The sequence below is a fragment of the Pseudomonas sp. B6001 genome (assembly GCF_013386015.1).
Classification (GTDB): domain Bacteria; phylum Pseudomonadota; class Gammaproteobacteria; order Pseudomonadales; family Pseudomonadaceae; genus Aquipseudomonas.
The window spans coordinates 1-57,671 of the sequence record NZ_JACAOX010000001.1; the positions used below are offsets into that span (position 1 = coordinate 1).

Annotated in this window: 46 protein-coding genes (1 of these 46 running past the window's edge); 15 read left to right on the forward strand and 31 right to left on the reverse strand. The window is 60.5% G+C overall.

Features of this window, described 5'->3' with window-relative positions:
- Positions 1 to 51: 51 nt before the first annotated feature.
- From sixA to HX821_RS00015, 3 genes are read right to left on the reverse strand one after another with little or no spacing between them, the layout of a single operon-like run.
- Positions 52 to 501, reverse strand: a complete 450-nt coding sequence (gene sixA / locus HX821_RS00005; RefSeq protein ID WP_102606228.1) for a phosphohistidine phosphatase SixA — start codon at positions 499 to 501, stop codon at positions 52 to 54.
- A complete protein-coding gene (locus HX821_RS00010; RefSeq protein WP_003210547.1) occupies positions 498 to 845 on the reverse strand; it encodes a DUF4389 domain-containing protein in 348 nt (115 codons plus the stop codon). Before HX821_RS00010 ends, sixA begins: the two co-directional genes overlap by 4 nt.
- A gap of 10 nt (positions 846 to 855) precedes the next feature.
- Positions 856 to 1,881 (reverse strand): NAD(P)H-dependent glycerol-3-phosphate dehydrogenase, encoded by a 1,026-nt coding sequence (locus HX821_RS00015; RefSeq protein ID WP_177035104.1) that lies wholly within the window; start codon positions 1,879 to 1,881, stop codon positions 856 to 858.
- Positions 1,882 to 2,076: 195 nt separating this feature from the next.
- Between HX821_RS00015 and HX821_RS00020 the strand changes: the two genes are divergently transcribed.
- The 5 genes from HX821_RS00020 to fabB all read left to right on the forward strand — a co-directional run bounded on the left by HX821_RS00020 (position 2,077) and on the right by fabB (position 9,035).
- Complete coding sequence (locus HX821_RS00020; protein WP_085984626.1) at positions 2,077 to 4,209, forward strand: TonB-dependent siderophore receptor; 2,133 nt, start codon at positions 2,077 to 2,079, stop codon at positions 4,207 to 4,209.
- A 20-nt stretch (positions 4,210 to 4,229) separates the two neighbouring features.
- Positions 4,230 to 5,141, forward strand: a complete 912-nt coding sequence (locus HX821_RS00025) for an ABC transporter substrate-binding protein (protein WP_177019616.1) — start codon at positions 4,230 to 4,232, stop codon at positions 5,139 to 5,141.
- Positions 5,138 to 7,039 (forward strand): ATP-binding protein, encoded by a 1,902-nt coding sequence (locus HX821_RS00030; RefSeq protein ID WP_003210551.1) that lies wholly within the window; start codon positions 5,138 to 5,140, stop codon positions 7,037 to 7,039. Before HX821_RS00025 ends, HX821_RS00030 begins: the two co-directional genes overlap by 4 nt.
- A gap of 248 nt (positions 7,040 to 7,287) precedes the next feature.
- Positions 7,288 to 7,803 carry a 3-hydroxyacyl-[acyl-carrier-protein] dehydratase FabA gene (gene fabA / locus HX821_RS00035; protein ID WP_003210552.1) on the forward strand — a complete coding sequence of 172 codons (516 nt, stop codon included), beginning with the start codon at positions 7,288 to 7,290 and terminating at the stop codon, positions 7,801 to 7,803.
- Positions 7,804 to 7,814: 11 nt separating this feature from the next.
- Positions 7,815 to 9,035 (forward strand): beta-ketoacyl-ACP synthase I, encoded by a 1,221-nt coding sequence (fabB, locus tag HX821_RS00040; RefSeq protein WP_003210553.1) that lies wholly within the window; start codon positions 7,815 to 7,817, stop codon positions 9,033 to 9,035.
- A gap of 507 nt (positions 9,036 to 9,542) precedes the next feature.
- Here fabB and HX821_RS00045 read toward each other — a convergent pair.
- Both HX821_RS00045 and HX821_RS00050 read right to left on the reverse strand, forming a co-directional pair.
- Positions 9,543 to 11,168, reverse strand: a complete 1,626-nt coding sequence (locus tag HX821_RS00045) for a methyl-accepting chemotaxis protein (RefSeq protein WP_003210555.1) — start codon at positions 11,166 to 11,168, stop codon at positions 9,543 to 9,545.
- 148 nt (positions 11,169 to 11,316) lie between these two features.
- Entirely contained in the window at positions 11,317 to 12,321 is a 1,005-nt protein-coding gene (locus HX821_RS00050; RefSeq protein ID WP_008434016.1) for an amidohydrolase family protein, read from the reverse strand.
- A 140-nt stretch (positions 12,322 to 12,461) separates the two neighbouring features.
- Here HX821_RS00050 and HX821_RS00055 point away from each other — a divergent pair, with 140 nt between their 5' ends.
- The gene (locus HX821_RS00055; RefSeq protein ID WP_003210558.1) at positions 12,462 to 12,878 is read left to right on the forward strand and encodes an OsmC family protein; all 417 of its coding nucleotides are present in this window, start codon (positions 12,462 to 12,464) and stop codon (positions 12,876 to 12,878) included.
- 64 nt (positions 12,879 to 12,942) lie between these two features.
- Complete coding sequence (locus HX821_RS00060) at positions 12,943 to 13,815, forward strand: pirin family protein (RefSeq protein WP_102369648.1); 873 nt, start codon at positions 12,943 to 12,945, stop codon at positions 13,813 to 13,815.
- Between the two features lie 135 nt (positions 13,816 to 13,950).
- Here the strand turns inward: HX821_RS00060 and HX821_RS00065 are convergent, their stop codons facing one another.
- The 4 genes from HX821_RS00065 to HX821_RS00080 all read right to left on the reverse strand — a co-directional run bounded on the left by HX821_RS00065 (position 13,951) and on the right by HX821_RS00080 (position 17,665).
- Positions 13,951 to 14,679, reverse strand: coding sequence for a dienelactone hydrolase family protein (locus HX821_RS00065; RefSeq protein ID WP_008434010.1), 729 nt, complete (start codon positions 14,677 to 14,679; stop codon positions 13,951 to 13,953).
- Between the two features lie 66 nt (positions 14,680 to 14,745).
- Positions 14,746 to 16,650: a molecular chaperone HtpG gene (gene htpG / locus HX821_RS00070; protein WP_003210561.1), complete on the reverse strand. Its 1,905-nt coding sequence runs from the start codon at positions 16,648 to 16,650 to the stop codon at positions 14,746 to 14,748.
- 89 nt (positions 16,651 to 16,739) lie between these two features.
- Positions 16,740 to 17,192: a PaaI family thioesterase gene (locus tag HX821_RS00075; RefSeq protein WP_008434008.1), complete on the reverse strand. Its 453-nt coding sequence runs from the start codon at positions 17,190 to 17,192 to the stop codon at positions 16,740 to 16,742.
- Positions 17,189 to 17,665 (reverse strand): PaaI family thioesterase, encoded by a 477-nt coding sequence (locus HX821_RS00080; protein ID WP_003210563.1) that lies wholly within the window; start codon positions 17,663 to 17,665, stop codon positions 17,189 to 17,191. The genes HX821_RS00075 and HX821_RS00080 overlap by 4 nt, the downstream gene beginning before the upstream one ends.
- Positions 17,666 to 17,822: 157 nt before the next feature.
- Between HX821_RS00080 and HX821_RS00085 the strand changes: the two genes are divergently transcribed.
- Complete coding sequence (locus tag HX821_RS00085; RefSeq protein ID WP_003210564.1) at positions 17,823 to 18,065, forward strand: hypothetical protein; 243 nt, start codon at positions 17,823 to 17,825, stop codon at positions 18,063 to 18,065.
- A gap of 149 nt (positions 18,066 to 18,214) precedes the next feature.
- Here the strand turns inward: HX821_RS00085 and brnQ are convergent, their stop codons facing one another.
- The 10 genes from brnQ to sdhC all read right to left on the reverse strand — a co-directional run bounded on the left by brnQ (position 18,215) and on the right by sdhC (position 31,342).
- On the reverse strand, positions 18,215 to 19,528 hold the full coding sequence (gene brnQ, locus HX821_RS00090; protein WP_003210565.1) for a branched-chain amino acid transport system II carrier protein: 1,314 nt from the start codon (positions 19,526 to 19,528) through the stop codon (positions 18,215 to 18,217).
- A gap of 417 nt (positions 19,529 to 19,945) precedes the next feature.
- Positions 19,946 to 20,827, reverse strand: a complete 882-nt coding sequence (sucD, locus tag HX821_RS00095) for a succinate--CoA ligase subunit alpha (RefSeq protein WP_003210566.1) — start codon at positions 20,825 to 20,827, stop codon at positions 19,946 to 19,948.
- Positions 20,827 to 21,993 carry an ADP-forming succinate--CoA ligase subunit beta gene (gene sucC, locus HX821_RS00100; RefSeq protein ID WP_003210567.1) on the reverse strand — a complete coding sequence of 389 codons (1,167 nt, stop codon included), beginning with the start codon at positions 21,991 to 21,993 and terminating at the stop codon, positions 20,827 to 20,829. The genes sucD and sucC overlap by 1 nt, the downstream gene beginning before the upstream one ends.
- A gap of 214 nt (positions 21,994 to 22,207) precedes the next feature.
- Positions 22,208 to 23,644 (reverse strand): dihydrolipoyl dehydrogenase, encoded by a 1,437-nt coding sequence (gene lpdA, locus HX821_RS00105; protein ID WP_003210568.1) that lies wholly within the window; start codon positions 23,642 to 23,644, stop codon positions 22,208 to 22,210.
- 95 nt (positions 23,645 to 23,739) lie between these two features.
- On the reverse strand, positions 23,740 to 24,972 hold the full coding sequence (gene odhB / locus HX821_RS00110) for a 2-oxoglutarate dehydrogenase complex dihydrolipoyllysine-residue succinyltransferase (RefSeq protein WP_008434003.1): 1,233 nt from the start codon (positions 24,970 to 24,972) through the stop codon (positions 23,740 to 23,742).
- A gap of 44 nt (positions 24,973 to 25,016) precedes the next feature.
- Complete coding sequence (locus HX821_RS00115) at positions 25,017 to 27,848, reverse strand: 2-oxoglutarate dehydrogenase E1 component (protein WP_177035105.1); 2,832 nt, start codon at positions 27,846 to 27,848, stop codon at positions 25,017 to 25,019.
- 262 nt (positions 27,849 to 28,110) lie between these two features.
- Positions 28,111 to 28,815 (reverse strand): succinate dehydrogenase iron-sulfur subunit, encoded by a 705-nt coding sequence (locus tag HX821_RS00120; protein WP_003210571.1) that lies wholly within the window; start codon positions 28,813 to 28,815, stop codon positions 28,111 to 28,113.
- A gap of 11 nt (positions 28,816 to 28,826) precedes the next feature.
- The gene (gene sdhA / locus HX821_RS00125) at positions 28,827 to 30,602 is read right to left on the reverse strand and encodes a succinate dehydrogenase flavoprotein subunit (protein WP_003210572.1); all 1,776 of its coding nucleotides are present in this window, start codon (positions 30,600 to 30,602) and stop codon (positions 28,827 to 28,829) included.
- A 3-nt stretch (positions 30,603 to 30,605) separates the two neighbouring features.
- The gene (gene sdhD / locus HX821_RS00130) at positions 30,606 to 30,974 is read right to left on the reverse strand and encodes a succinate dehydrogenase, hydrophobic membrane anchor protein (RefSeq protein WP_003210573.1); all 369 of its coding nucleotides are present in this window, start codon (positions 30,972 to 30,974) and stop codon (positions 30,606 to 30,608) included.
- Positions 30,968 to 31,342, reverse strand: a complete 375-nt coding sequence (gene sdhC / locus HX821_RS00135) for a succinate dehydrogenase, cytochrome b556 subunit (RefSeq protein ID WP_008433998.1) — start codon at positions 31,340 to 31,342, stop codon at positions 30,968 to 30,970. Before sdhC ends, sdhD begins: the two co-directional genes overlap by 7 nt.
- A gap of 363 nt (positions 31,343 to 31,705) precedes the next feature.
- On the opposite strand from sdhC, the gene gltA reads away from it, so the two are divergent.
- Positions 31,706 to 32,995 (forward strand): citrate synthase, encoded by a 1,290-nt coding sequence (gltA, locus tag HX821_RS00140; protein ID WP_177035106.1) that lies wholly within the window; start codon positions 31,706 to 31,708, stop codon positions 32,993 to 32,995.
- A 161-nt stretch (positions 32,996 to 33,156) separates the two neighbouring features.
- Here gltA and HX821_RS00145 read toward each other — a convergent pair whose 3' ends face one another.
- The 3 genes from HX821_RS00145 to HX821_RS00155 form a co-directional block, all read right to left on the reverse strand.
- Complete coding sequence (locus HX821_RS00145; protein ID WP_003210576.1) at positions 33,157 to 34,815, reverse strand: cation acetate symporter; 1,659 nt, start codon at positions 34,813 to 34,815, stop codon at positions 33,157 to 33,159.
- Positions 34,812 to 35,123, reverse strand: coding sequence for a DUF485 domain-containing protein (locus HX821_RS00150; RefSeq protein ID WP_003210577.1), 312 nt, complete (start codon positions 35,121 to 35,123; stop codon positions 34,812 to 34,814). Before HX821_RS00150 ends, HX821_RS00145 begins: the two co-directional genes overlap by 4 nt.
- A gap of 238 nt (positions 35,124 to 35,361) precedes the next feature.
- Entirely contained in the window at positions 35,362 to 36,213 is an 852-nt protein-coding gene (locus HX821_RS00155) for a glycine betaine ABC transporter substrate-binding protein (protein WP_008433997.1), read from the reverse strand.
- 330 nt (positions 36,214 to 36,543) lie between these two features.
- On the opposite strand from HX821_RS00155, the gene HX821_RS00160 reads away from it, so the two are divergent.
- On the forward strand, positions 36,544 to 38,097 hold the full coding sequence (locus HX821_RS00160; protein ID WP_177035107.1) for a glycosyl hydrolase family 17 protein: 1,554 nt from the start codon (positions 36,544 to 36,546) through the stop codon (positions 38,095 to 38,097).
- 98 nt (positions 38,098 to 38,195) lie between these two features.
- On the opposite strand, the gene HX821_RS00165 is transcribed toward HX821_RS00160, so the two are convergent.
- Positions 38,196 to 38,564, reverse strand: a complete 369-nt coding sequence (locus HX821_RS00165) for a hypothetical protein (protein ID WP_003210580.1) — start codon at positions 38,562 to 38,564, stop codon at positions 38,196 to 38,198.
- 236 nt (positions 38,565 to 38,800) lie between these two features.
- Between HX821_RS00165 and HX821_RS00170 the strand changes: the two genes are divergently transcribed.
- The gene (locus HX821_RS00170) at positions 38,801 to 40,099 is read left to right on the forward strand and encodes a serine/threonine protein kinase (RefSeq protein ID WP_177035108.1); all 1,299 of its coding nucleotides are present in this window, start codon (positions 38,801 to 38,803) and stop codon (positions 40,097 to 40,099) included.
- Entirely contained in the window at positions 40,092 to 40,880 is a 789-nt protein-coding gene (locus tag HX821_RS00175; protein ID WP_003210582.1) for a VacJ family lipoprotein, read from the forward strand. The genes HX821_RS00170 and HX821_RS00175 overlap by 8 nt, the downstream gene beginning before the upstream one ends.
- A gap of 30 nt (positions 40,881 to 40,910) precedes the next feature.
- Here HX821_RS00175 and HX821_RS00180 read toward each other — a convergent pair whose 3' ends face one another.
- From HX821_RS00180 to HX821_RS00210, 7 genes are all read right to left on the reverse strand, one after another.
- Positions 40,911 to 42,902, reverse strand: coding sequence for an FUSC family protein (locus tag HX821_RS00180; RefSeq protein ID WP_177035109.1), 1,992 nt, complete (start codon positions 42,900 to 42,902; stop codon positions 40,911 to 40,913).
- A 71-nt stretch (positions 42,903 to 42,973) separates the two neighbouring features.
- Entirely contained in the window at positions 42,974 to 43,957 is a 984-nt protein-coding gene (locus HX821_RS00185) for a GlxA family transcriptional regulator (RefSeq protein ID WP_134327091.1), read from the reverse strand.
- Between the two features lie 34 nt (positions 43,958 to 43,991).
- Complete coding sequence (locus tag HX821_RS00190) at positions 43,992 to 44,897, reverse strand: DUF808 domain-containing protein (RefSeq protein ID WP_177008362.1); 906 nt, start codon at positions 44,895 to 44,897, stop codon at positions 43,992 to 43,994.
- A 67-nt stretch (positions 44,898 to 44,964) separates the two neighbouring features.
- Positions 44,965 to 46,386 (reverse strand): efflux transporter outer membrane subunit, encoded by a 1,422-nt coding sequence (locus tag HX821_RS00195; RefSeq protein WP_177019607.1) that lies wholly within the window; start codon positions 46,384 to 46,386, stop codon positions 44,965 to 44,967.
- Positions 46,383 to 49,508 (reverse strand): efflux RND transporter permease subunit, encoded by a 3,126-nt coding sequence (locus HX821_RS00200; protein ID WP_177035220.1) that lies wholly within the window; start codon positions 49,506 to 49,508, stop codon positions 46,383 to 46,385. Before HX821_RS00200 ends, HX821_RS00195 begins: the two co-directional genes overlap by 4 nt.
- 5 nt (positions 49,509 to 49,513) lie before the next feature.
- Entirely contained in the window at positions 49,514 to 52,576 is a 3,063-nt protein-coding gene (locus HX821_RS00205) for an efflux RND transporter permease subunit (RefSeq protein ID WP_177035110.1), read from the reverse strand.
- A gap of 13 nt (positions 52,577 to 52,589) precedes the next feature.
- Positions 52,590 to 53,717 (reverse strand): efflux RND transporter periplasmic adaptor subunit, encoded by a 1,128-nt coding sequence (locus HX821_RS00210; RefSeq protein WP_177035111.1) that lies wholly within the window; start codon positions 53,715 to 53,717, stop codon positions 52,590 to 52,592.
- Positions 53,718 to 53,958: 241 nt separating this feature from the next.
- Between HX821_RS00210 and HX821_RS00215 the strand changes: the two genes are divergently transcribed.
- Entirely contained in the window at positions 53,959 to 54,564 is a 606-nt protein-coding gene (locus HX821_RS00215; protein ID WP_003210590.1) for a TetR/AcrR family transcriptional regulator, read from the forward strand.
- A 138-nt stretch (positions 54,565 to 54,702) separates the two neighbouring features.
- Here HX821_RS00215 and HX821_RS00220 read toward each other — a convergent pair whose 3' ends face one another.
- The gene (locus tag HX821_RS00220; protein ID WP_003210592.1) at positions 54,703 to 55,143 is read right to left on the reverse strand and encodes a heme-binding protein; all 441 of its coding nucleotides are present in this window, start codon (positions 55,141 to 55,143) and stop codon (positions 54,703 to 54,705) included.
- Between the two features lie 267 nt (positions 55,144 to 55,410).
- Between HX821_RS00220 and gcl the strand changes: the two genes are divergently transcribed.
- Positions 55,411 to 57,186 (forward strand): glyoxylate carboligase, encoded by a 1,776-nt coding sequence (gene gcl / locus HX821_RS00225; RefSeq protein ID WP_003210593.1) that lies wholly within the window; start codon positions 55,411 to 55,413, stop codon positions 57,184 to 57,186.
- 10 nt (positions 57,187 to 57,196) lie between these two features.
- Positions 57,197 to 57,671, forward strand: the 5' portion of a protein-coding gene (gene hyi / locus HX821_RS00230) for a hydroxypyruvate isomerase (protein WP_003210594.1). It continues 308 nt past the right edge of the window; the window shows 475 of its 783 coding nt (coding positions 1-475); the start codon lies at positions 57,197 to 57,199; its stop codon lies off the right edge, out of view.

Consider the following 57,671-nt stretch of genomic DNA (forward strand, 5'->3'; position numbering starts at 1 on the left):
GAACCATAAGCAGCCGTTACCGCAGCAACGGATATGTACCCAAAACCAACATTAAGGATTCCGAACACTCAAAAGACTCATCAACCCCGCCAACGGAAAATCCCCCTCCAACTCCGCCAAACTCGCCGTACTCATAGCCTGCGGCTGCCGAAAATGCCCATGCTGCAAATAACTGATCAGCCCCCCCACAAACGGCTGATGACTAACCAGCAACACATCATCGTCATTGTCGAGATGCTTGAGCACCTCCAGCGGATTACTCTCGGGCGTCAACCAAGGCACAGTGCGGATCTCAGGCTCAAACCCCAACGCCTCCCGCACCAACTGCGCCGTCTGCTGCGCCCGCACATACGGACTGGCAATAATCGCCCGCACAGGCTGCCCAATCAGATGCCCCGCACTGCGCAACACCTCATCGCGCCCATGGGCCGTCAAATTACGCTCGGCATCCGTACGCGCATGCCCCTCGGCCTCACCGTGACGCAACACCCACACCTTCATAGCTTGGGTTCCTCATCACGCGCCGGATGCGGTGCAGGCGGCACACTGTGAGCAGCCTCACCTTCCGGTGCACGGGGCGTCGGCCAATCTGCAAACGGCCAAGGCTTCTGATCACTGTGAAAACTGCCAAACCGCCCAATCTGCGCCAAAAACTGACTCAGGCTGTCACCAAAATTCATCAGCCCCAGGTTCGGCGCCCCATACACCAGGCGATAAACCAGTTGCACCACCACCAGCGCGCCCAGCAGAAACTGCGCCACTTGCCACACCAGGGCAAACACCAGCATCCACAGCACACGCAGGCCAATGGATTCGTACTTGGGAGCTGCTTTCGGATCGTTCATGACGCGTTCCTCAGTTGAAACCACTGGTGGAAATAAAGTCGACATCGGTCTTCGGCTCGGCGCGCATCAGCAACTCGATGACCTTGTTCAAGGTGCGCCCTTCAAACAGGATCGCGTGCAACCCGGCAACCAGCGGCATATACACCCCGACCTCCTGAGACTTGGCCTTCAGCACCTTCAGGGTGTTGACGCCTTCCGCCACTTCGCCCAAACGCGTCACGGCGTCTTCCAGGCTCAAGCCCTGGCCAAGGGCAAAACCGACCTGATAGTTGCGACTTTTCGGTGACGAGCAGGTGACGATCAGGTCGCCCACACCCGCCAGGCCAAGGAAGGTCATCGGGTTGGCGCCCTGATTGACCGCAAACCGGGTCATCTCGGCCAGGGCGCGAGTGATCAGCATGCTCTTGGTGTTTTCACCCATGCCCAGCGCAACCGCCATGCCGGCGATGATCGCGTAGACGTTCTTCAACGCCCCGCCCAGCTCGACGCCGAAACGGTCGGCACTGGCGTACACGCGGAAGGTGCGACCGTGCAGCACCTCCTGCACCCGCTCGCAGAGTTCTTCGTCTTCACTGGCGATCACCGTGGCAGTCAGCGCGTGCTCAGCCACTTCCCGCGCCAGGTTCGGCCCGGACAACACGCCAATCCGCGCTTCGGGGGCGATTTCTTCAAGGATCTCGCTCATCAACTTGAAGGTGTGCGCCTCAATGCCCTTGGTCAGGCTCACCAGCAGCTTGCCCGCCAGCCGCTCGGCATGGGGTGCAAGCACCGAACGCAGAGCGCTGGAGGGCAGCGCAACGAAGCACAGGTCGCACTCGTCCAGCGTCGCCTGTAAATCAGTCACCGGCTCCACGGCCGGCAGAATCTTGATGCCTTTAAGGTAACGGGGGTTTTCCCGATTGACCCGAATGGCTTCGGCTTGCTCGGGGTCACGCATCCATTGGCGCACCCGGTGACCATTTTCAGCCAGCAGATTAGCCACGGCGGTACCAAAACTTCCGCCTCCCAGGACCGCAATAGGGCGCTGTTCAGTCATATGCAATCCGTTAATCCATAGCAGTGGCGATGGCCGCATTATACGGAGCGACCCGCCTGCGGCCAGCCCCCGCGTCAATTCAAACGCTTGTCGGAAAATGCGACATTTGTGCGAAGTAATTACAGGGCCGACGACTGGCAAAAGGCCCCACCTCAGTTAACATGGGCGGCTATCCGTAATTATCAAGGCCGTGCCGTGTATTTGGGCCCTCCTCCTCGCTCATCCCTTCTGCTGACGTTGTTGTGCATGCCGTGGTGCAGTGTGCCGGTGCTGGCTGACGACCTGTTCCTCGACAGCCAGCCGCTGCCGCAGGTGCTGACCGCCACCCGGCTCAAGCAATCGGCCGCCGCCGTGCCCGGCAGCATGACGGTGATCGACAGCGAGCTGATCAAGGCCAGCGGTGCGCGGGATATCCCCGAACTGCTGCGGCTGGTGCCCGGGATGATGGTCGGCTACACCACCGGCAACCAGGCCGCCGTGAATTACCACGGCACCCAGGCGGGCGATGCGCGGCGCATGCAGGTGTTGATCGATGGGCGCTCGGTGTACCGAGCGGGCCTGGCCACGGTGGACTGGAGCGATATTCCGGTAGCCCTGGAAGACATCGACCGTATCGAGGTCTTCCGCGGCCCCAATACCGTCAGCTACGGCGCCAACGCGCTGATGGCCGTCGTCAACATCCTCACCCGCTCGCCGGCCAACAGCCATGGCACGCGGATGAAACTCACCCAGGGCGGCCGAGGGATCAACGACTGGTACGCCAGCCAGGGCATGGGCTGGGACACCGGCGATTTGCGCCTGTCACTCTCCGGTCAACAGGACGATGGCTTTGACAGCGACCGCGTGGGCGCTGACCGCCGCGACGGGCGCCGCCTGAACCGCTTCAGCCTGGCCGTGAGCCAGACCCTGAATGCGCAACAAAGCATCGACTGGCAACTGGACGCCAAGGAAGGCACCAACCAGCGCCCTTACACCTACCAACCGGTGTTCGACGGGATTACCGAAGGCGGTAACAATTCCGACGTCAGCGCCAAGGACTATGCCGGTTCCCTGCGCTGGAACTTCGACTTCAACCCCGATCACAGCCTGTATATCCAGGGTTCGGCCCAGCAATGGGATCGCCGGCAGATCTGGCGCGCGTGCGATGCCAAGGTCTCGTTCAGCCCGGAACTGACGCAACTGTGGCAGCTCAACCCCAACTATGCCGAGCGACTGGCCCGGCACATGAACAACTTCAACCCCGGCAACCTCCCACCCGGCAGCGCCGCCGAGCAGGCACTGGCCCGCCAGGTGCTCCAGCAATGGGGGGACGGCGGCAAGGACCCGGTCTGCGGCAACATCGACCAAAGCACCAAGGAAAGCCGCTACGACCTGGAGCTGCAAGACACCCTCAGCCTGTCCGACAGCCTGCGCCTGGTCAGCGGCATGAACTACCGCTACGACCGCGCCGACTCCGACACCTACTTCAACGGCACCCTGGACGACACCACCTGGCGCCTGTTCGGCCACCTGGAATGGCGGGCCAGCGAACACTGGCTGCTGCAGGGCGGCGCAATGTACGAAGACACCCACCTGAGCGGCAACTCGCTGACGCCACGGGTGGCCGTCAACTACCTGATCAACCCGCGCCACGGCCTGCGCGCGGTGTACTCCGAAGCCATTCGCTCCCCGGACATGTTCGAGAACAACGTCAACTGGAGCTACCGCGTCACCAACCTCAGCTCGCCGGCCTACGGCCAGAACTCCGGCCAATACTTCGTGGTGACCCGCGGCCCGGGCAACCTCGACAAAGAGCTGATGCGCTCCCGGGAGCTGGGCTACAACGGCTTTTTTGCCGACATCGGGCTGAACGTCGACGTGAAGCTGTTCTACGACGAAATCAGCGAAATGGTCAGCGAACCGCTGCGCAACAACCAGTACATCGCCAGCAACTCGAACAGCTCGCGCTTTACCGGCACCGAAACCCAGCTCGACTGGCACATGAGCACCGCCGACCGGCTGCGCGTCACCTATGCTTATGTGGATGCCAGCGCCACCAACCCCCTGGACAGGCAGCAGACCGCCCGCAACAGCGGCTCGGCCGGCTGGATGCGGGAATGGGGCCATGGCTGGTCCAGCGCGGTGTTCTACTATGGCGACGATGCGCTCAACCAGTATCGCTTCGAACGGGTCGACCTGCGGGTGGCCAAGCGCATTGCCTTGGGCAAAGCCAACGTGGAGCTGGCCGGCATGTTGCAACAACGCCTCGACAATCAGCCCACCACCTGGCCCGACAACAACTATGACCAACGCCACGTGCTCTACTTCAGTGCGGAGTTAGAGTTCTAGTGGACAGCGACTCGTCACGGATGACCCTCCCCTTTACCGCCCGGCTCTGGCGGTGCTGTGTGTTGCTTGGGGTTTTACTGTTCGGCGCACCGACATGGGCAGCGGATATCCTGCTGACCGCCGACGAAGACGGCCCGGGCGTACAAACATTCGTCCAGGCCCTGGCCCTGCAGCGTCCCGAAGACAGCGTGAAGTTCACCCCGCTCAAGGACCTGCCCGCCCCTGCAAACTTGCCGACCAGCACCCGCCTGATCCTGCTGGACCTGCCCAGCCTTGACTGGCGCCTGCAAGACGCCCAGGGCCCACCGACCCTGGTGCTGCGCATCAGCCGCCTGCAAGCGCGCCAGCGCCTGGGTGCCACGTTGCCTGCGAAGATCAGCCTGCTGTGGAGCGACCCACCGCTGGACCGACAACTGCGCCTCATCACCGGCATCCTGCCTCAGGCCCGGCGCATCGGCGTGCTCTATGGCATCGACAGCGAGTTCCTGCTGCGCGAGCTGCGCCAGTACGCCGCGCCCATGGGCCTGGAGATCGTGCCCCAGCTTTGGGAAAACATTAATGACAGTCGCCCGCTGCAAAGCCTGTTCAAGAACAGCGACGTCTTGCTGGGGCTGGATGATCCCCAGCTGTACAACCCGAAAACCGCGAAAAACCTGCTGCTCAGCAGCTACGCCAGGCAATTGCCACTGGTCGGGCCCAACGCCGGGTTCGTCAAGGCCGGCAGCCTGGCCAGCACCTACAGCGATCAGACCGACTGGCTGGATGTGCTCGACCGCCTGCTGGATCATGCGCCGGCCAGTTGGCCGCGCGCGCTGTACCCGGAACGTTTCAAAGTCGTAGGCAACCCGCAGGTTGCGCGCTCACTGGGGATCGAACAGGTGGACGAAACCAACGTCGCCGCCCGCCTGGCCGAAGGAGAAAAACGCCCATGACATTTCGTCGCCGTTGGGACATCAACACCCGGACCCAGCTCATTACCCTGGGCCCGGCACTCCTGCTGACGCTGCTGTTGATCAGCTTCTTCACCTTCGTGCGGATCCAGGACCTGCGCCAGGAACTGGACCACACCGGCCAGTTGATCGCCAACCAACTGGCGCCGGCCACCGAATACGGGGTGATTTCCGGCAACAACGACGTGCTTGAAAGCCTGTTGCGGGCCACCCTCGCCACGCCGCACGTGCGCTTCCTGGAGATTCAGGACAGCGCAGAAAATATCCTGGTGTATGTCGAGCAACCGTCGGAGAAGCACGATCGCTCGCTGTCGGTGAAAGTCTTCCAGGCGCCGATTCGCCTGCAACATATCCAGCTGGGCAATGACTTCTTCCAGGACAGTACTGCCGAGCCCAAGGCCCCGCGCGCGGACTACCTGGGGCGAGTGATTGTCGGCATGTCCAACGATGCGTTCAGCCAGCGCCAGCAGGAAATCCTGTTCAAGGCCGGGATTCTCGCGCTGTTCGCCCTGCTGTTTACCTTCCTGCTGGCCCGGCGCCTGGCGGCCAGCCTGTCGCAACCGATCAGCGCCATGGGCAATGCGGTCAAGGCGATCCAGCAGGGCGATTACCAGACGCCGCTGCCCATCGTGGATGACTCGGAGCTGGGCGACCTGTCGCGCCACATCAATAACCTCGCCGATGGCTTGAACCAGGCCAGTCGTGAACAGCACCAGGCCATGGCCCAGTTGATCCAGACCCGCGAAGAAGCCGAGCGGGCGAACAATGCCAAGTCGGACTTCCTGGCAATGATGAGCCATGAATTGCGCACGCCGATGAACGGGGTGCTGGGCATGCTGCAACTGCTGGAAACCACCGACATGACCGAGGAACAGACCGAATACGCGGCGCTGGCCTCGGAGTCCACCGAACACCTGCTGAAGGTGATCAACGACATCCTCGACTTCTCGCGCATCGAGCGCGCGGCCCTGGAGCTTGAGCACATTCCGTTCGACCTGGTGGAGCTGATCGGCAGTTGCGCCCAGGCCTTCCAGCACGCCGCCCAACAACGCGGGCTGGCGCTCGAAGTGCCGATCCCCCAGGGCCTGGGCTCGCTGCAGGTACAGGGCGACCCGACCCGCATCCGGCAGATTTTGGTGAACCTGATCGGCAATGCCCTGAAGTTCACCGAGCAGGGCACCGTCACCGTCGAACCCCACTGGCAGACCCTGGACCATGAATTGCTGTGGTTCACCTGCACCGTGCGCGATAGCGGGATTGGCATCTCCGCCGAGCGCCTGGAACTGATGTTCGATGCGTTCCAGCAAGCCGACAGTTCCATTTCAAGACGTTACGGCGGCACCGGACTGGGACTGCCTATCGCACGCACCCTGGCCGAACGCATGGGCGGCACCCTGCGCGCCCAGAGCGAAGAAGGCCACGGCTCGGTGTTTACCCTGGAAATCCCGCTGGCGATCTACCAGCAGAGCTTGCCGGTGCTCGCGCCGAATACCGAAGGCAATGCCCGTGCGGGCGAAGGGCGCAACGTGTTGCTGGTGGAAGACAACCCGGTCAATCGCACGGTGGTCGAAGCCATGCTGCGCAGCCTGGGGTTCGAGGTGAGCATCGCCACCGACGGCGCCGAAGCGATTCGCAGCGCCGAGAGCCTGATTTTTACCGCAATCCTGATGGACTGCCGACTGCCGGGCATCGATGGCTACGAGGCTACCCGGCAGATTCGCCAGTTGCCCGGTTGCGCCGAGCTGCCAATCATTGCCCTCACGGCCAATGCCTTGCAGGGCGATCGCGAAGCCTGCCTGGCAGCTGGAATGAACGATTACCTGGCAAAGCCGTTCAAACGCACGGATTTGCAGCAAATCCTGCAGAGATGGGTGCAGTAACACGGTGCCATCAGCCAACTGCGACTGGCGTGAAAGACGAAAGTGCGGCAGTCTTAGGCACCCGAACGGGCCCGTAAACCGGCCCGGTTTATAATTTCAGTGCACAAGTGTACATTCATGACCTTGACGCTGTGACTTTCACTACAACGCAATAGTCTATGTGTAGGCTGCCGATATGAGGCATGAACGCTTCAGTCGGCCGGGAAGATTTGCCCTGCCCTGCCGCATGGGATTATTGAGGAGCTCGCATGACCAAACAAAACGCCTTTACTCGGGAAGACCTGCTGCGCTGCAGTCGCGGTGAGCTGTTCGGCCCAGGTAACGCGCAACTGCCCGCCCCGAACATGCTGATGGTGGATCGCATCACCCATATCAGCGAAGAGGGTGGCAAGTACGGCAAAGGTGAATTGGTCGCCGAGCTGGATATCACCCCTGACCTGTGGTTTTTCGCCTGCCATTTCGAAGGCGATCCGGTGATGCCGGGCTGCCTGGGCCTTGACGCCATGTGGCAGTTGGTCGGTTTCTACCTGGGCTGGCAAGGCCTGCCGGGCCGCGGTCGCGCCCTGGGTTCGGGCGAAGTGAAGTTCTTTGGCCAGGTCTTGCCGACCGCCAAGAAAGTCACTTACAACATTCAAATCAAGCGCGTCCTCAAGGGCAAGCTGAACCTGGCCATTGCCGATGGTTCGGTGACTGTCGACGGTCGCGAGATTTATACTGCCGAAGGCCTTCGGGTCGGCGTATTCACTTCCACTGACAACTTTTAAGGGTTATCCGCATGCGCCGCGTCGTTATCACTGGTCTGGGCATTGTTTCGTGCCTGGGCAATGACAAAGAGACCGTCTCCGCTAACCTGCGTGCAAGTCGCCCTGGCATCCGCTTCAACCCGGAATATGCCGAAATGGGTCTGCGTAGCCAGGTTTCCGGCTCCATCGACCTGCCCCTCGAAGAACTGATTGATCGCAAGATCTATCGCTTCGTCGGCCACGCAGCCGCTTACGCCTACCTGGCCATGAAGGACGCGATCACCGATTCCGGCCTGAGCGAAGACCAGGTGTCCAACGTACGCACCGGCCTGATCGCCGGTTCCGGTGGCGCGTCGACCTTGAACCAGATGGAAGCGCTGGACATCCTGCGCGAGAAAGGCGTCAAGCGCGTTGGCCCGTACCGCGTCACGCGGACCATGGGCAGCACCGTTTCCGCCTGCCTGGCCACACCGTTCAAGATCAAGGGCGTGAACTACTCGATCTCCTCCGCTTGCGCCACCAGTGCTCACTGCATCGGTACCGCTGTAGAGCAGATCCAGTTGGGCAAGCAGGACATCGTGTTTGCCGGCGGCGGTGAAGAAGAACATTGGAGCCAGTCGTTCCTGTTCGACGCCATGGGCGCCCTGTCGACCCAGTACAACGAAACCCCGGACAAAGCCTCCCGCGCCTATGACAAGAACCGTGATGGCTTCGTCATTGCCGGCGGTGGCGGCATGGTGGTGGTCGAGGAGCTGGAACACGCCCTGGCCCGTGGTGCGAAGATCTACGCGGAAATCGTCGGCTACGGCGCGACTTCCGACGGCTACGACATGGTTGCGCCAAGCGGCGAAGGCGCCATCCGCTGCATGCAGATGGCCATGTCCACCGTTGATACCCCGATCGACTACCTGAACACCCACGGTACTTCGACTCCGGTCGGCGACTCCAAGGAAATGGAAGGCGTGCGTGCGGTATTCGGCGACAAGGCTCCGGCGATCAGCTCTACCAAGAGCCTGTCGGGTCACTCCCTGGGCGCCGCTGGCGTTCACGAAGCGATCTACTGCCTGCTGATGATGGAAGGCAACTTCATGGCAGGTTCTGCCAACATCGAGGAACTGGACCCGGACGTGGCTGACATGCCTATCCTGACCAAGACTCGTGAAGATGCGACCATCAATACAGTGATGAGCAACAGCTTCGGCTTTGGTGGCACTAACGCCACCCTGGTGCTGAAACGCTGGCAGGGTAAGTAAGCTCTCGCAGCTTGATCGCCTGAAAACGCCCCGACTGGTTCGGGGCGTTTTTTTACCCGTTTACCGCGCTTACAGTGGCTCACTTTTGAAAGCCGGAATGCGTGCCCAGTCAAAAGTAAGCAAAACGCTCTTGCCCGATCACTCGGCACCTCGCTCAGGCTTGAGTGTTTAGAAGCAAAATCAAAAGCTAAAACGGGCACGGTCCAATGTGGGAGCGGGCTTGCTTGCGAAGGTCGTTAACGATGACGCTGGCATACTGATTCAACGCGGCGTTCTCAGGTTTTCGCCGGCAAGCCGGCTCCGACAGAAAAGCGGTTCTGCTTTTGCTTCTAACACTCAGGTCGGCTTCCAGGCCGCCGTGCTCTTGCTTTTGATCTTAGGCGCCCCGCCGACAGGCGGGGCAGAGCGCTTTGGTTACTTTGCCGCTTTTTTGCAAAGTGACTCGCTGTAAGAGCGAAACCATAAGCCGCCGTGACCGCAGCAACGGATATGCCCCCCCCCAACAACCTAAACCGAAAACCGAGCCACCATCGTGTTGAGATCCACCGCCAATCGCGACAACTCCTGGCTCGCCGCACTGGTCTGGTTCGCCCCCGCCGACGTCTGCTGTGCCAAATCGCGAATATTCATCAAATTGCGATCCACCTCCCGCGCCACCGCCGCCTGTTCTTCCGAGGCACTGGCAATCACCAGGTTGCGCTCATTGATCAGGGTAAACGCCGAAGCAATCTCCTCCAGCGCCGTCCCCGCCGACTTGGCGATATCCAACGTTGACCGCGCCCGAGTATTGCTCTGCTGCATGGAGCTGACAGCCTGATCAGTCCCCTGCTGAATCCCACTGATCATCTGCTCGATTTCCTGGGTCGACTGCTGCGTACGATGCGCCAAGGCACGCACCTCATCCGCCACCACCGCAAACCCACGCCCGGCATCCCCAGCTCGCGCCGCTTCGATGGCGGCATTCAGCGCCAGCAAATTGGTCTGCTCGGCAATCGAACGAATCACATCCAGCACCTTGCTGATGCCATATACCTTCTGCGCCAGGTCCTCCACCTGAGTCGCATTGGCCGTCACATCATCCGCCAGGGACTCAATCGACAACACCGTCTGATGCACCTGCTCGCGCCCGTGCTGAGCGATACGATCCGACTCCCGCGATGCCTGGGACGTAGCCACCGCGTTGCTCGCCACCTCCTCCACCGCCGCCGTCATCTGGTTCACCGCAGTAGCCGCCTGCTCGATTTCCTGACTCTGCTGATGCAACCCACGGGTGGCATCTTCGGTCACGCAACTAAGCTCTTCGGAAGCCGACGCCAACTGGCTGGACGAATCGGAAATACGCCGAATGGTTTCCCGCAGGCTCTCCTGCATGCTTTTCAGCGCCTGCTGCAAACGCGCCGGCTCATCCTGGCCGCTGACCGTAATCACCCCGGTCAGATCGCCACTGGCCACACCCTGGGCGACTTTCAAAGACTGGGATAACGGCAGCACAATACTGCGGGTCAGCAACAATGCCAGGCCGATGGTGATCAGCGCCGTCACGGCAATCATGCCAACCACCCAACTGCGCGATTGCGTGAACACACTTTGCGCCAGGCTCGCCGCCTGATTGGCACTGACCTTGTTCAACGTCACCAGCTCACGCAGGGTACCGGCCAGTTCGTCGGCCAACTGGTTCATCTCGCCGTTGACCACCTTGATCGCGTCTTCCAACTGATTCGCCCGGGAAAACGCCATCACCTGTTCCTGGCGCTGCAGGTAACGCTCTTCCTCGGTTTTAAAGCGATCGAACAGCACCCGCTCTTCTGGCAGCACGATCAAACCTTCATAGAGGGACTGAGCCTTGTGCAGGCCGCTTTTCAGCTCGGTGATTTTCTGCTCATTCTGCGTGATTGCCTGCGGGTCGCGGTTAAGCAGCAGCCGCAACGTCAGGGCCCGTACCCGCAGCAGGTCCTGATTCATCTCGCCCACCGCCATCACGCTGGGCAGCCAGTTGTTTTCCACCTGGTCAGACTGCTGGCGCATATTGCCCATCTGCAACAAGGCGAACCCGCCCAGGGCAAACACCATCAGCGCCAGCAAACCAAACCCCAGGCCGGCGCGAGGGGCGATATTCAGACTTCTGATATTCATGCTCGGAATCCTTCCAAAAGCGCTGCATCCACCTGCAGCGGGCTCTTGAAAGGTATCGGCGAGTTGAGACTTTTGCCTAAGACGAAAACGCGATATCAAAACGCCTAACGATCGCCCCGCCCCGGCTGTAGCGATTCAGCTAAACCCATCACCTGGGCTTGGGCAGAATCGCCAGGAAATTGTCCCGCGCGACCTTTCTGGCTACATCCTCAGGCAACGCATCGAGGAACGGGTCAAAGCTGCGCATTTCCTTACCGAGCTTGTTGAAGCGTCCTACTACGTCTGAGCCAAGCATGAAGCGGTCCGGGAAGCGCTCCACCAGCTTTACCCACTCAGGGCGTGCCTTTCCCGCCTCATCCAGCAAGTAAGGCGTGAGCACGCTCCAGGACAGGTCGACGTAAAGGTTGGGGTAAGCCTCCAGCATGCGCGCCAGGGTCGGCAGCAAAAAATCCATCTGCGTCTGGTGCCGATGGATCTCCATGCTGCTGCCCGCGTGGGCCCAGATAAACCGGGTGTGCGGGTGATTACGCAGCGGCTCTTCCATTTCCGCCAGGTACAACGGATTCTTCTCACGCTTGGAGGTGATGTTGGAATGCACCATCACCGGCAGATCATTCTCCGCGGCCAGGTGATAGATGCGGGTCATCGCCTCGTTGTTGGCCCTTGGGGTGTCGCCGGAGGTCAGCGCGGTCAGGTCGTCGTGACGGGTGAAGACTTCGCCGATGCCTTGCCAGAGCCCAGGATTGAGGTCGAGCATGCGCTGGATATGGGATGCGGCATTTTTATCGTTGGGATTGAAACCACTGAGGAACGGATGAAAGCGCTGACGTTGCTCCGGGCTCAATTTATTGACCGCATCGGCGACGAACACGTCGGTGGCGCTGTACCAATAGGCGTCGGCGTCGTCCCCGGCGTAATAGCGCGGCCGCTTGGGTTCGTCCTCATGCCATTTCTTGGCCACCGGAATGCCGGAAATCATCACATGCTCGATGCGATTATCGGCCATGGCCTTGAGTAATTTATCCATGCCCGCCGACTCCTGGAAGAAATCGACGTAATGCAGGTGTGCATCGCTGTAGGCATAGTCGCGAGCCTGCACCGCAAGGCTTGCGGCGGTCAGCAACAGGGCAATACTCAGGCGGGTCCGGCGCACGGGGGTATCTCAAACAAGGGCTAATGCCGGTAGACCTCGGACCGCGCCTGCGGGTTCAGCGGTAAACAACGGGGAACACCAACGTGCCAGCATGCTCTATAACTGCATGAGCTTCTTCCTGCCACCCTGTGAGGTTTGCCATGCCTGTTACCGTGAACACGCTGAACGCCGAAAACTTCCGCCACAGCGTCAATATCAATAACCACGAGCTGTTTACCGACCTGCCCAAGAGCCTGGGCGGTGACGATTCGGCGCCCTCCCCCCACGATTACTTCGACGCCGCACTGGCGTCCTGCAAGGCCCTGACCGTCAAGCTCTATGCGCAGAAAAAAGACATACCGCTGACCGGCGTGACCGTGGAAGTCACCCATGACAGCACCGAAGAGCAAAAGGGCAAATACAAGCTCAACGTCAAACTGACCCTCAAGGGCGTACTCACTGACGAGCAGCGCGACGAGCTGCACCGCGTGGCGGATCGCTGCCCGGTGCACAAGCTGATGACCACGGCCGAAGTCACCATCGAGACCCGGCTCTCCGAAGGCGCCTTCAGCCAGTAGCGGCAACCTCCCGTCGAGCGGGTTATGCTCAGTACCATCAGACCCGCTCAGACTGGGAAGCACCATGACCACCGTGACCGTGATTCGCCCGCGCGCCGAAGATGTGGAAGGCCAACCGATCCTGCGCCCACTGCCCTCCAGGCAATGCCGCAGCGTCGGGCCTTTCGTGTTTTTCGACCATATGCTGCAAACCCGTTATGCCCCGGGTACCGGCATGAACATTCGCCAACACCCGCATATCGGCCTGTCTACCCTGACCTACCTGTTTGAAGGCGAACTCCTGCACAAGGACAGCCTCGGCTCCGATCAGGTGGTCAAGGCCGGGGACGTCAGCTGGATGACAGCCGGCAGTGCCATTGCCCACGTTGAACGCAGCCCCGAGGCGTTGAAGGCCAGTGGTTTCAGCCTGCACGGGTTGCAAGTGTGGCTGGCCTCCCCCAAGGAACATGAACAAGGGCCTGGGCATTACAGCCATCATCCGGCCGCCAGCTTGCCGGTGAGCGATAACCTCGGCGTGCAGATTCGCCTGATTGCCGGCAATGGCTTTTGCCTCGAATCGCCGGTGCCGGTGTTGTCGCCCACCTTGTATGCCGAGGTGCGGATGCAGACGGCTACCACCCTGCTGATCCCGGATGAGCATGAAGAACGGGCGGTGTATGTGCTGGAGGGTGAGGCGCAGTTGGATGGCGAAGCGCTGGAGGTGCATAGCCTTGTGGTGTTGCCGGCAGGCGCAAGCATGGGGCTGTTTGCCGAGACTGATTGCCACCTGGTGGTGTTCGGCGGCGCGGCGCTGGATGGACCACGGCGGATTAACTGGAATTTTGTCGCGAGTGATCCGGCGTTGATCGAGCAGGCTCGGCAGCGTTGGGCGGCTGGGGATTGGCCGACAGTGCCGGGGGAAAGTGAGCGGATCGAGTTGCCTCTAGGCAAGGCTTAAGCGCTTTATTGCCTGTGAAACAGCCTTCGCGAGCAAGCCCGCTCCCACATTTCGACCGCGTTCCTTCAGGATTTACACGGTTAAAATGTGGGAGCGGGCTTGCTCGCGAAGGGGCCAGCTCAGGCAACCGAACTATCAGCCCTTGAACACTTCATCCAGCAAGTTATGCATCGACTGAAAGGCCCGCGCAGCGGTCTTCGCGTCATACATCATCTTGCCCGGCACATTCGCGTGCGGGTCGGTAAACGAGTGCACCGCACCGCCGTAGCTCAGCAATTGCCAATCCACACCGGCGGCGTTCATTTCGTCTTCAAACGCCGGCAGTTGCTCCTTCGGCACCAACGGGTCGGAAGCACCGTGCAACACCAGCACGGAACCCTTGATGTTTTTTGCATCGGCCGGGTTCGGCGTGTCGAGGCTGCCGTGGAACGAAACGGCAGCTTTCAACGGTGCACCGGTACGTGCCAGTTCCAGGGAGCAGCAACCACCGAAGCAGAAACCAAAGGTCGCCAGCTTCGAGGTATCCACCGCCGCTTCAGTCTGGGTTTTCAGGTGATCAAGCGCGACCTGCATGCGCTTGTTCAACAGCGGCCGGTCATTCTTCAACGGCATCATCGCCGCACCCGCTTCATCGCCGTTCGAAGGGCGGACGGTTTGCCCGTACAGGTCGGCAAGCAGCACCACGTAGCCCTTGCTGGCCACGCTCTTGGCGATCTCTTCAGCGCCGGCACTGACACCCATCCAGTTCGGCGCCATCAACAACCCTGGCAGCGGGCCCTTATGACTGGCATCAAATGCCAGGCGGCTTTCATAAGACTGGCCATCAATCTGATAGACCACGGAACGCACGGTGATTTGGCTCATCATTTACTCCAGGTGAAAGGCTCCAGAACGAAAAAACCCGCCGAAGCGGGTTTTTCTACAACGGTGTTAAACCGACAGTTCAACCAACAGCTTGTTCAGTCGGCGCACATAAGCGGCCGGGTCTTTCAGGCTGTCGCCGGCAGCCAGGGCTGCCTGGTCGAAGAGGATGTGCGACAGGTCGCCAAACCGCTCTTCGCTCTGCTCGCCGTCGAGTTTCTCGATCAGCGGGTGAGCCGGGTTGAATTCGAAGATCGGCTTGGAATCCGGAACCTTCTGACCGCTGGCTTCCAGGATCTGACGCATCTGCATGCCCAGGTCCTGCTCGCCGATGGCCAGGATCGCCGGGGAATCGGTCAGACGGTGGGAAACCCGCACTTCGCTGACGGCATCGCCCAAGGCGGTCTTGATTCGCTCAACCAGACCCTCTTTGGACTTGGCCACTTCTTCAGCGGCTTTCTTGTCTTCTTCGGAATCCAGGTTGCCCAGGTCCAGGTCGCCGCGGGCGACGTCAACAAAGCTCTTGCCGTCGAAGTCGCTGAGGTAGCTCATCAGCCACTCGTCGATGCGGTCGGTCAGCAGCAGCACTTCGATGCCTTTCTTGCGGAAGACTTCCAGGTGCGGGCTGTTCTTGACCTGAGCGTAGGTTTCACCGGTCAGGTAGTAGATCTTGTCCTGACCTTCCTTGGCGCGAGCCAGGTATTCAGCCAGGGAAACGTTCTGCTCGCCGTCGTCACCGTTGGTCGATGCGAAACGCAGCAGGCCGGCGATTTTTTCCTTGTTGGCGAAATCTTCTGCCGGGCCTTCTTTCATGACCTGGCCGAAGTTTTTCCAGAAGCCCTTGTATTGCTCAGGCTCGTTTTTCGCCAGCTTTTCCAGCATGTCGAGGACACGCTTGGTCAGCGCCGACTTCATCGAGTCGATGATCGGGTCTTTCTGCAGGATTTCCCGCGACACGTTCAGCGACAGGTCGTTGGAGTCAACCACACCCTTGATAAAGCGCAGGTACAACGGCAGGAACGATTCCGCCTGGTCCATCACGAATACGCGCTGCACATACAGCTTCAGGCCTTTCGGCGCTTCACGCTGGTACAGGTCGAACGGAGCACGGGCCGGTACGTAGAGCAGCGAGCTGTATTCCAGCTTGCCTTCGACCTTGTTGTGGCTCCAGCTCAGCGGGTTTTCGTAATCGTGGGCAATGTGCTTGTAGAACTCCTGGTATTCCTCGTCCTTGACTTCGGTACGAGGACGGGTCCACAGGGCGCTGGCGCGGTTGACCACTTCCCATTCCTGGGCTGGGGCTTCTTCGCCTTCGGCCGCCGCTTGTTCTTTCGGCAACTCGATCGGCAACGCGATGTGGTCGGAGTACTTCTTGATGATATTGCGCAGACGCCAGCCATCGGCGAACTCGTCTTCACCGGACTTCAGGTGCAGGACGATGCGGGTACCACGATCAGCCTTGTCGACAGTGGCGATTTCAAATTCGCCCTCGCCCTTGGAAGACCAGTGCACGCCTTCGCTGGCGGCAAGGCCGGCACGGCGGCTGAATACTTCAACCTTGTCGGCAACGATGAAGGCCGAGTAGAAGCCCACGCCGAACTGGCCGATCAGGTGCGAATCTTTCTTCTGGTCGCCCGACAGGTTCTTCATGAAATCAGCGGTGCCGGATTTGGCGATGGTCCCCAAGTGGGTGATCGCATCGTCACGGCTCATGCCGATACCGTTGTCTTCGAGGGTGACGGTTTTCGCGTCCTTGTCGAAGCTCACACGGATTTTCAGTTCCGCGCCACCTTCCAGCAACTCAGGCTTGGACAGGGCTTCGAAACGTAATTTGTCGACAGCGTCAGAGGCGTTCGAGATCAATTCGCGAAGGAAAATTTCCTTGTTGGAATACAGCGAATGGATCATGAGGTGCAGCAGTTGCTTCACCTCGGTCTGGAAGCCCAGGGTTTCCTTTTGAGTTTCCACACTCATGGTCATCAAACTCCAATTGGATGGCAGTGGCCGCGCCCTTGAGGGTTGGCGGCGGGTTGTCATCAAAGTTGGGGGCTAAGACCAGGATTTCAAGGGCGGGCCGGTTCCTCAATCTTGAAATGCGCGCGGGCGGTGGCAATCGGTTCGGCCGGGGTGCTTTGCCAGGCGGTAATCGCCACATTGGCCACCCGTCGGCCCTGGCGCCACACCTGGCATTTGGCGTAGGTGTCGCGAAACTGGCCGGCGCGCAGGTAATCCAGGGAGAAATCGATGATCTTGGGAACACCAGGCGCACCGGTGAAAACCAGCAAATGCAAGGCTGCGGACAGCTCCATGAAGCCCGCGATCACCCCGCCGTGGATCGCCGGCAATATCGGGTTACCAATGTTGTCCTTGTTGGCCGGCATGCGAAACAGCAATTCATCCCCCAGCCGCGTGCATTCGATGCCAATCAGCCTGGCGTAGGGAATCAGGTTGAGCAGCGCCTCATAGTTGCCCCGTTCGTGGGCTTGCTGCAGACGGGTCTTGAACTGATGTTTCATGCCTGTTCTCCCTTGATTGCATTGCCCAGGCCCTGGCTGCCCTTGAGGCGCTTGCCCATGCGCATGAACGTGCCCACCACGTGGGCAATCGGTTGCTGCGGATCGTCCTGGTAGGCGAAGCCGCGGGTGAAGATCACGTCGGTGGTCACCCGGTAGCACTGGGCAAAGCCGAATACCGGTTTATGGGGCTCGGCCGGGTGCATGTAGTCGATGCGCAGGTCCAGGGTCGGGCAAACCTCGAACTCCGGCAGTACGCACAAGGTAGCCATGCCACAGGCGGTGTCCATCAAGGATGTGATGGCGCCGCCGTGGATCACGCCGGTCTGCGGGTCACCGACGATATGCGGAGCATAGGGCAACACCAGCGTCATGCCGTCCTCACTGGCGGCGTGCACCTGGATGCCCAGCACCTGGCAGTGGCGCAAGGCTGAAACAAAGCGCGTGGCACGGGATAAAAGAGGATTTTCGGTCATTCGTTAAAGACTCTTATTAGTGTGGAGCCGGCGGAGTAGACAACCTTGCTGAAAGTTCCCTAGGGAAAAGCCTTATATATCTGTGAGATTTAAGGAACTAAGCGTTGGGCATAGGCTCGAAAGGCCAGTAGATATCTTCAATAAGGAGAAACACCCCATGCGCAAGACTTTAGCTATTTCCATGATGCTGGCTGCTGCCCTCGGCCTCGCTGCCTGCGACAAAAAATCCGAAGACAAAGCCCAAGACGCCGCAGCCCACTCTGAGCAAGCTCAGAAAGACATGGCGAAAGCACAGGATAAAGTGAACGACGCTGCGAAAGAAAACGCCGATGCTGCCAAAGCTCAGGCTGAATCGAACGAAGCTGCTGCGAAAGAAGCAACACCTGCAACCGGTTCTTGAGTCTGACGACTTGAACACTGTGACGTGAAAAGTCATGTTGCAAAAGAAAGCCCGCTTAATAGCGGGCTTTACTTTGTCCGGTGTTTTTAACCCGGCCGGGCAGCTCGAAACTTCGAACTAAACCTCGGCACAAGTTAGTGGCTAAACGTTTAAGCCATCGCTTCACTGCGTTTGCCCAGCAGGCGGTCAATCACCACCGCAACCACCAGCGTCATCACCGAAGGCACCAGCCACGCCAGGCCCTGCTCGCTCAGCGGCAGGTGAGCCAGTTGCGATGGCATCCAGTCAGCCAGGCCCGCGCCCTTCAGCGCGTCAATGCAACCGAAGATGAACGACACCAGCATCACCGGGCCAACGATCCGGCCCTGCTCCTGCCAGAAGTCCTTACAGAAGCTCAGGGCCACCAGCACGATGCACGGCGGGTAGATGGCGGTCAGCACCGGGATCGAGAACGCGATCAGCTTGGTCAGGCCCAGGTTGGACACAAACAGCGAGAATACCGCCAGGATCACCACCAGGGTCTTATAGGACAGCGGCAGTACGCGGCTGAAGTACTCGGCGCAGGCGCAGGTCAGGCCCACCGCGGTTACCAGGCACGCCAGGGAAATCAGCACGGCGAGGAAGCCGCTGCCCAGGGAGCCGAAGGTGTGCTGGACGTAGGCGTGCAGCACGGCGGCGCCGTTGGCGGCACCGGCCGCCACTTCATGGCTGCCCGAACCGAGGCGGAACAGGCTGATGTACACCAGCGCCAGGCCCACACCGGCAATCAGCCCGGCGATGATCGCGTAGCGGGTGATCAGCTTCGGCGACTCGACGCCACGGGAGCGGATCGCGTTGACGATCACAATGCCGAATACCAGCGCGCCGAGGGTATCCATGGTCAGGTAACCATTGATAAAGCCCTGGGAGAACGGTGCGGCCACGTACTCAGGGGTGGCAACACCCACATCGCCGGCCGGCAAGGCAAAGGCAGCAATGCCCAATACGGCCAGGGCGATGATCTTCAACGGTGCCAGGAAACGACCAACCGTATCCAGCAGACGGCCCGGGTACAGGGAGATGAAGAACACCAACAGGAAGTACACCGAGCTGTAGAGGAACAGCGCCAGCGGGCTTTCACCGGTCAGCGGCGCCAGGCCCACTTCAAAGGAAACGGTGGCGGTTCGCGGGGTGGCGAACAACGGGCCGACAGCCAGGTAGGCCGCCGCTGCCAGCAAGCCACCGGCAATCTTGCCGATCGGACTGCTCAACGCGTCCATGCCACCACCGACTTTGGCCAGGGCGACAACGGTGATCACCGGCAAACCGACCGCGGTGATCAGGAAGCCCAGCGCTGCCATCCAGACATGAGGCCCGGACTGTAAACCGACGATTGGCGGGAAGATGATGTTGCCGGCGCCCACGAACAGGGCAAAAGTCATAAAGCCCAACGCCAGGATGTCCTGGCTTTTCAACACTTTCATTTGAGGAAATACCACACTACTGAATCGGAATTTAGAGAGGGCTTCCCTATGGATGAGGGAAATACTGCCGGTCCGGATGGGGACCGACCGGTCTGGCGCGAGGCTTCCTTTTGGGATGCGTACGCATAAAGAGGCGGCTAGCCTAACGAATTTGCGGGTCAAACGCACTGTTGCGGGGCGAACTGTCCGATAAGCGACATTTTTATGTCGCGTTTTTATATCTAAATTTTGAAATGCGATCGAATGTGGGAGCGGGCTTGCTCGCGAAAGCGGTGTGTCAGTCAGCTCATGAGTGGCTGATACACCGCTTTCGCGAGCAAGCCCGCTCCCACATTTTGATCTCCACCAACCTTCAGAATGCACAAAGGCCACCCGAAGGTGGCCTTTGTGGGGTGAAGCGTCAGTTAAGCGCGAGGCTTACTTGACAGCCCAACCGGTCAGCTCGGACAAAGCCTTGCCGATGTCTGCCAGCGAACGCACGGTTTTAACGCCTGCGTCTTCCAGGGCAGCAAACTTCTCGTCTGCAGTACCCTTGCCGCCAGAGATGATTGCGCCCGCATGGCCCATGCGCTTGCCAGCAGGGGCAGTCACACCAGCGATGTAGGAAACAACCGGCTTGGTCACGTGTGCCTTGATGTAGGCAGCCGCTTCTTCTTCAGCCGAACCGCCGATCTCACCGATCATTACGATCGCTTCGGTCTTCGGGTCTTCCTGGAACAGCTTCAGGATGTCGATGAAGTTCGAGCCTGGGATCGGGTCACCGCCGATGCCGACGCAAGTCGACTGACCGAAACCGGCGTCAGTAGTCTGCTTGACAGCTTCGTAGGTCAGGGTGCCGGAACGGGAAACGATACCGACTTTACCTGGCAAGTGAATGTGACCTGGCATGATGCCGATCTTGCATTCGCCTGGAGTGATCACGCCTGGGCAGTTAGGGCCGATCAGGACTACGCCCAGCTCGTCGCACTTAACTTTAGCGTCCAGCATGTCCAGGGTAGGAATGCCTTCGGTGATGCAAACGATCAGCTTGATGCCGCCGAATGCTGCTTCCAGGATGGAGTCCTTGCAGAAAGGAGCTGGAACGTAGATCACGCTGGCGGTGGCGCCAGTGGCAGCTACAGCATCTTTCACGGTGTTGAACACTGGCAGGCCCAGGTGCTCGGTGCCGCCTTTACCAGGAGTAACGCCACCCACCATCTTGGTGCCGTATTCGATGGCTTGCTGGGTGTGGAAACTACCTTGGGAACCGGTAATACCCTGGCAGATAACCTTGGTGTCTTTATTGATCAGGACGCTCATTATTTGCCCTCCGCAGCTTTGACAACTTGTTGAGCAGCGTCGGTCAGGCTGGTAGCAGCGATGATGTTCAAACCGCTTTCTGCCAGTACTTTAGCGCCCAGTTCAGCGTTGTTACCTTCAAGGCGCACAACAACCGGGATTTTAACGCCGACTTCTTTCACTGCACCGATGATGCCTTCGGCAATCATGTCGCAACGAACGATGCCGCCGAAGATGTTGACCAGTACTGCAGCGACGTTGGAGTCGGACAGGATGATCTTGAACGCTTCGGTAACGCGTTCTTTGGTGGCACCGCCGCCTACGTCGAGGAAGTTGGCTGGTTTGCCGCCATGCAGGTTGACGATGTCCATGGTACCCATGGCCAGGCCAGCACCGTTGACCATGCAACCGATGTTACCTTCCAGGGCTACGTAGTTCAGTTCGAACTTGGCAGCGTGCGCTTCGCGCGGATCGTCTTGCGACGGATCGTGGAAAGTCTTCAGCTTAGGCTGACGGTACATGGCGTTGGCGTCGATGTTGATCTTGGCATCGAGGCAATGCAGATCGCCGTCAGCCTTGATCACCAGCGGGTTCACTTCCAGCAGGGCCAGATCGTGATCCTGGAACAGTTTGGCCAGACCTACGAAGATCTTGGCGAACTGGGCAACTTGCTTGCCTTCCAGACCCAACTGGAATGCCAGCTCGCGACCCTGGAATGGCTGAGCGCCAACCAGTGGATCGATAGTGGCTTTCAGAATTTTTTCTGGGGTTTCTTCAGCGATCTTCTCAATGTCCACGCCACCTTCGGTGGAGGCCATGAACACGATGCGACGGCTCGAACGGTCAACGACAGCGCCCAGGTACAGCTCTTTAGCGATATCAGTGCACGATTCAACCAGGATCTTGGTGACTGGCTGGCCATTGGCATCAGTCTGGTAAGTCACCAGACGCTTGCCCAGCCACTGCTGAGCGAAGGCTTTGGCGTCTTCTTTGCTGCGAACCAGCTTAACGCCGCCCGCTTTACCGCGACCACCAGCGTGGACCTGGGCTTTGACAACCCACTCGGTGCCGCCGATTTTGTCGCAAGCTTCTGCTGCTGCTTCCGGGGTGTCTACTGCGTAACCCTTGGATACTGGCAGGCCGTATTCAGCGAACAGCTGCTTACCCTGATACTCGTGAAGATTCATGCTTATTACCGTCTTCGTTAGGTACTGCGCATTCGGCGCTGCGCTCTTTATTGAGTGCCGCGCCACCTGTGACTGCTGCTTGCACAGTCAAACCACCAAAGGCCTGAACCCTGGGTGGTGAAACTGCGCAAGACTGCGTCCAGCGGATATTCCGCGGTGAGTCTTGCGCACAAGGCTCACGACGGGCAACCGCCGTGGTTTCTTATTATCTCGCTTAGCGCTTCTTCTTGTTGGCGATGTGGATGGCATGGCCATTCACTGCCAACGCGGCTTCGTGCAGCGCTTCGGACAGGGTCGGATGGGAGAAAACCATCATGCCGATGTCTTCGGCGCTGGTGCCGAATTCCATACCGATTGCGCCTTGCTGAACCAGTTCTGCTGCGCCTGGGCCGATCACATGGACGCCCAATACGCGGTCAGTCTTGGCATCAGCGATGACTTTGACAAAACCACCGGTGTCGTTGGCTGCCATGGCACGGCCAGAAGCGGCAAACGGGAAGGTGCCGACGTTAACTTCAACGCCTTCAGCTTTCAACTGCTGTTCGTTCTTGCCGACCCATGCAATTTCCGGGTGGGTGTAGATAACAGACGGGATCAGGTCGTAGTTCATCTGGGTCTTGTGACCCTTGATGCGCTCGACAACCATGATGCCTTCTTCGGAAGCCTTGTGCGCCAGCATCATGCCGCGAACCACGTCGCCAATGGCGTAGACGCCCGGCACGGTGGTAGCGCAGTGATCGTCAACGTGGATGAAACCACGCTCGTCGATGTTCACGCCGCTGTCGGAAGCCAGCAGGTCAGTGGTCACCGGACGGCGACCAACGGCTACGATCAGCTTGTCGAAAGTGATGGTCTGTTCGCCATCCTTGTCGGTGTAGGTCACGACAACTTCTTCGCCGTTAACCTTGGAACCGGTAACACGAGCGCCCAGCTTGATGTCCAGACCTTGTTTGGTCAGGGTTTTCAGCGCTTCTTTGGACACTGCGGTGTCGGCAGCCAGCAGGAACGTGTCCAGGGCTTCCAGCACGGTCACTTCGGAACCCAGGCGGGACCAGACCGAACCCAGTTCCAGGCCGATCACGCCAGCGCCGATCACGCCCAGACGTTTTGGAACCGCTTGGAATTCCAGGGCGCCGGTCGAATCAACGATCACGTTCTGGTCGACCGGAGCCGGTGGAATGTCGATTGGACGCGAACCTGGAGCCAGGATCACGTTCTCGGCTTCGATGATTTCGGTCGAACCGTCAGGCTTGGTGATTTCAACTTTCTTGCCGGCCAGCAGTTTGCCGTGGCCTTGCAGGGAAGTAACGCCGTTGGCCTTGAACAGGGTAGCAACGCCGGAAGTCAGGCCTTTAACGATGTTGGCCTTGCGGCCGACCATCGCTGGCACGTCCATGGTCACGCCAGCGTGGTTGATGCCGTGGATGGCAAAACCGTCTTGCGCTTCGTGGAATTTCCAGGAGCTGTCCAGCAGCGCCTTGGAAGGAATGCAGCCAACGTTCAGGCAAGTACCGCCCAGCGCCAGTTTGCCTTCCTTGTCGGTGTATTTTTCGATGCAAGCAGTCGAGAGGCCCAGTTGTGCGGCCTTGATGGCGGCAACGTAGCCGCCAGGGCCTGCGCCAATCACTACAACGTCAAATTTCTGCGACATGAAAAAAAATCCTCTTTAGCTAAAAGCTTCAAGCCGTGAGCCGCACTCCGGCCTGCCTCGCGGCAGACCGGGTGGTACGGCGCACCGCCGCTTTATCAGATATCCAGCAGCAGACGAGCCGGGTCTTCCAGCAGGTTCTTGATGGTCACCAGGAAAGTCACGGCTTCTTTACCATCGATCAGGCGGTGATCGTACGACAGCGCCAGGTACATCATCGGGCGGATAACCACTTGGCCGTTGATCGCCATAGGACGCTGCAGAATGTTGTGCATGCCCAGGATCGCAGCTTGTGGCGGGTTGACGATCGGAGTCGACATCATCGAACCGAAAGTACCACCGTTGGTGATGGTGAAGGTACCACCGGTCATCTCGTCGATGGTCAGTTTGCCGTCACGGGCCTTCTTGCCGAAGTTGGCGATGCCGCCTTCGATTTCAGCCAGGCTCATCAGCTCGGCGTTACGCAGAACCGGTACCACCAGGCCACGGTCGCTGGAGACGGCAACGCCGACGTCAGCATAACCGTGGTAAACGATGTCGCCGCCGTCGATGGAAGCGTTGACTGCCGGGAAGCGTTTCAGCGCTTCGGTGGCCGCTTTCACGAAGAACGACATGAAGCCCAGGCGTACGCCGTTGTGGGACTTCTCGAACAGGTCCTTGTACTTCGAACGCAGGGCCATGACTTCGGTCATGTCGACTTCGTTGAAAGTAGTCAGCATCGCCATGTTCGACTGTGCTTCAACCAGGCGCTTGGCCACGGTGGCACGCACGCGGGTCATCGGTACGCGCTTCTCGGTGCGGTCGCCAGCGGCGAACACAGGAGCAGCGGCAGCCGGGGCGGCAGCCTTGGCAGGCGCAGCAGCTGGAGCGTTTTTCTTGGCTTCAACGGCGGCAACCACGTCTTCCTTGGTCACACGGCCATCTTTGCCGGTGCCCTTGATGGACGCCAGGTTGATACCGTTTTCGTCAGCCAGCTGACGCGCAGCCGGTGCAGCGATTGGATCTTCGCCACCCGCAGCCGGTGCAGCAGCTGGAGCTGCGGCAGCAGCCGGTGCCGCAGCGGCGGCAGGAGCAGGAGCAGCGGCAGCAGCACCGCCCTCTTCGATCGAGCCCAGTACCTGGTTCGACAGGACGGTAGCGCCTTCTTCGGCAACGATTGCGCCCAGCACGCCGTCAGCTTCAGCCAACACTTCGAGCACGACCTTGTCGGTTTCGATGTCGACGATCAGGTCGTCACGCTTGACGGCCTCGCCTGGTTTCTTGTGCCAGGTGGCAACGGTGCCATCGGCAACCGATTCCGGGAATGACGGGGCTTTGATTTCGATAGCCATTATCTGTGGGTCCTTAAAATTCGGTTTCAGTCAGCGCGAAGGCGTTAAACAGTGAAAGCATCTTGCAGCAGTTTTTCCTGCTGTTCGGCGTGCATCGACGCATAACCACACGCAGGTGCAGCAGAAGCATCACGACCGGCGTACTCCAGGCCCAGTGCCTGTTTGTGATTGCCGATGCTGCGACGCAGATGATGCTGGCTGCTGTACCACGCGCCCTGGTTCATCGGTTCTTCCTGACACCACACCACATTGGTGAGGTTGGTGTAAGGCGCGATGGCCTCCATCAGGTCGTCTTCCGGGAACGGGTAAAGCTGCTCGATCCGCACGATGGCGATGTCTTCGCGGCCTTCGGCACGGCGTTTTTCCAGCAAATCGTAGTAAACCTTGCCGCTGCACAGGATCAGGCGAGTGACCTTGGCCGCGTCGAGGGTGTCGATTTCTGAAATAACGGTCTGGAACGAACCATCCGCCAGATCTTCCAGGGTCGAGATGGCCAATTTATGACGCAGCAGCGATTTCGGCGTCAGCACTACCAGCGGCTTGCGCAGCGGGCGGATCACCTGACGACGCAGCAAGTGGTAGATCTGAGCCGGGGTAGTCGGCACGCACACCTGGATGTTGTGCTCGGCGCACAATTGCAGGTAACGCTCCAGACGGGCCGAGGAGTGCTCCGGACCCTGACCTTCATAACCGTGTGGCAGCAGCATGGTCAGACCGCACAGACGGCCCCACTTGTGCTCGCCGCTGGTGATGAACTGGTCGATAACCACCTGGGCACCGTTGGCGAAGTCGCCGAACTGGGCTTCCCAGATCACCAGCGCCTGAGGCGTGGTGGTCGAGTAACCGTATTCGAACGCCAGTACGGCTTCTTCGGACAGGAACGAATCGTACAGGTCGAAACGTGGCTGGCCTTCGTACAGGTTCTGCAACGGGATGTAGGTGCCCGCGTCTTTCTGGTTGTGCAACACAGCGTGACGGTGCGAGAACGTACCGCGGCCGATGTCCTGGCCAGTCATGCGGATCGGGTGACCTTCGAACGCCAGGGTCGCGTACGCCATGGTTTCAGCGTAACCCCAGTTGATCGGCAGGCCGCCGGCTTGCATCTTCTGACGGTCTTCGTAGATCTTCGCAACCTGGCGCTGTACGACGAAACCGTCTGGGATTTCCAGCAGCTTGGCCGACAGTTCCTGCAGGGTCTTCAGATCGAACGAGGTGTCGTGACGCGCAGTCCAGGCGTGGCCCAGGTACGGACGCCAGTCAACGAACAACTCTTTGTTCGGCTCTTTAACCAGGCTTTTCACGACATGCAGGCCGTTGTCCAGCGCGTTGCGGTATTCATCGATCTTCGCCTGAACACGTGCATCGTCCACCACGCCGGCCTTGATCAGGCTATCGGCATACAGCTCACGGGTGGTGCGCTGCTTGGTGATTTGCTGGTACATCAACGGTTGGGTGCCGCTAGGCTCATCCGCTTCGTTGTGACCGCGACGACGGTAGCAGACCAGGTCGATGACCACGTCACGCTTGAACTGCATGCGGTAATCGATGGCCAACTGGGTCACGAACAACACGGCTTCCGGATCATCACCATTCACATGGAGGATCGGCGCCTGGATCATCTTGGCAACGTCGGTCGCGTACTCGGTAGAGCGTGCGTCCAGCGGGTTGCTGATGGTGAAGCCCACCTGGTTGTTGATGACGATGTGAACGGTACCGCCGGTCTTGAAGCCGCGAGTCTGCGACATCTGGAACGTTTCCAGGACCACGCCCTGACCGGCGAACGCCGCGTCACCGTGGATGGAAATCGGCAGGACCTTCTCACCGGTGGAATCGTTACGACGATCCTGGCGCGCACGTACCGACCCCTCGACCACTGGAGAAACGATCTCCAGGTGGGATGGGTTGAACGCCATGGCCAGGTGAACTTCACCGCCGGTGGTCATTACGTTGGACGAGAAGCCCTGGTGATATTTAACGTCACCGGAACCCAGCTCGACCTTCTTCTTGCCTTCGAACTCGTCGAACAGCTCGCGCGGGTTCTTGCCGAAGGTGTTGACCAGCACGTTCAAACGGCCACGGTGGGCCATGCCGATCACGATTTCCTTGGTGCCGTAGGAACCGGAACGCTGGATCAGCTCGTCGAGCATCGGGATCAGGCTTTCGCCGCCTTCCAGGCCGAAACGCTTGGTGCCCGGGTATTTGGTGCCCAGGTATTTTTCCAGGCCTTCCGCTGCAGTGACGCGCTCGAGCAAGTGGCTCTTGACGTCCGCAGACAGCACCGGGCGACCACGCACGCCTTCAAGGCGGTGCTGGAACCAGTGGCGCTGCTCGGAATCAGTGATGTGCGTAAATTCGGCACCGATGGTGCGGCAATATGTCTGCTGCAACGCTTCGTGAATTTCGCGTAGGCTCGCTTCCTCTTTGCCGATGAACAGGTCGCCGGCACGGAAGGTCGTATCAAGATCGGCATTGGTCAAGCCGTAATGATTGATCGACAGGTCTGCAGGTGCAGGACGCTGCCACAGCCCCAGCGGGTCAAGCTGGGCTGCCTGGTGGCCACGCATACGGTAGGCCTGGATCAGTCGCAGTACTTCAACTTGCTTCTTCTCGTGCTCACTGCTCACGCTTGCGGCAGAAACCGGCTGGGCGCGGCGCTGGTTCTTTGCCAGCAGCACGAACTGATCGCGAATTGTTGCGTGCGATAAATCGGTGGCAGCGTTGCCGTCTGAAGACAACGTCTGAAATTTGGTGCGCCATTCTTCTGGCACAGCGTTAGGGTCGTGCAGGTAGAGCTCATAAAGCTCTTCCACATAGGCAGCGTTACCACCTGAAAGATAGCCGCTGTTCCACATGCGCTGCATCACGCTTTCTTGCATGCTTGGTCACCCTCGATTTGGGGACACCACCGGCGAAAACACCGAGTTTGCTTGCAAAAGGCCAAGTGCAGCGACCAAAACAAGCCACTTAGGATCACGCTGATAGTTCGGGTACCAACCCGAATGCCCCTGCTTGTCTCATTTCTTCAAAATAAGAGCCGCGTCTTTGTAAGTCGCTGCTCAAGTTAAAACTACGGCGCCGGTTGAAGCCTGCGCCGTAGCATCTACGGGCACAACGGTCCTGCTTTTACTACAACGTCGGTTACACGCCGCTTTGCAGCAGCATGCTACGTACGTGACCAATGGCCTTAGTCGGGTTCAGGCCTTTGGGACATACGTTGACGCAGTTCATGATCCCGCGGCAGCGGAATACGCTGAACGGGTCATCCAGCGAAGCCAGACGCTCGGCAGTCTTGGTGTCACGGCTGTCTGCCAGGAAGCGGTACGCTTGCAGCAGGGCAGCTGGGCCCAGGAACTTGTCGGGGTTCCACCAGAAGGACGGGCAGGAAGTCGAGCAGCAAGCGCACAGGATGCACTCGTACAGACCGTCCAGCTTCTCGCGCTCTTCCGGAGTCTGCAGACGCTCGATGGCGGGAGCCGGCGTGTCGTTCTGCAGGAATGGCTTAACCTTCTCGTATTGCTTGTAGAAGATGCTCATATCGACGACCAGGTCACGGATAACCGGCAAACCTGGCAGCGGACGAACAACCAACTTGTTGCCTTTCACCACGGAAGACAGCGGCGTGATGCACGCCAGGCCGTTCTTGCCGTTGATGTTCATGCCGTCGGAGCCGCAGACACCTTCACGGCAAGAGCGACGATAGGAGAAACCCTCGTCCTGCTCTTTAACCAGGGCCAGCACGTCCAGCACCATCAGGTCCTTACCACCGGTATCGACCTGGAATTCCTGCATGAACGGCGCAGCGTCCTGATCAGGGTTGTAGCGATAAACACTGACTTTCAACATGGCAGCCACCCTTAGTAAGTCCGAATCTTCGGTTCAAACGTCGGAACCGTCTTCGGCGAGAAGTTCACGGCACGCTTGGTTACGCGCTTGTCACCCGGGAAGTACAGGGTGTGGCACAACCAGTTTTCGTCGTCGCGGTCTTCATAGTCTTCACGAGCGTGAGCACCACGGGATTCTTTACGAACCTCGGCGGCGATCGCAGTCGCTTCAGCCACTTCCAGCAGGTTTTGCAGCTCAAGGGCTTCGATTCGAGCGGTGTTGAACGCCTGGCTCTTGTCGTTGATCTTGACGTTGGCAATGCGCGTACGCAGGTCAGCCAGCTGGGCGATACCTTTCTGCATGTATTCGCCGGTACGGAACACACCGAAGTAGTTCTGCATGCAGCTTTGCAGCTCTTTGCGCAGGGAGGCGACGTCTTCGCCATCGGTACGCGAGTTCAGGCCATCCAGACGTGCCAGGGCAGCGTCGATGTCGGACTGGCGTGGACGCGCGTAATCAACGCCTTCCTTCAGGGTCTGTTCCAGGAACAGGCCGGCGGCGCGACCGAATACCACCAGGTCGAGCAGCGAGTTGCCACCCAGGCGGTTGGCACCGTGAACCGATACGCACGCCACTTCACCTACCGCGAACAGACCAGGGATGATCTGGTCAACGCCGTCGGCGTCCTGGGTGATCGCCTGGCCATGAATGTTGGTGGCAACGCCGCCCATCATATAGTGGCAAGTTGGAACAACCGGGATCGGCGCAACAGCCGGGTCAACGTGGGCAAAGGTCTTGGACAGCTCCATGATGCCTGGCAGACGGCTGTGCAGCACTTCTTCACCGAGGTGATCGAGCTTCAGCATCACGTGGTCGCCATCGGGACCACAGCCGTTACCGGCGATGATCTCTTTAACCATGGAACGGGCTACAACGTCACGACCGGCAAGGTCTTTGGCGTTCGGAGCATAACGCTCCATGAAGCGCTCGCCGTTCTTGTTGATCAGGTAACCACCTTCACCACGGCAACCTTCTGTAACCAGTACACCGGCGCCGGCGATGCCGGTCGGGTGGAACTGCCACATTTCGATGTCTTGTACCGGAACGCCTGCACGCAGGGCCATGCCGATACCGTCACCGGTGTTGATCAGGGCGTTGGTAGTCGAAGAGTAGATACGGCCTGCACCGCCGGTCGCCAATACGGTGGCGTTAGCCCGCACGTACGAGGTTTCGCCGGTTTCAATGCAGATAACGATCATGCCTACAAAGGCACCGTCTTCGTTCTTCACCAGGTCGACGCCGTAGTATTCGTTGAGGAATACGGTGCCGGCCTTCAGGTTGGCCTGGTACAGGGTGTGCAACAGCGCGTGACCGGTACGGTCGGCTGCGGCACAGGTACGAGCGGCCTGGCCACCCTTACCGAAGTCTTTCGACTGACCGCCGAACGGACGCTGGTAGATGCGACCCTGTTCGGTACGGGAGAACGGCAGACCCATGTGTTCCAGCTCGAAGACCGCTTCCGGGCCTACGGAGCACATGTATTCGATAGCGTCCTGGTCACCGATATAGTCGGAACCCTTGACGGTATCGTACATGTGCCAGCGCCAGTCATCGTTTGGATCGGCGGAGGCGATGGCGCACGTGATGCCACCCTGGGCCGAAACGGTGTGGGAACGGGTCGGGAACACCTTGGTGATCACGGCAGTCTTGTGACCGCCCTGGGCCAGTTGCAGCGCAGCGCGCATGCCGGCACCGCCGCCGCCAATGATGATGGCGTCGAATGAAAGCGTATTAACTGTGTTAGCCATGAATCAGATACCCCAAAGAATCTGCACACCCCAGACGAAGTAAGCGAACATCGCGACGCCGCATACTGCCTGGAAGAGAAACCGTACTGCTGTCGCGGACTTGCCCAGCGCCATCGGCGTCAGGTAGTCGGTCGCGATGGTCCACATGCCAACCCAGGCGTGAGCGCCCAGGGCTACAAGGGCCAGCAGACTGAAGATGCGCATCCCGTTGTGAGCGAACAGGCCGTGCCATTGGGCGTAGCCAATGCCAGGGTTCGCCGCGAGGTACCCGATCAGGAAGATGAAATAAGCCGCGAGAACAACCGCAGACACACGTTGCGCCATCCAGTCATAGAGGCCCGAACGCGACAGGTTCGTAACGCTGGTTACCATATCCAAACTCCCGCCAGAACGATCAGCACCACGGAAATGGCGATGACGATTTTCGAGCCCAGCTTGCCGCCTTCCAGCGTCTCACCGATACCCATGTCCATGATCAAGTGGCGAATACCGGCCACAAGGTGATAAAGCAGAGCGGACAGGAGGCCCCAGGCGACGAATTTGGCCAGCGGACTGGTCAAGCATGCCTTCACCTCGGCGTACCCTTCTTCCGAACCCAGGGATTTGCTCAATGCATAAAGCATGATGCCCAGGCCAAGAAACAGGATGATGCCGGATACACGGTGCAGGAACGACGTTACGCCGGTGATGGGGAGTTTGATGGTCCTTAGGTCTAGGTTTACAGGTCGTTGGCTATTCACGGCTTTTTTTCACACTGAAGAGCCCCTAACAATCAGGGCAAAGTTGTTGGGGAGTGCACTGGTCAGGTAACCACCACCCAGGGAGTGCGACCCCCATCAAAACGGGCCCAAAAGCCCCTGGCGGTCGGAGGCCGAGTATAGACAGTTAGGCAACTAATGACAACGCGCACTCCTCACCCTAATAGCGCATTGCGCTGGCGGCATAAAAGGCGTAAACGGCAGGTAATTTCGAGGAAAAAGTACGGTTAAAGCCTTCTGGAGCAAGACTTTAGGCAAATTGACATCTGAATTTATCTCACTATAGTGGTGCGGGCCCTGCGTGGGGGGTCTGTCTGATGATTTGAAGCATAAATAGGAGGCCACATGGCTGACAAAAAAGCGCAGTTGATCATCGAGGGCGCAGCCCCCGTCGAGCTGCCCATTTTAACCGGCACCGTTGGTCCCGATGTTATCGACGTACGGGGCCTGACGGCCACGGGCCGTTTTACATTCGACCCAGGCTTCATGTCGACCGCCTCATGCGAGTCGAAGATCACCTATATCGACGGTGATAACGGTATCTTGCTGCACCGCGGCTACCCGATCGAACAGCTTGCTGAACGGTCGGACTACCTGGAAACCTGCTACCTGCTGCTTAATGGCGAATTGCCAACAGCTGAGCAAAAGGCCCAGTTTGTCAGCACCGTAAAGAACCACACCATGGTTCACGAGCAGTTGAAGACCTTCTTCAACGGCTTCCGTCGCGACGCCCACCCGATGGCCGTCATGTGCGGCGTAGTCGGCGCCCTGTCGGCCTTCTATCACGACTCCCTGGACATCAATAACCCGCAGCATCGCGAAATCTCCGCGATCCGCCTGGTTGCCAAGATGCCGACCCTGGCCGCAATGGTTTACAAGTACTCCATGGGTCAACCCATGATGTACCCGCGCAACGACCTGACGTACGCGGAAAACTTCTTGCACATGATGTTCAACACCCCGTGCGAGATCAAACCGATCAGCCCGGTGCTGGCCGCCGCGATGGACAAGATCTTCATCCTCCACGCCGACCACGAACAGAACGCCTCGACCTCTACCGTGCGCCTGGCGGGCTCTTCGGGTGCCAACCCGTTCGCCTGTATCGCCGCCGGTATCGCCGCACTGTGGGGCCCTGCCCACGGCGGTGCGAACGAAGCCGTATTGACCATGCTCGATGAAATCGGCGATGTCTCGAACATCGACAAGTTCATCGCCAAGGCCAAGGACAAGAACGATCCGTTCAAGTTGATGGGCTTCGGTCACCGGGTCTACAAGAACCGCGACCCGCGCGCCACCGTAATGAAGAAGACCTGCGACGAAGTGTTGAAGGAACTGGGCATCAAGAACGATCCGCAACTCGAACTGGCCATGCGCCTGGAAGAGATCGCCCTGACCGACCCGTACTTCATCGAGCGCTCGCTGTACCCGAACGTCGACTTCTACTCGGGGATCATCCTCAAGGCGATCGGCATTCCAACCAGCATGTTCACCGTGATCTTCGCCCTGGCGCGGACCGTGGGCTGGATCTCCCACTGGAAAGAAATGCTCTCCAGCCCGTACAAGATTGGCCGTCCGCGCCAGCTGTACACTGGCTACGAGTCGCGTGACATCACCAAGCTGGAAGACCGCAAGTAAGCTGATCGCTACTTGGCTACACCGAAAACGGCCTCCTTTGATAGGGAGGCCGTTTTTATTTGTGCCGGATTTGAGAAACAGTTTTGTCGTATTCGTTACCAATAAAGGCAAAAAAAGCCCCGATCTCACGACCGGGGCATTTTTTTGTAACTGTTACGGGCTTAGTGGCTAACCGCCCCACTCGCCCCCAGGCCAGTCTGCGAACGCACAAACTGCGGGAAGTACAGCGCACGTTCCTTCTCTGCCGCCGCCGACTTGTCGGTGATGGAGAAGAACCAGATGCCGATGAACGCAATGATCATCGAGAACAGCGCCGGGTACTCGTAAGGGAAGATCGCCTTCTCATGGTGCAGGATCGAGACCCAGATGGTTGGGCCGAGGATCATCAGGCCAACGGCACTGATCAAGCCCAGCCAGCCACCAATCATCGCACCGCGGGTGGTGAGGTTTTTCCAGTACATGGAAAGCAGCAGCACCGGGAAGTTACAGCTGGCCGCAATGGAGAACGCCAGGCCCACCATGAACGCGATGTTCTGGCTTTCAAACAGGATGCCCAAGCCAATCGCCAGTACTGCCAGGGCGATGGTGGTGATCTTCGATACGCGAATCTCATCCTTCTCGTTGGCCTTGCCTTTCTTGATCACGCTGGCGTACAGGTCATGGGACACCGCCGAAGCACCCGCGAGGGTCAAACCGGCAACCACTGCCAGGATGGTGGCAAACGCCACGGCCGAGATGAAGCCCAGGAAGATACTGCCGCCCACCGCGTTGGCCAGGTGCACCGCCGCCATGTTGTTACCGCCGAGCAAGGCACCTGCAGCATCCTTGAACGCCGGGTTGGTGCTGACCAGCAGGATCGCGCCGAAGCCGATGATGAAGGTCAGGATATAGAAGTAGCCGATGAAGCCAGTGGCATACAGCACGCTCTTGCGAGCTTCCTTTGCGTCACTCACAGTGAAGAAGCGCATCAGGATGTGCGGCAGGCCGGCGGTACCGAACATCAGTGCCAGGCCGAGGGAGAACGCCGAAATCGGGTCTTTCACCAGGCCGCCCGGGCTCATGATCGCTTCACCTTTAGGGTGAACCTTGATCGCCTCGGCAAACAGCATGTTGAAGTCGAAGTTGACGTGTTTCATCACCATCAACGCCATGAACGAGGCACCGGACAGCAACAGCACTGCCTTGATGATCTGCACCCAGGTGGTCGCCAGCATGCCGCCGAACAACACATAGAGGCACATCAGGATGCCTACCAGGATCACCGCGACGTGATAATCCAGGCCGAACAGCAGCTGGATCAGCTTGCCCGCGCCAACCATCTGCGCGATCAGGTAGAACGCCACCACCACCAAAGAGCCGCAGGCCGACAGGCTGCGGATCTGGGTTTGCCCCAGGCGATAGGACGCCACGTCGGCAAAGGTGTATTTGCCCAGGTTACGCAGGCGCTCGGCGATCAGGAACAGAATGATCGGCCAGCCCACCAGGAAGCCGATCGAGTAGATCAGGCCGTCGTAGCCGGAGGTGAACACCAGCGCGGAAATCCCCAGGAAGGAGGCTGCCGACATGTAGTCACCGGCAATCGCCAGACCGTTCTGGAACCCGGTGATCTTGCCGCCGGCCGCATAGTAGTCGGCCGCCGACTTGTTGCGCTTGGACGCCCAGTAGGTGATGCACAAGGTCGCGCCGACGAAGGCCACGAACATCAGGATCGCTGCGATATTCAGCGGTTGTTTATGCACTTCGCCGGTCAGTGCATCGGCCGCCCAAACGGCAGGTGCAAAGGCCGAAGCGCCGAGTACAGCCAATAGACGACGGATCATTGCGCAGCCTCCTTGAGAATCGCATTGTTCAAGTCGTCGAATTCGCCGTTGGCGCGTCGTACATAGATGCCGGTGAGGACGAAGGCCGACACAATCAGCCCGACCCCGATCGGGATCCCCCACGTGATGGACGAACCGGGGCTGATCTTGGCCCCCAGTATTTGCGGCCCATAGGCAATCAGAAGAATGAAAGCGGAGTAAAGCCCAAGCATGATTGCCGAGAGAATCCAGGCGAATCTTTCCCTTTTACTAACCAGCTCCTTGAAACGCGGGCTGTTTTGAATCGAGAGGTAAATGCTGTCGTTCATTGTTTTTATCCTCGCAGCACAGCTTTTTATTATTGGAACATATCCACTGTATGCGGCTGAGGAACAGGTTCCAGACGACCTTAGTAGTAGAAGGAGTGTAGCGAGGGATATTGAAGGCGCAGGAATAATTGCGGGGGCGAAATAATGTGGGAGCCGGGCTGCCCGCGATGGGATCACCTCGATACATCATGTGCACCGAGGCGTCTGCATCGCAGGCAAGCCAGCTCCCACAAGAGACTTACTTAGCAGTCCACTCGGCGACGCGCTCAGGGTGCTTGGCCACCCAGTCCTTGGCCGCCGCTTCAGGCTTGGCGCCCTCCTGGATCGCCAGCATGACTTCGCCGATTTCATCCTTGGAGGCCCACTGGAATTTCTTCAGGAACGCCACGACTTCCGGGGCTTTCTTTTCCAGGCCTTTGCTGCCGATGCTGTTGACGGTCTCAGCAGCACCATAAATTCCTTTTGGGTCGTCCAGGAAACGCAGTTTCCACTTGGCGAACATCCAGTGTGGCACCCAGCCGGTGACCGCAATGGATTCCTGTTTGTCTTCGGCACGGGTCAACTCGGCGATCATCGCCGCGCCCGAACTGGCTTGCAGCTTGTAGTCCAGGCCATAGGCCTTGATTGCTTCGTCGGTCTTGAGCATCACACCTGAACCGGCGTCGATACCCACGATCTTGTTCTTGAAGGTGGTGTCGGTCTTGAGGTCTTCGATGGATTTGGCTTTCACGTACTCAGGCACGATCAGGCCGATCTTGGCGTCCTTGAAGTTGGGGCCGTAGTCGACCACCTTGTCCTTGTTCTTGGCCCAGTATTCACCGTGGGTCACCGGCAACCAGGCGGAGAGCATGGCATCGAGTTTGCCGGTGGCCACGCCTTGCCACATGATCCCGGTGGCGACCGCTTGCAGTTTCACGTCATAACCGAGCTTTTGCTTGATCACTTCTGCCGCCACGTGGGTGGTGGCGACACTGTCCGACCAGCCATCCACATAGCCGATGCTCAGGGTTTTGCTGTCGGCGCTGGCCAGTGTGGAGCTCATCGCAACTACCAGAGTGGCAGCTGCGCCCAAGAGTCGTCGCATCTTCATAGTGCTTCCCCGAAAGTGCTGCGCCCGGCGGATGCCGAGCGACGTCAACCTGTTGTTATGTGGTGCACCGCGCCCCCTTCACGCGCATCGATCACGTGGGTGCCTCATCAGTGGAGGGCTGACACTTCGATCATCAACCTGCTGCCACAAGCGACCTGCTCTGACTGCGACCTCAGGTAAGCAAGAAACGACATCACATCGCCAGCAGGATGATTTGTAGGACATTCACCGACGATCCCGCCCGAACTTTGCATGTCAAAATTATGCGGCCCCACTGGGACGGCTCAAATCCGGGTAAGATGCGCGCCTTTGCCCCCAGACGGCCTGATCATGCCCGCGACTGCACGTTTCCCGCTCCTGCCCTATTTATTTGCCCTGATCCTCGGTGTGCTGGCCCTCGGCGGCTATTGGTACGGCCTTGGCCAACCGGTGGTGCTGCCGGACGTGGCCAGCGCCAGCCACAAGCTGCAATGTGCGTCCTACACGCCCTTCGACAAAGACCAGTCGCCGTTCGACCAGCCGTTCAAACTGCGCCCCGAGCGCATGGACGCCGACCTGGCGTTGCTGGCCACCCGTTTCGAATGCATTCGCACCTACTCCCAGACCGGCCTTGAAGACTTGCCGGCACTGGCGCGCAAACACGGCCTGAAGCTGATGAGCGGCGCATGGGTCAGCAGTGATCCGGTGGCCACCGCCAAGGAAGTCGAGGCACTGATCGCTTCGGCCAATGCCAACCCCGACGTCGTCACCTCGGTGATCGTCGGCAACGAAACCCTGCTGCGCAAGGAAGTCACCGCCGGGCAGTTGGTCAAGTTGATCCATCACGTCAAGGACCATATCAAGCAACCGGTCACCTATGCCGATGTGTGGGAGTTCTGGCTGCAACACCCGGAAATCGCCCCGGCCGTGGACTTCCTGACCATCCACCTGCTGCCTTACTGGGAAGATGACCCCTCGGGCATCGACCAGGCGCTCAAGCACGTGGGCGATGTGCGCCAGACCTTCGGCAACAAGTTCGCCCCCAAGGACGTGATGATCGGCGAGACCGGCTGGCCGAGCGAAGGCCGCCAGCGGGAAACGGCGGTGCCGAGCCGGGTCAACGAAGCGAAATTCATGCGCGGGTTCGTGGCCATGGCCGAAGCCAATGGCTGGCACTACAACCTGATCGAAGCCTTTGACCAGCCGTGGAAACGTGCCAGTGAAGGGGCGGTGGGGGGTTACTGGGGCCTGTTTGATGCGGACCGCCAGGACAAGGGCGTGCTCGCCGGCCCGGTGACCAATGTGCCGTACTGGCCGCTGTGGCTGGGGGTTGGCGGGATTATCCTGCTGGGCACGCTGCTGCTGGGTGGCCGCGTGCGCACGGCCCGGGCTGCGTTGTTGTTGCCATTGCTGGGCGCCGTGGCGGCCTGCTCGATCGGCACCTGGGCCGAGTTGAACCGGGTCACCGCGCGCTTCACGGATGAGTGGGTGTGGGCTGGATTGCTGGTGGCCTTGAACCTTGCGGTACTGGCTCACGCGGCCCTGGCGATGAGTGCGCGAGAAGGTTGGCGCGAACGCGCCTTCAACTGGCTGGAGCAGCGCGCTGGCTGGCTGGTGGCAATCGCCGGGTTTGCCGGTGCGGTCATGATGCTGGCGCTGGTATTTGACCCGCGTTACCGCAGCTTCCCGAGTGCCGCGCTGGTGCTGCCGGCGCTGGTGTACCTGGTGCGTCCGGTGAGCGGGCTGCGGCGGGAGATTGCGTTGCTGGCGTTCATCATCGGTGCCGGCATTGCGCCGCAGTTGTTCCGTGAAGGGTTGATGAACCAGCAGGCGTGGGGTTGGGCGGTGGTGAGCCTGCTCATGGTTGCAGCATTGTGGCGTTGCTTGCGGGTGCGCAAGGCTTAAGACCGCTTTCGCGAGCAAGCCCGCTCCCACACTCGACCGCATTCCAAGGGATGTACTCGGTCAAATGTGGGAGCGGGCTTGCTCGCGAAGAGGCCCTGTCAGGCAACGCGAGGCTTACGGACCAACCGCAACCCCGCAATCACCACCGCAAACACCGCAAAGGTCGTGTTGTACAACGCCAACGCCGGAAACCCGAACACCAGCGCCAACACCGCCAAACCCCACCCGGCCCGGCCCGGCACGAAAAACGCCAGCACCGCCGTGACCAGCGCCGCCCAGCCCAGCACCTTGAAGTGAATCATCAACCCCAGGTTGGAACGCACCTGGCATTCCCAGCGGCTGGCTTCGTCAGCGCAAATGCCCACCCAACGGCCATCCTCCATGAATCCGTAACGCGCGCCATAACTGGCGGCCAGCCAAAGCGGCAGGGCAATAAGCAACAGGATCAGCGGAAAACGGCGGGACATGGGGCACTCCGATAGGCGAAAACGGCGCCCAGCTTAATCCCCCGGTGGCCGTTGGCAAGTTTTGCAAACAGATAAGTGTTCATTAAGGCGTGCCAAAGTGTATCGTCTCGCTACTATTACCCCGATTCCGACGTTTTTTCCGACTTTTAGTGCCGAAGGCTGGCACTTCGGCAGCAACGCGGTGGTCATAGCCTGCGAACTCCACTTCAGCACGTTTTCCTCTTAGGGATTTAGTCATGCTCCGTTCCTTGCGCTGTGCGGCCCTGTTGGGCAGCCTTTTTCTGAGTGCGTCAGCACTGGCGGTCGATATCGACCAGGCCAGCTATGGCTACCCTTTGACCAACCCGTTTGAAGCGACCATCGCCACTACCCCGCCGAACCTGCGGCCGGAACTGCCATTGGACGATCAAATCAATCAGTCCGACTACACCCTGACGATGCGTCCCGAGCGCGAGTTCAGCCTGCCTGACAACTTCTGGGCGGTGAAGAAACTCACCTACCGCATCGCCAAGCAGGACCGTGCCGCACCGCTGATCTTCCTGATCGCCGGCACCGGCGCACGCTTTGACAGCACCATCAACGAATACCTGAAAAAGCTCTACTACAAGGCCGGTTACCACGTCGTCCAGCTGTCGTCCCCCACCAGCTTCGACTTCATCGCCGCCGCCTCGCGCTTCGCCACTCCCGGCATCAGCCAGGAAGACGCCGAAGACATGTACCGCGTGATGCAGGCCGTACGCGCGCAAAACCCGACGCTGCCCGTGACCGACTTCTACCTCACCGGCTACAGCCTCGGCGCCCTCGACGCAGCCTTTGTCAGCAAGCTGGATGAAACCCGTCGCAGCTTCAACTTCAAGAAAGTCCTGCTGCTGAACCCGCCGGTCAACCTCTATACCTCGATCACCAACCTCGACAAGCTGGTGCAGACCGAGGTCAAGGGCATCAACAACAGCACCACCTTCTATGAGCTGGTGTTGAACAAGCTGACCCGCTACTTCCAGCAAAAGGGCTACATCGACCTCAACGATGCCCTGCTCTACGACTTCCAGAACTCCAAGGAACACCTGACCAACGAACAGATGGCGATGCTGATCGGCACCTCGTTCCGCTTCTCGGCGGCCGACATTGCCTTCACCTCGGACCTGATCAACCGTCGCGGCCTGATCATCCCGCCCAAGTACCCGATCAGCGAAGGCACCAGCCTCACGCCGTTCCTCAAGCGTGCGCTGCAGTGCGACTTCGACTGCTACCTCACCGAACAGGTGATCCCGATGTGGCGCGCCCGTTCCGACGGCGGCAGCCTGCTGCAACTGGTTGACCAGGTCAGCCTGTATGCCCTCAAGGACTACCTGCACGACAGCCCGAAAATCGCCGTCATGCACAACGCCGACGACGTGATCCTGGGCCCTGGCGACCTTGGCTTCCTGCGTAAAACCTTCGGCGATCGCTTGACCGTCTACCCCCTGGGCGGCCATTGCGGCAACCTCAACTACCGCGTCAACGCCGACGCCATGCTGGAGTTCTTCCGTGGCTAAATATCTTCTGCTGCTCGCCGCCCTGATGTGCGCGGGCGTGGCCAATGCCGACAACAGCAAGGCCCACACGCCGACCGTAGTGGACTCCGACGGCTTCAAGGAGCCCCTGAGCCACCTCAAGTTCAACCCTGGCCTGGACCAGCGTGAGTTCGAGCGCTCGTCGGTCAACGCGCTGAATGTCTACGACCCGCTGGAGTCGTGGAACCGCCGGGTCTACCACTTCAACTACCGCTTCGACCAGTGGGTGTTCCTGCCCGTGGTGGACGGTTACCGCTATGTCACCCCGAGCTTCCTGCGTACCGGCGTCAGCAACTTCTTCAACAACCTCGGGGATGTACCCAACCTGCTGAACAGCCTGCTGCAGCTCAAGGGCCATCGTTCCCTGGAAACCACCGGGCGCCTGCTGCTCAACACCACCATCGGCATCGCCGGCCTGTGGGACCCGGCTACCGCCATGGGCCTGCCGCGCCAGAGCGAAGACTTCGGCCAGACCCTGGGCTTCTACGGTGTACCGGGCGGCGCCTACCTGGTGCTGCCGCTGTTTGGTCCGTCGAACCTGCGGGATACCACCGGCCTGCTGGTGGACTACGGCGCCGAGACCGAGATCAACTTCCTGAACGTGTCCAAGGTCAGCGAAAACCACCCGGAAATCTGGGCCCTGCGCGCCGTCGACAAGCGCTACCAGACCAGCTTCCGCTACGGCCAGATGAACTCGCCGTTCGAGTATGAAAAGGTGCGCTACGTGTACACCGAGGCGCGCAAGTTGCAGATCGCCGAGTAATGCCCCGTGTAGGCGCTGGCTTGCCAGCGCCTACACCCCCCGCCGACACCACTTACGCCACGTAAACCGCAGTTGCAGCACGGCCGCCCTGGCCATTTCCCGATCCTGCTCCGCCAATCCCGAAGGCTGTTCAAGCGCTTCAAGCATCGCAACGCTGGCCGCATCCATCAGCGACTCATTCGCCACGCTCGGTCCACCCTCCTCCAACACCGACTCCAATGCCCGCAAATAGCGATCGCGCTCAATCGCCAACGCACCCCGGCTGTCCGCCAGGCAGGCGCGCAACTCCAGCAACTCATCCCCCAGGTCCAGCCCCAGCAATCCGTTATCCCAGTGGACACGGCGATCGGCAGGCAAGGTTTCGCTGTAGCGCGACAGGCGAATCAGCCGGTCCGCCATGCGCCCGCCAAACCAGCTTTCAGCCTGCTCCAGGGGACGGGAAGTCAATTGCGCCAGGTCGAACAGCGACGCCTTGAACATCCGCCGATAGTGATGCTCGCCGGGATTGAGCTGGATCAGCCGAAACACCACCACGGCAATCCCGACCCCCACCAGCGTCGCGATGGCCTTGTTGAGGAACGCGGCGAAGTCATAGGTCATCACATTGCTGGGCCCGACGTTGTTGACGAAAAAGATGCAGAACGCCGAGGCCGTGGCCGCCAGCTTGAGGCGGCTCATGCACAACGAGGCGAAAAACAGCGGCACTCCCAACGCCAGGCATAACAAGGGAAAGCCATCGAAGCCGGGCAACAGCACGAAGCACACAAAACCGGCCACCGGGATCGACAGCGCTATGCCCTTGAGGAAGTTAAGGCTGGAAGCCGACGGGTTTTCCCGCGCTGCAAACAGGCTCAACACCACGCCACAAATCGATACCGCGCCCAAACCCGAAGGCCATGCCGTAAAGATCCAGAACGCCGCGACCGCCAGAAACGCCAACGCACTGCGCAGCCCGCCAAGCACCCCCTGCTCGATATCCCGGTGCCAGGACATCGCCCCCGGTGCGCCGGGCGGCACCCTGCCCTGCTCGACCGCCGACAGCGTCAATGCACCCAGCTCAATCAAGCGCAACACCTGCGCCAGTTGCACCAGGCAAAAGTGCGCCTCCTGGCCAAGCTGCGGATCCTGCAACGCCAGGCCAAGCCGTTGTGACAACTCGGGCAGTTCATCAAGACGCTCCTGCTGCAACGCCGAAGCCACCGCTTCAATCAGTGGCCCGACCGCCGCCGTTTCATCGAGCATCATCCGCTGGCGCGCCACGCCCCGCGCCGCCCGCAGCAGGCTAAGCAGATCACGGCTGAGCACCCGCAAGGCCTGGGAGCGGCGCCGGCCCTTGGGCCCTTCAAACCAGGCATGGTCGCGCTGGCTGTCCACCGCCACCAGGCGGCTCAATGCTTCGAGCAAGCCTTTACGCTGGTCGGTACCCAACAGCTCCGAAGCGGCAGCCCGCACCCCGGCCTGCCAGGCGGCGCGCGCCTGAACCGCCAGCACCTGCTCGACCCGGCGCGGCCACAGAATCGTACTGGCGATGGAGGCACAAAGAATCCCCAGGCTGATCTCCTGGCAGCGTGCCACCGCCTCATCGAACACTCCCAGCGGTGCCGCCGTAGCGGGTAGCGCAATAATCGCCGTGGTGTACCCCGCCAGCACAAACCCATAGGACGCATGATTGCGCAGCAAGGATGCCCCCGTGGTGCAGAACGCCAGCCACAGCGCCATGCACAGCAGGAACAGCAGCGGCGCCTGGCCAAACACGCCGATCATCGCAATGGAAACCATGGCCCCGACAAACGTACCCACCAGCCGATAGGCGCCTTTGGCCAGGACCATGCCGCTGGTGGACTGGCCCACGATAAATACGGTGGTCAGGGCCCATTGCGGTTGCTGCAAGTCAAAACAGAAGGCCAGGTACAACGCGACCCCGCCGGCGATCATGTTGCGCAAGGCAAACAGCAGATCGCTACGGGACGGGGTCAACGTCGCCTGCCAGAAATCAGGGAGCTGGAAGGTGGAGGATTTCATTAAACCCACATATAGATAGCAAGCTAATGATTAGCATCGTATCTATATTTGTGGCGAATGCCAATCTCAGGCTATTTGACCAGGCGCTTTTCCTTGGATGGCCTGTAGCCAAAGTAGGCGCTGTAGCACTTGCTGAAATGGCTCGGCGAGACAAACCCGCAGGCCACCAGCACGTCCACCTGGGACAGCTCGGTGTGTTGCAGCAGCCGACGGGCCTCGGTGATGCGCAGTTCCAGGTAATAACGCTGGGGCGTGGTGCCAAGCTGCTCCTTGAACAAACGCTCCAACTGGCGTCGGGAACGGCCCGCATAAACGGCCAGTTGCTCAAGCTCCAGAGGCTCTTCGAGGTTGGCGTCCATCAGGTTGACCACCTCGCGCAGGGGCGCGCTCAAGCACACGTTTTCCGTGGGTTTCACCCGCCGGTAGCGCGACTCCTCAAACGCCAGGATGTCCTCGATCCCCTCCACAAGCGCTTTGCCGTACAGCCCCTTGATCCAGTCCAGCGCCATATGAAACGCACCGGAAGGGCTCGATGCCGTCAGCCGGTCGCGATCAATCACATAGGGTTCGCTGCTGACCTGCGTCGCCTTGCAGAAATCAGCGAGGGCCGGGCGATGTTCCGGGTGCACGGCGCAGCGGTAGCCGCCCAGCAATCCCGCACGCCCCAGGAACCACGCACCATTCCACAAACCGGCCAGGCTCACACCCTGCTCCGAGGCGCTTTTCAGCAGGTGGATAAACTCCTCCGCAGCCTTCAGTTCAGTGCGATAGCCACCGCATATCACCAATAGGTCCAACTCTTTAAGCACCGAAGACTCAAGCCGCGCATCGGGCCGGATCACCAGCCCCAGGTCACTGATCACCTCGCCTTCCCGCAAGCCGAAGGTCGAGGTAGAAAAAGAAGCGGGCCGCAGCAGGTTGGCGGTGATCAGCGTATCCAGCGCCTGGGTAAACGCCGGCAGCGAGAAATGTTCGAGCAACACAAATCCCGCACGCACCGTCTGACGGGCCTCGCCGGGATTTTCATTCAGATAACGGAGGTTCTTGCCTTTCATGCCTCCGCTGAATTGCCGTCGCTCGATCAAATGCCTATGCCCTCACACGCTTCCAGAGGTTACCCACCACGCTGACCACCGCCAACACCACGGCCCCGGCAATGATCCCCGCCACGGCATTGAGCAACGTCGGCATCAACCACGCCAGGCCGCCAGTACTCTGGCTCACGGTCTCGATCCAGTGATGCACCACCGGCACACCATGGGTCAGGATGCCACCGCCGACCATGAACATCGCCGCCGTACCGATCACCGACAGGCTTTTCATCATGTACGGCGCCGCCCGCAGGATCGCCCCGCCGATGCTGCGCGCCGCCTGGCCGGGCTTCTGGGTGAGCCACAGGCCCAGGTCATCGAGTTTGACGATACCGGCCACCAAGCCGTAGACGCCGATGGTCATGACGATGGCGATACCCGACAACACGATCACTTGCTGCATCAGCGGTGCATCGGCCACGGTACCGAGGGTGATGGCGATGATTTCGGCGGAGAGGATGAAGTCGGTACGGATCGCGCCCTTGATCTTGTCCTTCTCGAAGGCCACCAGGTCCGTGGCCGGATCCGCCACGGCTTCCACCAGGTGCGCCTGCTCTTCGGTGCGTTTGTGGAAGAAGCTATGGGCGAGTTTTTCGAAACCTTCAAAACACAGGTAAGCGCCGCCCAGCATCAACAACGGCGTGACCGCCCACGGCGCAAACGCGCTGATCAGCAACGCAGCCGGCACCAAAATCAGCTTGTTGACGAACGAGCCCTTGGCCACCGCCCACACCACCGGAATTTCCCGCTCGGCGCGCACCCCGGAGACTTGCTGGGCATTCAGCGCCAGGTCGTCCCCCAGCACGCCGGCGGTTTTCTTCGCAGCCATCTTGGTCATCAACGCCACATCGTCGAGCACCGCGGCGATGTCGTCGATCAATACCAGCAAACTGCTTCCTGCCATGGCTCGGGCTTCCCGTGATTCAAAGTGCGCCGAGAATAACGCGGCGCACACCGGGTTAGCGAGCCGTTCAGCGCGCAGGCGTTTGCCAGCCCCCGCCAAGGCTCTGGATCAGCGCCACACTGCCCTGGCTGAGCTGGCCCTGGGTGTCGCGAAGATTCTGCTCGGCTTGCAGCAACACCAGTTGCTGGGTCAGCACGGCCTCCTGGCTCACGGTGCCGGCGCGCAACTGTGCTTCCTGGCTGCCGAACAGTTGCTGATTACGCTGGTACACCTGCTGGAACGCATCGGCCTGGGTTTGCAGGTGGTTGATTGCCGACAGGTTGTCTTCAACGTTCTGCAAGGCGCTGAGCACGGTGCCCTTGTAGGTCGCGGCGATCTGGTCATAGCTGGCCTCGGCCTGCTTGACCGCCGCTTCGCGGGCGCCGCCATCGAACAGGGTTTCCGCCAGCGCCGGGCCCAACGTCCAGATGCGATTGGGCAGGGAGAACAACCCGCCCAACGCACTGCCGCGGTAACCGGCCTCGGCAGTAAGATCCAGGGTCGGGAAGAATGCGGCTTCAGCCACGCCGATTTTCGCGTTGGCCGCCGCTGCCGAGCGCTCCGCCGCCACCACATCGGGACGCCGTTGCAGCAGGGTCGACGGCAAGGTCAACGGTGGCCGCGGGACCACGAAGCTGTAGTCATTGCGCACCGCCACGCTGAATTCACTCGGCGCCACGCCCACCAGCACGGCCAGCGCGTGTTCGTATTGCTCGCGGTCGCGCAGGGAGGTCTGCAAGTCGGCAATCGAGGTGGTCAACTGGTCCTGAGCCACCAGCAACTGGTCGTTGGTGGCGACGCCCTGGGTGAACTGCACCTGGATCATGTCCAGCAGTTGCTGGTTGATCTTCTGTTGTTGCTGCAACAGGCGCACGTCGATGTCCATCTGCCGCAGGGCGAGGTAGTTACTCGCCACGCTGGAACTGATGGACAGCCGCACCCCGGCCAGCAACGCATCCGATTGCTGGGCCGTCGCCTGGCTGGACTCTATCCCGCGCCGCACCAGGCCCCACAGGTCCGGCTCCCAACTGGCGGTCAAGGTTGCGCTGACACTGTTCTGCACGCCGCCCGCCGTGGTACCGGTGGTGGACGTGCCGCTACCACTGCCTGCCGTTCCCCGCGAACCCGACAACCCCACGCCCACCGTCGGCCACAAACCGGCCCGGCTGGACGCCACCTGCGCCTGAGCCAAACGGTACGCGGCCTCCGCCGCGATGATCGATTGGTTGGCCTTGGCCGAGCGCGCCACCAGGTCGTTCAGCACCGGGTCCTGATAGGCCAGCCACCACTGGCTGTCCATCGCCCCTTGGGGGTTAGCCGCCGCGCGCTGCCACTGCGCGCCTTCCTTGAACGACTGCGGCAGCTCCATGGCGGGCTTCTGGTAATCGGGCCCGACCATGCAGCCGCCGAGCAGCAGGCTGATGCAAAGCACGCTGTATTTCACGTTCATAACCTTGCTTCCTTACGCCGACCCAGGCGCTGTGACGCCCGGTCGAGCCACAGGTAGATCACCGGGGTGGTGTACAGCGTCAGCACCTGGCTGAACAGCAGGCCACCAATAATCGAAATCCCCAACGGCCGGCGCAACTCAGAGCCATAACCGGTGCCGAGCACCAGCGGCAGCGCGCCAAGGATCGCCGCCAGGGTGGTCATCATGATCGGCCGGAAACGGATCAGGCACGCCCGGCGAATCGCTTCCTTGGCCGTGAGGCCGAACTCCCGCCGCTCGGTGATCGCGAAGTCGATCATCATGATCGCGTTTTTCTTCACGATACCAATCAACAGAATCACCCCCACCAGCGCAATGATCGACAGCTCGGTGCCGGTCAGCAGCAAGGCGATCAACGCACCGACGCCGGCCGAGGGCAAGGTCGAAAGAATGGTCAGCGGGTGCGTCAGGTTTTCGTAGAGGATGCCCAGCACGATATACACGCACAGTAACGCAGCGACGATCAGCAGTGGCTCACTGGCCACCGACGACTGGAACACCTGGGCCGTACCGGCAAACTGGCCGACCACACTGGCGGGCATGCGCAGTTGCTTCACCGCATCGTCCACCATCGCCGTGGCCTGGCCGATGGACGTGCCGGGCGCCAGGTTGAACGAGACTGTCACCGCCGGGAACGTGCCCTGGTGACTGATGGAAATTGCGGTGCGCGCCACCGTGTTATCCGCCAGTGCCGAGAGTGGCACCAGGGTCTGCCCGGTGGTCAGGTTGGGCGCCGCCGTGGTGCCCTTGGTGGTCGTGGCCTGGGTGCCCGTCGGCACATAAATGCCCTTGAGCGCGGAAGGGTCGGTCCAGTATTCCGGAGCGATTTCCATCACCACGTGGTACTGGTTGGCCGCGCGATACAGGGTCGCGACCTGGCGCTGGCCAAAGGCGTCGTACAGCGTCTGGTCGACCGCCGAGACTCTCACCCCGAGGCGCGCCGCCGTGTCCCGGTTGATTTGCACATTGGCCAGCAAGCTGTTGTCTTGCTGGTCGGTATTGAGGTCGGTGAGTTGCGGCAATTTGCGCAGCACCGCCACCACCTTGGGCACCCATTCGTCCAGCGACTCCTGGTCATCGGCGGTCAGGGTGTATTGGTATTGCGCGCCACTTTGCCGGCCACCCACGGTGATGTCCTGGGCCGACTGCAAATACAGCTTGGTGCCCGGCAAGTCGCCAAGGCTGCGGCGGATCTGGCCGATGATTTCGGTGGCGTTGTCCTTGCGCTCGCCCAGGGGCTTGAGCAATACAAACATCTGCGCGCTGTTGACCGCCCCGCCGCCCCCTCCGCCACCGCCGACAAACCCGGCGACGGTTTCGATGTTCGGGTTTTTCATCACCTTGCGGTTGATCTCGGTGAAGTCCTTCTGCATCGCCCCATAGGAAATGCTCTGGTTCGCCAGGATGCTGCCCTGCAAGCGTCCGGTGTCTTCCTGGGGGAAAAAGCCCTTGGGCACCAGCACGTACAACACGCCGGCGAGCACGATCACCAACACCGTCACAAAACCCATCAGCACCGTATGGTCGATCACCCAACCGAGGGTGCGATCGTAGAAGCGGTGAAAGCGCGAGTCCGGGTGTTCATTGCCTTCATGAATCGCTTTCGGCGCGCGCAGCAGCACGCTGGCGAGCATCGGTGTAACCGTCAGCGAGATCAGCATCGAGATCACGATGGCCACCGACAACGACACCGAAAACTCGCGGAACAGCCGCCCGACAATCCCGCCCATCAGCAGCAGCGGAATAAACACCGCCACCAGCGACACGCTGATGGTCAGTACCGTGAAGCCGACTTCCTGGGCACCGGCCAGCGCCGCTTCCACCCGGGTCTTGCCGCGCTCCAGGTGGCGCATGATGTTTTCCACCACCACAATCGCATCGTCCACCACAAAGCCGGTGGAAATCGTCAGCGCCATGAGTGACAGGTTGTTCAGGCTGTAGCCGAGGAAGTACATCGCGCCGAAGGTGCCGAGCAGCGACAGCGGCACCACAATCGCCGGCACCAGGGTGCTGCGCCAGTCGCGGAAGAAGCCGAAGGTCACCAGGGTCACCAGCAGGATCGACACCAGCAACGTGATCTCGACGTCATGCAACGAGGCGCGAATGGTGGTGGTGCGGTCCATCAGCAGGTTGAGCTTGATCGTCGCCGGAATCGAGCTTTGCAGGAACGGCAGCGAGGCTTTCACCGCGTCCACCGTTTCGATCACGTTGGCGCCCGGCTGCTTGAACACCACCAGCAGTACCGCCGGCTTGCCGTTGGACAGGCCGAAGTTGCGCAGGTCCTGCACGTCTTCGCGCACGTAGCCCAGGTCGGCGATATGGATCAGGTCGCCGTTGTGGGCCTTGACCACCAGCGGCCCGTAGTCCTTTTCATCGAGCAACTGGTCATTCGCCGCAATGCCGTAGTTACGGTCGCCGATGGCCACGTTGCCCTTGGGCAAGTTGACGTTGGAGGCGTTGATCACCTGGCGCACCTGCTCCAGGCTGACGCCGTACTGGTTGAGCCGATCGGGGTTCAATTCCACCCGCACCGCCGGCAGCGCCCCGCCGCCCACCGTCACGTCACCGACCCCGGTGGTCTGCAACAACTTCTGCTCCAACAGGGTCGAGGCCACGTCATACATCTGCCCCGGCGTGGCGCTGTCGGAGGTCAGGCTGATGATCAGAATCGGCGAATCCGCCGGGTTGACCTTGCGGTACGTCGGGTTGCCGGACAGGTCGCTGGGCAGGTTGCTGCGGGCGGCATTGATCGCCGCCTGCACATCCCGCGCGGCGCCGTCGATGTCGCGATTCAGGTCGAACTGCAAAATGATCCGCGCCGAGCCCAAGCTGCTGGATGAGGTCATCTGCGTGACCCCGGCGATCTGCCCGAACTGGCGCTCCAGGGGCGTGGCCACTGAACTGGCGACGGTGGTCGGATCGGCGCCGGGCAACGAGGCGCTGACGCTGATGGTCGGGAAATCCACCTCCGGCAACGGCGCCACCGGCAACAGCATGAAGGCCAGCGCGCCAAACAGCGCGAGGCCGGCCGCCATCAAGGTGGTTGCAATCGGGCGGCGAACAAACGGCGCGCTGAGGTTCATTGCCATCAGACCGCTTCAGCCGGGCGGCGGCTGAAGCGCTGCCCCAGGCCGTGCATGGCGAGGAAGATCACCGGCGTGGAAAACAGCGTCAGCAACTGACTGAGCAACAACCCGCCGATAATCGCGATGCCCAGCGGGTGACGCAGCTCCGAACCAATCCCCGTACCGAGCGCCAGCGGCACCGCGCCGAACAGCGACGCCATGCTGGTCATCAGGATCGGCCGGAACCGCAACTCTGCCGCCTGGCGGATCGCGGCCGTGGGGCTCAGGCCGCCCTCGCGTAACAACTCCAGGGCAAAGTCGACCATCATGATGCCGTTTTTCATCACGATGCCGATCAGCAGCACAATGCCGATCAATCCGATAATGTCGAACTGTGTGCCGGTCACCAGCAGTGCCAGCAAGGCCCCGAGCGCTGCCGAGAGCAGCGTCGAAAGGATCGTCACCGGGTGCACGAAGCTTTCGTACAGAATCCCCAGCATCAGGTACACCACCACAATCGCCGCCACCACCAGGAATACCTGGTTGGACAGCGACTGTTCGAACGTCGCCGCCGCGCCTTCCAGGTTGGCCTGCACCGACAGCGGCAAGCCGACCTTGGCCTCGATGTCCTTGAGCCGCGTGACCGCCGCGCCAAGGGTCTGGCCGGGCGCTAGGTTGAACGAAACGTCGGCATACGGAAACTGGCCCAGCCGGTTGATGGTGACGGGCGCCCGCACCACCTGCAGGGTCGCCATGCTCGACAGCGGCGCCACACCGCCACCGGGAATGTCCACGTACAACCCGGTGAGCAGGTCCGGCAAGTTGCGCGGCGGATGGTCGGTGGCGATCACCACGTGGTACTGGTTGAGCTGGGTGTAGATCGTCGAGACCTGGCGCTGGCCGAAGGCGTCATACAGCACGTCGTCAATCGCCTGGGGCGTGATGCCGAGGCGCGAGGCGGTGGCGCGGTCAAAGGTCAGCTGGATCTGATTGCCGAATTGCATCGCCTGGCTTTGCACGTCGGTGAACATCGGATCTTGCTTGATCGCCGCCAGCAGCTTGTTCGTCCACGTTTCCAGCTCGTCCGGATCGGTGGCTTGCAGGCCCAGGCGGTAGCTGGTGGTGGACACCGTGGCGTCGAGGGTCAGGTCCTGTACCGAGTGCAGGTACAGGCGGATCCCGGCGTCGTCGGCGTTGGCATCGGAGAGCCGGCGGATCACCTCGGTGGCACTGTCACGCTCGCCGCGCGGCTTGAGGTTGATCAGCAGGTTGCCCTGGTTGATGGTCGGGTTGGTCTGGTCGATACCCACAAAGGACGACAGGCTTTGCACCGCCGGGTCCTTGAGGATTCGCGCGGCCAGGCGCTGTTGTTCGGTCTGCATCTGCTGGAACGAAACGGTCGGCGCGGCTTGGGAAATGCCCTGGATCAGCCCGGTGTCCTGGTCGGGGAAAAAGCCCTTGGGCATGATCACCAGAATCATCAGGGTCAGCGCGGCGGTGAGCGCTATCGAGATCAGGGTCAAGGTGCGGTGCGCCAACACCCAGTCAAGGCCACGCACGTAGTGGGTGTTGATGCGGTCGAAGAAATCCGCGCGGCGTTCCTGGTGCTTATTCTTGAGCATCCGCGCGCACATCATCGGCGTGAGGGTCAGGGAGATGAACGCCGAGATAACGATGGTCACGGCCACGGTCATGGCGAATTCGCGGAACAGCCGGCCGACCACATCGCCCATGAACAGCAGCGGGATCATCACTGCAATCAGCGCAATCGACAGCGAAATAATCGTGAAACCGATTTGCTCCGACCCCTTGAGCGCCGCCTCCAGCGGCGAGTCGCCCGCCTCGATATAGCGCGTGATGTTTTCGATCATCACGATGGCGTCGTCCACCACGAATCCGATGGCGATAGTCAGCGCCATCAGTGTCAGGTTGTTCAGGGAAAAGCCCAGCGCATAAGCCACCGCCAGGGTGCCCACCAGCGTCAGCGGCACGGTGACTGCCGGAATAACCGTCGCCGCAACGTCGCGCAGGAAAATGAAAATCACGATCACCACCAGCAGCACCGCCACCGCCAGTTCGTACTGCACATCGGTGACCGAGGCGCGGATGGTTTGCGTGCGGTCGGTCAGCACATCGACCTTCAAGGTACCCGGCAAACTGGCCCGCAGCTTGGGCAGCAATTGCTGCACGCGGTCGACCACCTGAATCACATTGGCGCCTGGCTGGCGCTGGATGTTCAGCACAATCGACGGCGTGCTGTTGGTCCACGCAGCCTGGCGCGGGTTCTCCGGGCCCTGGGTGGAACTGGCGATCTGCGACAGGCGAATCGGCGCGCCATTTTTATAGGCGATCACCAGGTCGCGGTATTCCTCGGCCGATTGCAGCTGGTCGTTGGCACCAATCGAATACGCCTGGAACTTGCCGTCGATATTGCCCTTGGCCTGGTTGACGTTGGCCGTGCCGAGGGAGGTGCGCAGGTCATCAATGGACAGGCCGAGGCTATTGAGCGCCGAGGTATTCGCCTCGACCCGCACCGCCGGGCGCTGACCGCCGCTGATGGTCACCAGGCCGACGCCAGTGATCTGCGAGATCTTCTGCGCCAGCCGTGTATCCGCCAGGTCCTCGACCTTGGTCAGCGGCAACACATCGGAGGTCAGGGACAGGGTCAGCACCGGCGCATCCGCCGGATTGACCTTGCTGTATACCGGTGGGTACGGCAGGTTGGCCGGCAGGAAGGTGCCGGCGGCGTTGATCGCGGCCTGCACTTCCTGCTCTGCCACATCCAGGGACAGCGACAGGTCAAATTGCAGGGTCACCACCGAAGCGCCGTCGGAGCTGGTGGAGTTCATGGACTTGAGGCCCGGCATCTCGCCGAGCTGGCGCTCCAGCGGCGCGGTGATCGAGGAGCTGACCACGTCCGGGCTGGCGCCGGGGTATTGGGTGAAGACCTGGATGGTCGGGTAGTCGACTTCAGGCAACGCCGACACCGACAACAGGTGATACCCCAACATGCCCAGCAACAGCACCGCGACCATCATCAAGGTGGTGGCGACGGGACGTTCGATAAAGGGCCGCGAAATGTTCATGCTCGGCAGCTCCTCACTGGGCGACGACCTTCACGGCCGAACCGTCATCCAGTTTGTCGGCGCCTTCGGTGATCACCTGTTCGCCTGGCTTGACCCCGTTTTCGAGTACCGCCGACACATCGCCCATCGATGGGCCGGTCTTGATGTTGCGCAGGCTGGCCTTGTCGCCATTCACCACGAACACGAAATCGCCCTTGCTGCCATGCTGGATCGCCCGGGTGGGCACCACGGCAACCTGGGCCAGGGTGTCGGCCTTCAGGCGCGCATTGACGAACTGGTTGGGGAACAGCGCACTGCCCGAATCATCGAACTGCGCCTTGACCTTGATGGTGCCGGTGGAGGTGTCTACCTGGTTGTCCAGGGCCAACAGGCTGCCGGTGGCCAGCAGGGCTTTCTTGTTGCGGTCGTAGGCCAGCACCGTCACGGCGCCACGGCCCAGGGCCTGGTTGATTGCACCCAGGTCGTCCTCGGGGACCGCGAACACCACGGTGGCCGGGTTCATCTGGGTAATCACCACGATGCCGGTGGTGCTGGTGGTGGTGACGTAATTGCCGGGGTCGACCAGGCGCAGGCCCACCACACCGTCGACCGGCGAGGTGATGGTGCAGTAGCCGACCTGCACTTCAAGGTTCTGCACATTGCCCTGGTCGGCAGCCACGGTGCCCAGTTGTTGCTGGACCAAGGACGCCTGGGTGTCGACGGTTTGCTGGCTGGTAGAGCCGGCCTTGACCAGTTCGCGGTAGCGCACCAGATCGCGCTGGGCATTGCTCAACACAGCCTGGTCGTGGGCCAGGGTACCCTTGGCCACGGCCAGTTGGGCCTTGAGAGCACGGTCATCGATCCGCGCAATCACCTGGCCCTTGCTGACGTGCTGGCCTTCCTTGAATTCCACGCTGCTGAGGATGCCATCGACCTGGGTGACCACGGTCACACTGCGGGTGGGGGTGACGGTGCCGAGGGCATCGATATACACCGGCACGTCCTGCAACACCACCGGCACCACGGCCACCGGTTCGCCGGTGGCGGCCGGCCGGCCTTTGTGCCCGCCTGCAAAGAAGTGCAAACCCAGGGCAATCAACAACGCTACCAGTAACAACGTGCCAACGGCCCAGGCGAACGTACGTCGTCTGCTTTTCTCCACGGGTTTCTCTCTCGAACGCCGAAAACAGGAAGCGGCGGCCAGGCTAAATGGCCGCTCGCTGCCTGAACTCTAGCAGCGCGCTGGAGCTGTGCCTGTACGACCGTGAATGCGTTCAGCATCAAGACAGACAAAGTCAGCTGGGCGCCCCGCCATGCAAGGGCTGCGGCGGGATTCTTGAGCCCTGCGCAAAGCCGGTGCTACCATGCCAGACCGCCTGTCTTGGCAAGGAACCTCCTGGTCTATGAGCACCATTCGCGAGCGCAACAAAGAACTGATCCTGCGGGCTGCCAGTGAGGAGTTTGCCGACAAGGGCTTCGCCGCGACCAAAACCAGCGACATCGCCGCCAAGGCCGGGCTGCCCAAGCCCAACGTCTACTACTACTTCAAGTCCAAGGACAACCTCTATCGCGAGGTGCTCGAAAGCATTATCGAGCCGATCCTGGCGGCCTCCACACCATTCAATCCTGATGGCGACCCTTCGGCCGTGCTGAGCGGGTACATCCGCTCGAAGATCTGCATCTCCCGGGATTTGCCGTTTGCCTCGAAAGTGTTTGCCAGTGAGATCATGCACGGCGCCCCGCATTTAAGCCCCGAGCAGGTGGAACAGCTGAATGCCCAGGCCAAGCACAACATCGACTGCATCCAGAGCTGGGTGGACCGTGGGCTGATTGCGCCGATTGATCCGCATCACCTGATGTTCAGCATTTGGGCGGCGACGCAGACGTATGCGGATTTTGACTGGCAGATTTCAGCGGTGACCGGCAAGGCGAAGTTGGATGAAGCGGATTATGAGGCGGCGGCGCAGACGATTATTCGGTTGGTGTTGAAGGGGTGTGAGCGGGACTGATAGACCGCAGCGTCTTCAAGATTCGCGAGCAAGCCCGCCCCCACATTTGAATTTGTGCCAGACATAAATTGTTTAAACGCCGCAGATCCAATGTGGGAGCGGGCTTGCTCGCGAAGAGGCCTGACCAGTCACCTCACATCAAGCAGTAACCCCCGCATCCGCCAACAACCCCAACCCCTCGATCGCACTGATCGCACACTGCTCGTCAATATCCGACGTATCCCCGCTGATCCCGATCGCGCCCAGCACCACACCCGCCTGATCCCGGATCAACACCCCGCCTGGCGCCGGCACCACGCTGCCCTGCCCCAGGCTGTTCAACGCGGCAATAAACGCCGGCCGTTGCTGTGCGTCCAGCGCCAGCAAGCGCGAGCCCTTGCCCAGGGCTATCGCACCCCAGGCCTTGCCAATCGCGATCTGCGGGCGCAGCAGGCTCGCGCCATCCTCGCGCTGCAACGTTATCAAATGCCCGCCGCTGTCGAGTACCGCAACGGTCAGCGGTGCCGCCGAAATGGTGCGGCCTGCCGCGATGGCGTGGCTGGCCAGGTTGACTGCGACTTTCAAGGTTAAAGCGCTCATGGGTGCCGTCCTTATCTTGTTATGGGAAAGCCGTGGAGCTCTGTCTGATCAGAAGCTCGATCAAACAAATAGAACACAATATATTTATTTTTTGTATACAATATTTCGAAACATACGCACCACACGTCGAAATATTCCCGTCCATAAGCCTTCCGACGAACGTAAAGGCCACCCAAGAAAATGGATTGACCTGCCCCGCTCGCCGTGAATACACTTCGGACCAACACCACTTGTATACAATTACAAAACGCAAGAGGCACCAAAACCATGAGCAAAATGAGAGCAATCGAAGCCGCTGTCCTGGTGATGCGCCGTGAAGGGGTCGACACTGCCTTCGGTATCCCGGGCGCCGCGATCAACCCGCTGTATTCGGCCTTGCAGAAGGTCGGTGGCATCGATCACGTCCTTGCTCGCCACGTTGAAGGCGCCTCGCACATGGCCGAGGGCTACACCCGCACCAAGGCCGGCAATATCGGCGTGTGCATCGGCACCTCGGGCCCGGCGGGCACCGACATGGTCACCGGCCTGTACAGCGCCTCGGCGGACTCGATCCCGATCCTGTGCATCACCGGCCAGGCGCCACGGGCACGCATGCACAAGGAAGACTTCCAGGCTGTCGACATCACCAGCATCGTCAAGCCGGTGACCAAGTGGGCGACCACCGTCCTGGAACCCGGCCAGGTGCCGTATGCCTTCCAGAAGGCCTTCTATGAAATGCGCTCCGGTCGCCCCGGCCCGGTGCTGATCGACCTGCCATTCGACGTACAAATGGCCGAGATCGAATTTGACATCGACGCCTACCAACCACTGCCCCTGGCCAAGCCTTTGGCGACCCGCATCCAGGTGGAAAAAGCCCTGGCCCTGCTGGACCAGGCCGAGCGCCCATTGCTGGTGAGCGGTGGTGGCGTGATCAACGCCGACGCCAGCGAACTGCTGGTGGAATTCGCCGAGTTGACCGGCATCCCGGTGATCCCGACCCTGATGGGCTGGGGCACGATCCCGGACGATCACCCGCAGATGGTGGGCATGGTCGGCCTGCAAACGTCCCACCGTTATGGCAACGCCACGATGTTGAAATCGGACGTGGTGCTGGGCATCGGTAACCGCTGGGCCAACCGTCACACCGGTTCGGTGGAGGTGTACACCGAGGGCCGCAAATTCATTCACGTGGACATCGAGCCGACGCAAATCGGCCGCGTGTTCACCCCGGACCTGGGCATCGTTTCCGACGCCGGCTCTGCATTGACCATGTTCATTGAAGTGGCCCGCGAGTGGAAAGCCGCCGGCAAGCTCAAGGACCGCAGCGCCTGGCTCCACGATTGCCAGCAGCGCAAGGCCACCCTGCACCGCAAGACCCACTTCGACAACGTGCCGGTCAAGCCGCAACGGGTGTACGAAGAGATGAACCAGGTGTTCGGCAAAGACACCTGCTACGTCAGCACCATCGGCCTGTCGCAGATTGCCGGCGCGCAGTTCCTGCACGTCTACAAGCCACGCCACTGGATCAACTGCGGCCAGGCCGGCCCGCTCGGCTGGACCATTCCGGCGGCACTGGGTGTGGTCAAGGCGGACCCGACCCGCAACGTCGTGGCACTGTCCGGTGACTATGACTTCCAGTTCATGATCGAAGAGCTGGCCGTGGGCGCACAGTTCAAGCTGCCGTACATCCACGTGGTGGTGAACAACTCCTACCTGGGGCTGATCCGCCAGGCCCAGCGCGGGTTTGAAATGGACTACTGCGTGCAGCTGTCCTTCGACAACCTCAACGCACCGGAACTCAACGGTTACGGCGTCGACCACGTGGCCGTCGCCGAAGGCCTGGGTTGCAAGGCCCTGCGGGTGTTCGAGCCGGGCCAGATCCAGCCGGCACTGCGCAAGGCTCAGGAAATGATCGAAGAATTCAAGGTTCCGGTGATCGTTGAGATTATTCTGGAGCGGGTGACCAATATTTCCATGGGCACCGAGATCAACGCCGTCAACGAATTCGAAGATCTGGCACTGGTGGGCAACGACGCGCCGACTGCCATTTCACTGCTCGATTAAGGAGAACCCCATGCCGCGTTTTGCCGCCAACCTGTCCATGCTGTTTACCGAACAGGACTTTCTTGCCCGTTTCAAAGCCGCCGCCGACGCGGGGTTCAGTGGTGTGGAATACCTGTTTCCCTATGAATTCAGCTCAGCTGAAATCAAGGCGCAACTCGATGCCCACGGCCTGACCCAAGTGCTGTTCAACCTGCCGGCCGGTGACTGGGCCAAGGGCGAACGCGGCCTGGCCTGCCACCCGGACCGGGTCGAGGAGTTCCGTGCCGGGGTCAACCTGGCCATCGCCTACGCCCAGGTACTGGGCAATACCCAGGTCAACTGCCTGGCGGGGATTCGCCCGGCCGGCGTGGATGACGCGACGCTTGAAAAAACCTTCGTCGCCAACCTCAAGTACGCCGCCGACAAGCTGCAGGCGGTGGGCATCAAGCTTGTGATGGAGATGATCAATACCCGCGACATCCCGGGCTTCTACCTGAACAACACGG

What these genes read in the sequence shown, in the direction of transcription:
- HX821_RS00120 (WP_003210571.1), bottom strand. Translation starts at nt 28,815, where the DNA reads ATGTTGAAAGTCAGTGTTTATCGCTACAACCCTGATCAGGACGCTGCG.
- odhB (WP_008434003.1), bottom strand. Translation starts at nt 24,972, where the DNA reads ATGGCTATCGAAATCAAAGCCCCGTCATTCCCGGAATCGGTTGCCGAT.
- HX821_RS00180 (WP_177035109.1), bottom strand. Translation starts at nt 42,902, where the DNA reads ATGAAATCCTCCACCTTCCAGCTCCCTGATTTCTGGCAGGCGACGTTG.
- HX821_RS00015 (WP_177035104.1), bottom strand. Translation starts at nt 1,881, where the DNA reads ATGACTGAACAGCGCCCTATTGCGGTCCTGGGAGGCGGAAGTTTTGGT.
- sdhD (WP_003210573.1), bottom strand. Translation starts at nt 30,974, where the DNA reads ATGGTAACCAGCGTTACGAACCTGTCGCGTTCGGGCCTCTATGACTGG.
- HX821_RS00155 (WP_008433997.1), bottom strand. Translation starts at nt 36,213, where the DNA reads ATGAAGATGCGACGACTCTTGGGCGCAGCTGCCACTCTGGTAGTTGCG.
- HX821_RS00025 (WP_177019616.1), top strand. Translation starts at nt 4,230, where the DNA reads ATGACCCTCCCCTTTACCGCCCGGCTCTGGCGGTGCTGTGTGTTGCTT.
- HX821_RS00170 (WP_177035108.1), top strand. Translation starts at nt 38,801, where the DNA reads ATGCTCCGTTCCTTGCGCTGTGCGGCCCTGTTGGGCAGCCTTTTTCTG.
- HX821_RS00165 (WP_003210580.1), bottom strand. Translation starts at nt 38,564, where the DNA reads ATGTCCCGCCGTTTTCCGCTGATCCTGTTGCTTATTGCCCTGCCGCTT.
- gltA (WP_177035106.1), top strand. Translation starts at nt 31,706, where the DNA reads ATGGCTGACAAAAAAGCGCAGTTGATCATCGAGGGCGCAGCCCCCGTC.
- HX821_RS00185 (WP_134327091.1), bottom strand. Translation starts at nt 43,957, where the DNA reads ATGAAAGGCAAGAACCTCCGTTATCTGAATGAAAATCCCGGCGAGGCC.
- htpG (WP_003210561.1), bottom strand. Translation starts at nt 16,650, where the DNA reads ATGAGTGTGGAAACTCAAAAGGAAACCCTGGGCTTCCAGACCGAGGTG.
- HX821_RS00215 (WP_003210590.1), top strand. Translation starts at nt 53,959, where the DNA reads ATGAGCACCATTCGCGAGCGCAACAAAGAACTGATCCTGCGGGCTGCC.
- HX821_RS00115 (WP_177035105.1), bottom strand. Translation starts at nt 27,848, where the DNA reads ATGCAAGAAAGCGTGATGCAGCGCATGTGGAACAGCGGCTATCTTTCA.
- HX821_RS00055 (WP_003210558.1), top strand. Translation starts at nt 12,462, where the DNA reads ATGCCTGTTACCGTGAACACGCTGAACGCCGAAAACTTCCGCCACAGC.
- HX821_RS00205 (WP_177035110.1), bottom strand. Translation starts at nt 52,576, where the DNA reads ATGAACATTTCGCGGCCCTTTATCGAACGTCCCGTCGCCACCACCTTG.
- HX821_RS00045 (WP_003210555.1), bottom strand. Translation starts at nt 11,168, where the DNA reads ATGAATATCAGAAGTCTGAATATCGCCCCTCGCGCCGGCCTGGGGTTT.
- lpdA (WP_003210568.1), bottom strand. Translation starts at nt 23,644, where the DNA reads ATGTCGCAGAAATTTGACGTTGTAGTGATTGGCGCAGGCCCTGGCGGC.
- HX821_RS00060 (WP_102369648.1), top strand. Translation starts at nt 12,943, where the DNA reads ATGACCACCGTGACCGTGATTCGCCCGCGCGCCGAAGATGTGGAAGGC.
- HX821_RS00160 (WP_177035107.1), top strand. Translation starts at nt 36,544, where the DNA reads ATGCCCGCGACTGCACGTTTCCCGCTCCTGCCCTATTTATTTGCCCTG.
- sdhA (WP_003210572.1), bottom strand. Translation starts at nt 30,602, where the DNA reads ATGGCTAACACAGTTAATACGCTTTCATTCGACGCCATCATCATTGGC.
- HX821_RS00075 (WP_008434008.1), bottom strand. Translation starts at nt 17,192, where the DNA reads ATGAAACATCAGTTCAAGACCCGTCTGCAGCAAGCCCACGAACGGGGC.
- HX821_RS00065 (WP_008434010.1), bottom strand. Translation starts at nt 14,679, where the DNA reads ATGAGCCAAATCACCGTGCGTTCCGTGGTCTATCAGATTGATGGCCAG.
- HX821_RS00200 (WP_177035220.1), bottom strand. Translation starts at nt 49,508, where the DNA reads ATGAACCTCAGCGCGCCGTTTGTTCGCCGCCCGATTGCAACCACCTTG.
- HX821_RS00080 (WP_003210563.1), bottom strand. Translation starts at nt 17,665, where the DNA reads ATGACCGAAAATCCTCTTTTATCCCGTGCCACGCGCTTTGTTTCAGCC.
- fabB (WP_003210553.1), top strand. Translation starts at nt 7,815, where the DNA reads ATGCGCCGCGTCGTTATCACTGGTCTGGGCATTGTTTCGTGCCTGGGC.
- HX821_RS00190 (WP_177008362.1), bottom strand. Translation starts at nt 44,897, where the DNA reads ATGGCAGGAAGCAGTTTGCTGGTATTGATCGACGACATCGCCGCGGTG.
- HX821_RS00150 (WP_003210577.1), bottom strand. Translation starts at nt 35,123, where the DNA reads ATGAACGACAGCATTTACCTCTCGATTCAAAACAGCCCGCGTTTCAAG.
- sucD (WP_003210566.1), bottom strand. Translation starts at nt 20,827, where the DNA reads ATGAGCGTCCTGATCAATAAAGACACCAAGGTTATCTGCCAGGGTATT.
- HX821_RS00010 (WP_003210547.1), bottom strand. Translation starts at nt 845, where the DNA reads ATGAACGATCCGAAAGCAGCTCCCAAGTACGAATCCATTGGCCTGCGT.
- brnQ (WP_003210565.1), bottom strand. Translation starts at nt 19,528, where the DNA reads ATGAAAGTGTTGAAAAGCCAGGACATCCTGGCGTTGGGCTTTATGACT.
- HX821_RS00085 (WP_003210564.1), top strand. Translation starts at nt 17,823, where the DNA reads ATGCGCAAGACTTTAGCTATTTCCATGATGCTGGCTGCTGCCCTCGGC.
- HX821_RS00145 (WP_003210576.1), bottom strand. Translation starts at nt 34,815, where the DNA reads ATGATCCGTCGTCTATTGGCTGTACTCGGCGCTTCGGCCTTTGCACCT.
- sixA (WP_102606228.1), bottom strand. Translation starts at nt 501, where the DNA reads ATGAAGGTGTGGGTGTTGCGTCACGGTGAGGCCGAGGGGCATGCGCGT.
- fabA (WP_003210552.1), top strand. Translation starts at nt 7,288, where the DNA reads ATGACCAAACAAAACGCCTTTACTCGGGAAGACCTGCTGCGCTGCAGT.
- HX821_RS00220 (WP_003210592.1), bottom strand. Translation starts at nt 55,143, where the DNA reads ATGAGCGCTTTAACCTTGAAAGTCGCAGTCAACCTGGCCAGCCACGCC.
- sucC (WP_003210567.1), bottom strand. Translation starts at nt 21,993, where the DNA reads ATGAATCTTCACGAGTATCAGGGTAAGCAGCTGTTCGCTGAATACGGC.
- gcl (WP_003210593.1), top strand. Translation starts at nt 55,411, where the DNA reads ATGAGCAAAATGAGAGCAATCGAAGCCGCTGTCCTGGTGATGCGCCGT.
- HX821_RS00195 (WP_177019607.1), bottom strand. Translation starts at nt 46,386, where the DNA reads ATGAACGTGAAATACAGCGTGCTTTGCATCAGCCTGCTGCTCGGCGGC.
- HX821_RS00030 (WP_003210551.1), top strand. Translation starts at nt 5,138, where the DNA reads ATGACATTTCGTCGCCGTTGGGACATCAACACCCGGACCCAGCTCATT.